Source organism: Acinetobacter sp. BEC1-S18-ESBL-01, from assembly GCF_014169935.1.
GTDB lineage: Bacteria > Pseudomonadota > Gammaproteobacteria > Pseudomonadales > Moraxellaceae > Acinetobacter > Acinetobacter pittii.
On record NZ_AP022302.1, the window covers coordinates 230,687 to 287,180 of the forward strand.

60 protein-coding genes and 4 tRNA genes (1 of these 64 only partly in view) are annotated in these 56,494 nt (G+C 39.2%); 34 read left to right on the forward strand and 30 right to left on the reverse strand.

All coding sequences use genetic code 11. From position 1 onward, the window contains the following. Positions 1-791 carry the 3' portion of an MFS transporter gene (locus tag H7R46_RS01040; protein ID WP_005066887.1) on the forward strand. 574 nt of this gene lie to the left of the window's left edge, so the window shows 791 of its 1,365 coding nt (coding positions 575-1,365); its start codon lies beyond the left edge, outside the window; the stop codon is at positions 789-791. A gap of 51 nt (positions 792-842) precedes the next feature. Beyond that, a complete protein-coding gene (gene ssb / locus H7R46_RS01045) occupies positions 843-1,430 on the forward strand; it encodes a single-stranded DNA-binding protein (protein WP_005066890.1) in 588 nt (195 codons plus the stop codon). 40 nt (positions 1,431-1,470) lie between these two features. On the opposite strand, the gene H7R46_RS01050 is transcribed toward ssb, so the two are convergent. After that, entirely contained in the window at positions 1,471-1,794 is a 324-nt protein-coding gene (locus H7R46_RS01050) for an AzlD domain-containing protein (RefSeq protein WP_002117414.1), read from the reverse strand. After that, positions 1,791-2,486, reverse strand: coding sequence for an AzlC family ABC transporter permease (locus tag H7R46_RS01055; protein WP_005066893.1), 696 nt, complete (start codon positions 2,484-2,486; stop codon positions 1,791-1,793). Before H7R46_RS01055 ends, H7R46_RS01050 begins: the two co-directional genes overlap by 4 nt. A 68-nt stretch (positions 2,487-2,554) precedes the next feature. On the opposite strand from H7R46_RS01055, the gene H7R46_RS01060 reads away from it, so the two are divergent. Together H7R46_RS01060 and H7R46_RS01065 are read left to right on the forward strand one after the other, a co-directional pair. Continuing rightward, on the forward strand, positions 2,555-3,103 hold the full coding sequence (locus tag H7R46_RS01060) for a helix-turn-helix domain-containing protein (protein ID WP_002117406.1): 549 nt from the start codon (positions 2,555-2,557) through the stop codon (positions 3,101-3,103). A 305-nt stretch (positions 3,104-3,408) separates the two neighbouring features. Continuing rightward, positions 3,409-4,851 carry an amino acid permease gene (locus H7R46_RS01065; RefSeq protein WP_002117418.1) on the forward strand — a complete coding sequence of 481 codons (1,443 nt, stop codon included), beginning with the start codon at positions 3,409-3,411 and terminating at the stop codon, positions 4,849-4,851. Between the two features lie 66 nt (positions 4,852-4,917). On the opposite strand, the gene H7R46_RS01070 is transcribed toward H7R46_RS01065, so the two are convergent. Then, a complete protein-coding gene (locus tag H7R46_RS01070) occupies positions 4,918-6,417 on the reverse strand; it encodes a PLP-dependent aminotransferase family protein (RefSeq protein ID WP_025469774.1) in 1,500 nt (499 codons plus the stop codon). Positions 6,418-6,573: 156 nt separating this feature from the next. Here H7R46_RS01070 and gabT point away from each other — a divergent pair, with 156 nt between their 5' ends. Further along, positions 6,574-7,866 (forward strand): 4-aminobutyrate--2-oxoglutarate transaminase, encoded by a 1,293-nt coding sequence (gene gabT, locus H7R46_RS01075; RefSeq protein ID WP_005066897.1) that lies wholly within the window; start codon positions 6,574-6,576, stop codon positions 7,864-7,866. Next, on the forward strand, positions 7,863-9,311 hold the full coding sequence (locus tag H7R46_RS01080; RefSeq protein ID WP_005066900.1) for an NAD-dependent succinate-semialdehyde dehydrogenase: 1,449 nt from the start codon (positions 7,863-7,865) through the stop codon (positions 9,309-9,311). The genes gabT and H7R46_RS01080 overlap by 4 nt, the downstream gene beginning before the upstream one ends. A 104-nt stretch (positions 9,312-9,415) precedes the next feature. Here H7R46_RS01080 and H7R46_RS01085 read toward each other — a convergent pair whose 3' ends face one another. Together H7R46_RS01085 and ycaC are read right to left on the reverse strand one after the other, a co-directional pair. Further along, positions 9,416-10,390, reverse strand: a complete 975-nt coding sequence (locus H7R46_RS01085) for a LysR substrate-binding domain-containing protein (protein ID WP_005066903.1) — start codon at positions 10,388-10,390, stop codon at positions 9,416-9,418. 20 nt (positions 10,391-10,410) lie between these two features. Further along, positions 10,411-11,037: an isochorismate family cysteine hydrolase YcaC gene (gene ycaC, locus H7R46_RS01090; RefSeq protein ID WP_005066904.1), complete on the reverse strand. Its 627-nt coding sequence runs from the start codon at positions 11,035-11,037 to the stop codon at positions 10,411-10,413. Between the two features lie 277 nt (positions 11,038-11,314). Between ycaC and H7R46_RS01095 the strand changes: the two genes are divergently transcribed. The 4 genes from H7R46_RS01095 to H7R46_RS01110 all read left to right on the forward strand — a co-directional run bounded on the left by H7R46_RS01095 (position 11,315) and on the right by H7R46_RS01110 (position 15,188). Then, on the forward strand, positions 11,315-12,187 hold the full coding sequence (locus H7R46_RS01095; protein ID WP_005066907.1) for a pirin family protein: 873 nt from the start codon (positions 11,315-11,317) through the stop codon (positions 12,185-12,187). A 439-nt stretch (positions 12,188-12,626) separates the two neighbouring features. Continuing rightward, on the forward strand, positions 12,627-13,925 hold the full coding sequence (locus H7R46_RS01100; protein WP_005066911.1) for an FAD-dependent oxidoreductase: 1,299 nt from the start codon (positions 12,627-12,629) through the stop codon (positions 13,923-13,925). Between the two features lie 4 nt (positions 13,926-13,929). Then, the gene (locus H7R46_RS01105; protein ID WP_025469775.1) at positions 13,930-14,757 is read left to right on the forward strand and encodes an SAM-dependent methyltransferase; all 828 of its coding nucleotides are present in this window, start codon (positions 13,930-13,932) and stop codon (positions 14,755-14,757) included. Positions 14,758-14,765: 8 nt separating this feature from the next. Then, positions 14,766-15,188 carry a GFA family protein gene (locus H7R46_RS01110; protein WP_005066916.1) on the forward strand — a complete coding sequence of 141 codons (423 nt, stop codon included), beginning with the start codon at positions 14,766-14,768 and terminating at the stop codon, positions 15,186-15,188. 640 nt (positions 15,189-15,828) lie between these two features. Here the strand turns inward: H7R46_RS01110 and H7R46_RS01115 are convergent. Continuing rightward, positions 15,829-15,904: transfer RNA gene (locus tag H7R46_RS01115), tRNA-Thr, on the reverse strand. A 124-nt stretch (positions 15,905-16,028) separates the two neighbouring features. Further along, positions 16,029-17,273: a multidrug efflux MFS transporter SxtP gene (sxtP, locus tag H7R46_RS01120; protein ID WP_005066949.1), complete on the reverse strand. Its 1,245-nt coding sequence runs from the start codon at positions 17,271-17,273 to the stop codon at positions 16,029-16,031. A 140-nt stretch (positions 17,274-17,413) separates the two neighbouring features. On the opposite strand from sxtP, the gene sxtR reads away from it, so the two are divergent. Continuing rightward, positions 17,414-18,334: a multidrug efflux pump transcriptional activator SxtR gene (gene sxtR / locus H7R46_RS01125; RefSeq protein WP_005066951.1), complete on the forward strand. Its 921-nt coding sequence runs from the start codon at positions 17,414-17,416 to the stop codon at positions 18,332-18,334. Here the strand turns inward: sxtR and H7R46_RS01130 are convergent. Then, positions 18,331-19,218, reverse strand: coding sequence for a DMT family transporter (locus tag H7R46_RS01130; protein WP_005066953.1), 888 nt, complete (start codon positions 19,216-19,218; stop codon positions 18,331-18,333). The genes sxtR and H7R46_RS01130 overlap by 4 nt on opposite strands. A gap of 229 nt (positions 19,219-19,447) precedes the next feature. Between H7R46_RS01130 and H7R46_RS01135 the strand changes: the two genes are divergently transcribed. Together H7R46_RS01135 and H7R46_RS01140 are read left to right on the forward strand one after the other, a co-directional pair. Then, positions 19,448-20,191 (forward strand): hypothetical protein, encoded by a 744-nt coding sequence (locus H7R46_RS01135; protein ID WP_005066955.1) that lies wholly within the window; start codon positions 19,448-19,450, stop codon positions 20,189-20,191. 24 nt (positions 20,192-20,215) lie between these two features. Continuing rightward, positions 20,216-20,611 (forward strand): hypothetical protein, encoded by a 396-nt coding sequence (locus tag H7R46_RS01140; protein ID WP_005066958.1) that lies wholly within the window; start codon positions 20,216-20,218, stop codon positions 20,609-20,611. A 46-nt stretch (positions 20,612-20,657) separates the two neighbouring features. Here the strand turns inward: H7R46_RS01140 and H7R46_RS01145 are convergent, their stop codons facing one another. Then, positions 20,658-21,659, reverse strand: a complete 1,002-nt coding sequence (locus tag H7R46_RS01145; RefSeq protein ID WP_005066960.1) for an aldo/keto reductase — start codon at positions 21,657-21,659, stop codon at positions 20,658-20,660. Between the two features lie 111 nt (positions 21,660-21,770). After that, on the reverse strand, positions 21,771-22,673 hold the full coding sequence (locus H7R46_RS01150) for a helix-turn-helix domain-containing protein (protein ID WP_005066962.1): 903 nt from the start codon (positions 22,671-22,673) through the stop codon (positions 21,771-21,773). A 1,040-nt stretch (positions 22,674-23,713) separates the two neighbouring features. On the opposite strand from H7R46_RS01150, the gene H7R46_RS01155 reads away from it, so the two are divergent. The 3 genes from H7R46_RS01155 to fosLL all read left to right on the forward strand — a co-directional run bounded on the left by H7R46_RS01155 (position 23,714) and on the right by fosLL (position 25,468). Continuing rightward, a complete protein-coding gene (locus H7R46_RS01155) occupies positions 23,714-24,262 on the forward strand; it encodes a TetR/AcrR family transcriptional regulator (protein WP_005066964.1) in 549 nt (182 codons plus the stop codon). Positions 24,263-24,448: 186 nt separating this feature from the next. Then, on the forward strand, positions 24,449-25,012 hold the full coding sequence (locus H7R46_RS01160; RefSeq protein WP_005066965.1) for a tetratricopeptide repeat protein: 564 nt from the start codon (positions 24,449-24,451) through the stop codon (positions 25,010-25,012). 48 nt (positions 25,013-25,060) lie between these two features. Continuing rightward, the gene (gene fosLL / locus H7R46_RS01165; RefSeq protein WP_005066968.1) at positions 25,061-25,468 is read left to right on the forward strand and encodes a fosfomycin resistance glutathione transferase FosLL; all 408 of its coding nucleotides are present in this window, start codon (positions 25,061-25,063) and stop codon (positions 25,466-25,468) included. A gap of 28 nt (positions 25,469-25,496) precedes the next feature. Here the strand turns inward: fosLL and H7R46_RS01170 are convergent, their stop codons facing one another. The 3 genes from H7R46_RS01170 to H7R46_RS01180 form a co-directional block, all read right to left on the reverse strand. After that, positions 25,497-25,850, reverse strand: a complete 354-nt coding sequence (locus H7R46_RS01170; RefSeq protein ID WP_005066971.1) for a hypothetical protein — start codon at positions 25,848-25,850, stop codon at positions 25,497-25,499. 77 nt (positions 25,851-25,927) lie between these two features. Beyond that, on the reverse strand, positions 25,928-26,146 hold the full coding sequence (locus H7R46_RS01175; RefSeq protein ID WP_005066974.1) for a DUF6500 family protein: 219 nt from the start codon (positions 26,144-26,146) through the stop codon (positions 25,928-25,930). Between the two features lie 27 nt (positions 26,147-26,173). Then, positions 26,174-26,509 (reverse strand): winged helix-turn-helix transcriptional regulator, encoded by a 336-nt coding sequence (locus H7R46_RS01180; RefSeq protein WP_005066976.1) that lies wholly within the window; start codon positions 26,507-26,509, stop codon positions 26,174-26,176. Positions 26,510-26,625: 116 nt separating this feature from the next. Between H7R46_RS01180 and H7R46_RS01185 the strand changes: the two genes are divergently transcribed. The 4 genes from H7R46_RS01185 (at position 26,626) to H7R46_RS01200 (ending at position 31,737) form a co-directional block, all read left to right on the forward strand. Beyond that, positions 26,626-27,183 (forward strand): NAD(P)H-dependent oxidoreductase, encoded by a 558-nt coding sequence (locus tag H7R46_RS01185; RefSeq protein ID WP_005066978.1) that lies wholly within the window; start codon positions 26,626-26,628, stop codon positions 27,181-27,183. Between the two features lie 147 nt (positions 27,184-27,330). Further along, positions 27,331-28,206 carry a TIR domain-containing protein gene (locus H7R46_RS01190; protein ID WP_005066980.1) on the forward strand — a complete coding sequence of 292 codons (876 nt, stop codon included), beginning with the start codon at positions 27,331-27,333 and terminating at the stop codon, positions 28,204-28,206. Between the two features lie 273 nt (positions 28,207-28,479). Continuing rightward, the gene (locus tag H7R46_RS01195) at positions 28,480-30,960 is read left to right on the forward strand and encodes a DEAD/DEAH box helicase family protein (protein WP_005066982.1); all 2,481 of its coding nucleotides are present in this window, start codon (positions 28,480-28,482) and stop codon (positions 30,958-30,960) included. Between the two features lie 318 nt (positions 30,961-31,278). Continuing rightward, on the forward strand, positions 31,279-31,737 hold the full coding sequence (locus tag H7R46_RS01200; protein ID WP_005066983.1) for a hypothetical protein: 459 nt from the start codon (positions 31,279-31,281) through the stop codon (positions 31,735-31,737). 68 nt (positions 31,738-31,805) lie between these two features. Here H7R46_RS01200 and H7R46_RS01205 read toward each other — a convergent pair. Further along, positions 31,806-31,895: transfer RNA gene (locus tag H7R46_RS01205), tRNA-Ser, on the reverse strand. Between the two features lie 118 nt (positions 31,896-32,013). Between H7R46_RS01205 and H7R46_RS01210 the strand changes: the two genes are divergently transcribed. Beyond that, positions 32,014-33,891, forward strand: coding sequence for a potassium transporter Kup (locus H7R46_RS01210; protein WP_002117080.1), 1,878 nt, complete (start codon positions 32,014-32,016; stop codon positions 33,889-33,891). Between the two features lie 54 nt (positions 33,892-33,945). On the opposite strand, the gene H7R46_RS01215 is transcribed toward H7R46_RS01210, so the two are convergent. Then, entirely contained in the window at positions 33,946-34,389 is a 444-nt protein-coding gene (locus H7R46_RS01215; RefSeq protein WP_005066985.1) for a hypothetical protein, read from the reverse strand. 255 nt (positions 34,390-34,644) lie between these two features. On the opposite strand from H7R46_RS01215, the gene H7R46_RS01220 reads away from it, so the two are divergent. From H7R46_RS01220 to H7R46_RS01230, 3 genes are all read left to right on the forward strand, one after another. Then, the gene (locus tag H7R46_RS01220) at positions 34,645-35,724 is read left to right on the forward strand and encodes a DNA/RNA non-specific endonuclease (RefSeq protein WP_025469778.1); all 1,080 of its coding nucleotides are present in this window, start codon (positions 34,645-34,647) and stop codon (positions 35,722-35,724) included. Between the two features lie 98 nt (positions 35,725-35,822). Next, a complete protein-coding gene (locus tag H7R46_RS01225) occupies positions 35,823-36,422 on the forward strand; it encodes a LysE family translocator (protein WP_005066989.1) in 600 nt (199 codons plus the stop codon). A gap of 45 nt (positions 36,423-36,467) precedes the next feature. Further along, the gene (locus tag H7R46_RS01230) at positions 36,468-36,710 is read left to right on the forward strand and encodes a hypothetical protein (protein ID WP_000476055.1); all 243 of its coding nucleotides are present in this window, start codon (positions 36,468-36,470) and stop codon (positions 36,708-36,710) included. Between the two features lie 10 nt (positions 36,711-36,720). Here the strand turns inward: H7R46_RS01230 and H7R46_RS01235 are convergent, their stop codons facing one another. The 3 genes from H7R46_RS01235 to H7R46_RS01245 all read right to left on the reverse strand — a co-directional run bounded on the left by H7R46_RS01235 (position 36,721) and on the right by H7R46_RS01245 (position 38,753). After that, positions 36,721-36,885, reverse strand: coding sequence for a hypothetical protein (locus tag H7R46_RS01235; RefSeq protein ID WP_080631027.1), 165 nt, complete (start codon positions 36,883-36,885; stop codon positions 36,721-36,723). A gap of 41 nt (positions 36,886-36,926) precedes the next feature. After that, on the reverse strand, positions 36,927-37,616 hold the full coding sequence (gene aqpZ, locus H7R46_RS01240; protein WP_001045987.1) for an aquaporin Z: 690 nt from the start codon (positions 37,614-37,616) through the stop codon (positions 36,927-36,929). 132 nt (positions 37,617-37,748) lie between these two features. Then, positions 37,749-38,753, reverse strand: coding sequence for an AraC family transcriptional regulator (locus tag H7R46_RS01245; protein ID WP_005066991.1), 1,005 nt, complete (start codon positions 38,751-38,753; stop codon positions 37,749-37,751). A gap of 109 nt (positions 38,754-38,862) precedes the next feature. Here H7R46_RS01245 and H7R46_RS01250 point away from each other — a divergent pair, with 109 nt between their 5' ends. After that, positions 38,863-39,501, forward strand: a complete 639-nt coding sequence (locus tag H7R46_RS01250; RefSeq protein ID WP_005066992.1) for a hypothetical protein — start codon at positions 38,863-38,865, stop codon at positions 39,499-39,501. A 41-nt stretch (positions 39,502-39,542) separates the two neighbouring features. Here the strand turns inward: H7R46_RS01250 and hisF are convergent, their stop codons facing one another. Then, positions 39,543-40,301 carry an imidazole glycerol phosphate synthase subunit HisF gene (gene hisF, locus H7R46_RS01255; protein WP_000880078.1) on the reverse strand — a complete coding sequence of 253 codons (759 nt, stop codon included), beginning with the start codon at positions 40,299-40,301 and terminating at the stop codon, positions 39,543-39,545. A 112-nt stretch (positions 40,302-40,413) separates the two neighbouring features. On the opposite strand from hisF, the gene H7R46_RS01260 reads away from it, so the two are divergent. Genes H7R46_RS01260 through H7R46_RS01275 form a run of 4 tightly spaced genes read left to right on the forward strand, consistent with a single transcriptional unit; the run spans position 40,414 to position 42,741 of the window. Next, positions 40,414-41,364: a homoserine kinase gene (locus H7R46_RS01260; protein WP_005066994.1), complete on the forward strand. Its 951-nt coding sequence runs from the start codon at positions 40,414-40,416 to the stop codon at positions 41,362-41,364. Between the two features lie 12 nt (positions 41,365-41,376). Continuing rightward, entirely contained in the window at positions 41,377-42,003 is a 627-nt protein-coding gene (locus tag H7R46_RS01265; RefSeq protein WP_005066996.1) for a DUF1294 domain-containing protein, read from the forward strand. Between the two features lie 36 nt (positions 42,004-42,039). Continuing rightward, entirely contained in the window at positions 42,040-42,432 is a 393-nt protein-coding gene (locus H7R46_RS01270) for a DUF4870 family protein (protein ID WP_005066997.1), read from the forward strand. Positions 42,433-42,435: 3 nt separating this feature from the next. After that, positions 42,436-42,741: an antibiotic biosynthesis monooxygenase family protein gene (locus H7R46_RS01275; RefSeq protein ID WP_005066999.1), complete on the forward strand. Its 306-nt coding sequence runs from the start codon at positions 42,436-42,438 to the stop codon at positions 42,739-42,741. A 36-nt stretch (positions 42,742-42,777) separates the two neighbouring features. Here the strand turns inward: H7R46_RS01275 and H7R46_RS01280 are convergent, their stop codons facing one another. Beyond that, a complete protein-coding gene (locus H7R46_RS01280) occupies positions 42,778-43,680 on the reverse strand; it encodes a DMT family transporter (protein WP_005067001.1) in 903 nt (300 codons plus the stop codon). Positions 43,681-43,777: 97 nt separating this feature from the next. Between H7R46_RS01280 and H7R46_RS01285 the strand changes: the two genes are divergently transcribed. Further along, the gene (locus tag H7R46_RS01285; protein ID WP_025469779.1) at positions 43,778-44,329 is read left to right on the forward strand and encodes a helix-turn-helix domain-containing protein; all 552 of its coding nucleotides are present in this window, start codon (positions 43,778-43,780) and stop codon (positions 44,327-44,329) included. Positions 44,330-44,395: 66 nt separating this feature from the next. Here the strand turns inward: H7R46_RS01285 and hisA are convergent, their stop codons facing one another. The 5 genes from hisA to hisB all read right to left on the reverse strand — a co-directional run bounded on the left by hisA (position 44,396) and on the right by hisB (position 47,859). After that, the gene (gene hisA, locus H7R46_RS01290) at positions 44,396-45,127 is read right to left on the reverse strand and encodes a 1-(5-phosphoribosyl)-5-[(5-phosphoribosylamino)methylideneamino]imidazole-4-carboxamide isomerase (RefSeq protein ID WP_005067006.1); all 732 of its coding nucleotides are present in this window, start codon (positions 45,125-45,127) and stop codon (positions 44,396-44,398) included. A 94-nt stretch (positions 45,128-45,221) separates the two neighbouring features. Then, positions 45,222-45,863, reverse strand: coding sequence for a 3'-5' exonuclease (locus tag H7R46_RS01295; protein WP_005067008.1), 642 nt, complete (start codon positions 45,861-45,863; stop codon positions 45,222-45,224). Positions 45,864-45,949: 86 nt separating this feature from the next. After that, the gene (locus H7R46_RS01300; protein WP_005067011.1) at positions 45,950-46,498 is read right to left on the reverse strand and encodes a DUF805 domain-containing protein; all 549 of its coding nucleotides are present in this window, start codon (positions 46,496-46,498) and stop codon (positions 45,950-45,952) included. A 150-nt stretch (positions 46,499-46,648) separates the two neighbouring features. Further along, positions 46,649-47,266, reverse strand: coding sequence for an imidazole glycerol phosphate synthase subunit HisH (gene hisH, locus H7R46_RS01305; RefSeq protein WP_002116911.1), 618 nt, complete (start codon positions 47,264-47,266; stop codon positions 46,649-46,651). After that, positions 47,266-47,859 carry an imidazoleglycerol-phosphate dehydratase HisB gene (gene hisB, locus H7R46_RS01310; RefSeq protein ID WP_002116767.1) on the reverse strand — a complete coding sequence of 198 codons (594 nt, stop codon included), beginning with the start codon at positions 47,857-47,859 and terminating at the stop codon, positions 47,266-47,268. Before hisB ends, hisH begins: the two co-directional genes overlap by 1 nt. 102 nt (positions 47,860-47,961) lie before the next feature. Between hisB and H7R46_RS01315 the strand changes: the two genes are divergently transcribed. From H7R46_RS01315 to H7R46_RS01325, 3 genes are all read left to right on the forward strand, one after another. Beyond that, positions 47,962-48,345, forward strand: a complete 384-nt coding sequence (locus H7R46_RS01315) for a GNAT family N-acetyltransferase (RefSeq protein ID WP_002116928.1) — start codon at positions 47,962-47,964, stop codon at positions 48,343-48,345. Positions 48,346-48,451: 106 nt separating this feature from the next. Continuing rightward, positions 48,452-48,527, forward strand: a tRNA-Phe gene (locus H7R46_RS01320). A gap of 126 nt (positions 48,528-48,653) precedes the next feature. Then, positions 48,654-48,729: transfer RNA gene (locus H7R46_RS01325), tRNA-Phe, on the forward strand. A 169-nt stretch (positions 48,730-48,898) separates the two neighbouring features. Here the strand turns inward: H7R46_RS01325 and H7R46_RS01330 are convergent. From H7R46_RS01330 to ompR, 5 genes are all read right to left on the reverse strand, one after another. Continuing rightward, a complete protein-coding gene (locus tag H7R46_RS01330) occupies positions 48,899-49,330 on the reverse strand; it encodes a GNAT family acetyltransferase (protein ID WP_005067016.1) in 432 nt (143 codons plus the stop codon). Positions 49,331-49,460: 130 nt separating this feature from the next. Further along, positions 49,461-50,975 carry an acetyl-CoA hydrolase/transferase family protein gene (locus tag H7R46_RS01335; RefSeq protein WP_002116671.1) on the reverse strand — a complete coding sequence of 505 codons (1,515 nt, stop codon included), beginning with the start codon at positions 50,973-50,975 and terminating at the stop codon, positions 49,461-49,463. Between the two features lie 35 nt (positions 50,976-51,010). Beyond that, positions 51,011-51,133: a hypothetical protein gene (locus H7R46_RS01340; RefSeq protein ID WP_080631028.1), complete on the reverse strand. Its 123-nt coding sequence runs from the start codon at positions 51,131-51,133 to the stop codon at positions 51,011-51,013. Positions 51,134-51,166: 33 nt separating this feature from the next. Further along, the gene (locus H7R46_RS01345) at positions 51,167-52,624 is read right to left on the reverse strand and encodes an ATP-binding protein (RefSeq protein WP_002117035.1); all 1,458 of its coding nucleotides are present in this window, start codon (positions 52,622-52,624) and stop codon (positions 51,167-51,169) included. Between the two features lie 17 nt (positions 52,625-52,641). Further along, complete coding sequence (gene ompR, locus H7R46_RS01350; RefSeq protein ID WP_000060753.1) at positions 52,642-53,406, reverse strand: two-component system response regulator OmpR; 765 nt, start codon at positions 53,404-53,406, stop codon at positions 52,642-52,644. 657 nt (positions 53,407-54,063) lie between these two features. Between ompR and H7R46_RS01355 the strand changes: the two genes are divergently transcribed. Further along, the gene (locus tag H7R46_RS01355) at positions 54,064-56,412 is read left to right on the forward strand and encodes a Tex family protein (protein WP_005067019.1); all 2,349 of its coding nucleotides are present in this window, start codon (positions 54,064-54,066) and stop codon (positions 56,410-56,412) included. Positions 56,413-56,494 lie beyond the last annotated feature (82 nt).

Genomic DNA, 56,494 nt, shown 5'->3' on the forward strand with positions numbered 1-56,494 from the left:
AGCAAGGCTACATGGCACAGCTTAAGCAAGTCATTCAAATGGGTGATTTAAACCGTTTGCATGTTTCGGTTTTTGCACTGCATTTATTACTGACCGCCATGTTTATTTATGTGCCTTCACAGCTCATCGAGTTTGCACATATTCCTTTAGCAAGTCATGGTTTGGTGTATTTACCGCTATTAGTCATTAGCCTGTTTTTTGCATTTCCAAGTATTATCATTGCTGAAAAATATCGCAAAATGCGCGGGATTTTCTTAACAGCAATTACAGGCATTATTGTCGGTTTGCTGCTGCTCATATTTGGTTATCAATCCAAATATGTATTACTTGCAGGTCTAGGTATTTTCTTTATTGCATTTAATGTGATGGAGGCTTTATTGCCTTCTTGGTTGTCGAAGTCTGCTCCAATTCAGTCAAAAGCAACTGCTATGGGCGTAAATGCCAGTAGTCAGTTTTTAGGCGCTTTTTTTGGTGGCACACTAGGTGGTCAATTATTGATGTTACATAATACTGCGATTGGATGGAGTGTCTTAGCAGGGATTGCTATAATATGGTTGCTAATTAGTTTTGGTTTAGCTCAGCCGCGGTATTTGTCATCGATTGTGTTGCCATTGCCGCAAGTGCAACAGGTGAATGAGTGGACCACACAGCTATTGGCAATTCGTGGTATCGAAGAAGTTGTGGTGATGCCTGACCAGCAAGTTGCTTATATTAAAGTCGATAAACAGTCTCTAGATGATGCTGCGCGACGTGATTTAACGCAGTTGTTCGGTAAAGAGGTAGCCATTTAAGCATAACTCTTATAAAGTAAAACATAGAAATGTATAGGATGAAGACAGCTAATGCGTGGTGTAAATAAGGTTATTTTGGTTGGTACTTTGGGTCGTGATCCTGAAACAAAAACTTTTCCAAATGGGGGTTCGTTGACCCAATTTTCAATCGCGACAAGTGAAGCTTGGACTGATAAAAATACCGGTGAACGTAAAGAACAAACAGAATGGCACCGTATTGTTTTGCATAACCGTTTAGGGGAAATTGCTCAGCAGTTCTTGCGTAAAGGTTCTAAGGTTTATATTGAAGGTTCATTACGTACACGTCAGTGGACAGACCAAAATGGCCAAGAGCGTTACACTACAGAAATCCGTGGCGACCAGATGCAAATGTTAGATGCTCGTCAACAAGGTGAACAAGGTTTCGCTGGCGGTAATGATTTTAACCAACCACGTTTTAACGCACCTCAACAAGGTGGTAATGGTTATCAAAATAATAACAACCAAGGTGGCGGCTATGGCCAAAACAGCGGTGGTTATGGTAACCAAGGTGGTTTCGGTAATGGTGGAAGCAACCCTCAAGCTGGTGGTTTTGCGCCTAAAGCACCACAACAACCAGCTTCTGCACCAGCTGATTTAGACGACGATTTACCGTTCTAATCAAAGTTTCAAAAAAGGCGAGTTTATCTCGCCTTTTTTATTACTCAATTCCAAGCAAACGTATAAGTGCCGTGCCGGCAGCTGCCAAGCAAATCACTAATAACAGCGGTACTTTTTTCCAAACCAAGAACAGTGCTAAGCCAACACCAAATATTCGTGCAAAACCTGCGAAATGTTGACCTTCAAAAAATGTAGTGGTCACTGCAATCGCACAGAGCAAAACAGTCGCACCGTTTGAGAGTAAAACTTGGTACTTTTCAGAAAAAGAGAACTTGGCACCCAAGTGAAACCCAGCGAAACGAATCCCATACGTTCCAAGTGCTAGTAAGCCTATACCTAAAATAATTAGTAATTGTTGACTCATTTCTTTCTACCAAATATCAAGCCAAAAAGTGAAATCAGAATTGGAAGTCCTGAGGCCAAAAAAGGTGTGGTGATCAGCGCTAAAGTTGATCCGGCAAATGCAGCTTTTCGAGTGGTTTTATTCTTTAAAGCATTAAAAGTAAGTGCAATTAAAATCGCGGGGAAAATGGCATCTAAGCCAAATGTTTTAGGGTCTGGAATAGCACTTCCAATAAAATAACCCGCCGTTACACCCAGTGGCCAACTGAGCATAATGCATATACCACATAACCAGTAAGCAGCCTTTTTTGTCTCAAAATCGGGCTGTGCCATACCAAACAAAACGCTTTCATCGTTCATGATATGAGCCCCGAAATATCGAGAATATTTGCCACGGATTAGTTCATTGACCGCAATACCAAAAGGTAGATGTCTTAAATTGACGAGTAGTCCTGCAATCGCAGCTGCAATTGGGCTACCACCTACAGCCAAGAAACCAATAAAAATAAATTCAGCAGTTCCTGCGAGCACAAACACGGATAGACAAAGCGGGATCCAGAGCGCTAAGCCATAACTTGCAGCGAGTGAACCTAAAGACATACCAACGACACTCGTCGCTAGACATACAAAGAAAATCGAGCGGGTAGTGTCTTTACTAAGTTTTTTAATTAGAGAGTATGTGGACATAGCATGATATAACGAACGATTTTCCATTATAATGAATAAGTCTGATCGTTTTGTCAAAACGAACGATCGTTTTTTTTATAGAACGGATGTGGTGAATGTCTCAGCCAATCGAAATTATTGCCAAAGGTTTAACGCGTGAACGTCAAAGAGCAGGGCTTTCATTGGCAGAGGTTGCTCGTCGTGCAGGTGTTGCCAAATCGACTCTTTCACAATTAGAAGCGGGCCAAGGTAACCCTAGCATTGAAACCTTATGGGCACTTTGTGTTGCGCTCAATATTCCATTTGCACGGTTGATGGAAGAGCCGAGTAATCAGGTGCAAGTGATTCGCTGTGGCGATGGGCCAACAGTGAGTTCTGAGATTGCCAACTACAAAGCAATTTTGTTAGCGACTTGTCCACCCCATGCCCGTCGAGATGTGTATTTACTGATTGTTGAACCAGGCGAAGACCGTCTTTCAGAGCCGCATCCAGTTGGTTCTGTAGAGCATATTATTGTGGTTGAAGGTAAAGCTTTGGTGGGCTTAATTGATGAAGCTGTTGAGCTTGGTGTTGGAGACTATATTTGTTATCCAGCTGACCAGAAACATATATTTAGAGCGTTGGAAACAGGCACAAAGGCATTGTTAATTTCTGAACAAAACTAAAGAATTTCAATCTGATTAAAATAAAAACTAAAAGCCATTTACCAGCATCCCCTACAAAAAGGGCCAATTTTGCGTATAAATTTTGCAATTGGCTCTCTCTTTTATTACAAAAATGGCTCTCGTTTCTTGAGTGCCGAAACGACAAATTAAAGCTATTGGAAGTATGCATACGGAAGCGCCGGATAAGCTCAGTGAATTTTCTGTTTTAGGAATTGGGCAGAACGGCTAAATTTTTAGGGGATATTTTTTGGCTTCGGAGGATTTCCGAGACTAGCCGATATCCTCCATATATTAAGGAAAATGATATGGCAGCTCATCAAAATGGTTCTGAAGCCAATCACTCCCAAAGTTTAAAACATGGACTCAAATCACGCCACCTGACCATGATCTCTATTGCAGGGGTTATTGGTGGTTCTCTATTCGTCGGCTCAGGCAGTATTATTTACAATACCGGACCTGTAGTTTTCTTAACTTACGCTTTAGGTGGTCTACTCGTTTGGTTCATCATGCGTATGCTAGGCGAGATGGCCGTTTTAAACCCTGATAGTGGCTCTTTTTCAACTTATGCTGACCGTGCGATTGGCCGTTGGGCAGGTTTCTCAATTGGCTGGTTGTACTGGTGTACTCTGGCCATGCTCATGGGGTGGGAAGCTTATGTGGCAGGAAAAATTCTAAACAATTGGTTCCCGTTTATACCAATCTGGGTCTATATGGTCGTGGTGATTGGCGCACTGGTTGTCGTTAATTTACAAAACGTGAAAAACTATGGTGAATTTGAGTTTTGGTTCGCCCTCATCAAAGTCATCGCGATTGTTATTTTCCTTGTGATTGGTAGTTTAGCCATTATGCATTTGTGGCCTTGGGGTAATCCGGCTGCTTCTGGTATTAGTAATTTAACTTCTCAAGGCTTTATGCCAAATGGCGGCTCATCCGTTATCACAGCTTTGCTTGGAGTCATGTTTGCCTACATTGGTGCTGAAATTGTTACGGTAGCGGCAGCAGAGTCGGCAAATCCATCGAAAGAAATTCGTAAAGCATCAAACTCGGTGGTTTGGCGAATTATTTTATTCTACGTTGGTTCAATGTTCGTTGCGGTATGTTTGATTCCCCACAACAATGAACTTTTGAAAGATTCAACTTGGGGAACCTATAGCGTAACGTTGTCTGCACTAGGCATTCCTGGCGCGCGCCATATCGTAAACTTCGTGGTTCTAACCTCAGTATGTAGTTGCTTTAACTCAGCTCTTTATACGTGTTCACGTATGTTGTTCTCTTTAGCTAAACGTGGTGATGCACCGAAAAGTTTTGGCTCTGTAAACAGTAAAAGTAGTCCTTGGGTAGGCGTGATTGTGTCATGCTTCTTCTCTGTGATTGCCGTAGTTTTAACTGCAACCGAGAGTATGAATGTTTATGATTTTTTCATGTTAACAACAGGTGCAGCAACACTGTATGTTTACCTGACTATTGCTTATTCTCAGCTTCGTATGCGTAAAAAGTTAGAGGCTGAAGGCGTGAAAATTGACTTTAAAATGTGGATGTTCCCTTATCTAACTTATGTGGTGATCTTTGCAATTATTGGTGCAATTCTTACCATGTTGATTGAAGGCACCTATTTTAAAGAAGTGATTTACACCACAGCGCTGTTCGGCATTATTGTGTTCTTCGGTTTGTTGTCTGAAAAGCTAGGTTGGGGTAAAGATCGTAGAGCGACCCATTTAACTCATAGTCATGAAGAAAAGTTAGTTTAAATTTTTAAATAAAAAAGAGCCTCACTATGAGGCTCTTTTTTTATTTGTTTTAATAACAGATGAAAGTTAATTCAGCGTAGGTACGCCTGCTTCACGTAAGCACTGAAGCAAGACACCAAAAGCCATCACCATATCTTTTTCATTTACACAGGCAAAGCCCATCAGCAGCCCGCGTTCTGCATGTGCATGCGACTGCATGTAGTATTGAGAAAGTGGGCGAACTTTGACGCCACGTTCAAGTGCAGTTGCTGCAATCGCGACATCATCGCAAGAGTTCGGTAGTTTTAAAACCAGATGTAACCCTGCCGCTTCATCATATTCATGAATAAATTCGGGACCAAGATAACGTTGAATTAAGCTCACCAAGTAGTCGCGGCGCTTGCCATAGAGTAGGCGCATACGGCGAATATGCGCTTCATAATGGCCTTCACGAATAAATTCAGCTAGGGCTTTTTGCTCAAGCAAGTGTCCACCACGATAAAGCTCGGCTGCTACAATGCGTAATGGTGAAAATAACGGCTTAGGCACCACTAGATATCCAATTCTTAAGGATGGATAAATAGTTTTACTAAACGTGCCCATGTACAGCACAGGCGCATCATTTTCTAAACCTTGTAAAGAGGGATAAGGCTGACCCGAGAAACGGAACTCACTGTCATAGTCATCCTCGACAATCCAGCTATTGTGCTGACGGGCAATCTCAATCAGTTTACGTCGGCGGTTTAGACTTAAATGAGAGCCAAGAGGATATTGGTGTGAAGGTGTGACAAAAATGAGTTTAGGCGGCTTGGCCGGATTTTCCTCGGGAATAATGCCTTCAGCATCGACAGGCATTGGCTGAATATCAAGGCCATTAATTCGTAACGTATTACGCATTCCCCAATAAGCGGGATCTTCAATCCAGATTTTATCCCCCATATCACTGAGCGCACGCGAGACTAAGTCGATTGCTTGGTGAATGCCTTCGGTAATAATAATCTGGTCCGCATCGCACTGGACTGAACGCGCAACACGCAAGTAATCTGCCAACGCACTTCGAAGCTCTATACATCCACCTGCATTGCTATAAATCAGGCGGTTAATGTCGGGTTCACGGCTTAAGCGTGCTTGAATACGACTAAAAATATGATGTGGGAACTCAGTCACATCCGGTGCTCCCGGCACAAAAGCGCCCCATTGGTGTGGCGATGCTGCTGCATAGCCTAATAAGTTGGAACCACGCTGTGATAGCGCATAAGAATTTTGAACTTTCGGGCTTGAAACTACTTTTTTCTTGTTTTGTGTATTTAAAAAACTCTCTGGTAATTTTTCGGCAACCCATGTGCCATGTCCCGTACGGGCTTCTAAGTAGCCTTCAGCTTGTAGTTGTTCATAGGCACTAAGCACCGTATTTCTTGAAACATGAATTTCACTGGCTAAGTCGCGTGACGCAGGTAGACGAGTCTTGGGCTGGATGACTCCATCAATAATGGCACCACGCAGGCAACGGAAAAGGCGTTGATGTAGTTTCCCTTCAGTGTCCTGTTGGAGTCGTTGCAGCAAATGATCTCCAAGTAAACTACGCAATTGGCTCTCTCCTACAGTTAAAAAGTGGCTCTCGTCAGTTGGCATCAGACGAGCGAAATTACATGCATAGGCAGTCGTTGTAAAGCACCCTGAAAATTAAGCACAGGATGCAAGAAACCAAAGCTGCAACTGATGATGAAAATATGAGGGAATCAAATGGATAATCAACATTCTGCACTTAACGCACGTAAACAGCAAGCAACTCCACGTGGTGTAGGCGTGATGTGTCAGTGGTATGCGGAAAAAGCTGAAAATGCCACGCTTTGGGACAAGGAAGGCAACCAATTTATCGACTTTGCTGGTGGTATCGCGGTTTTAAATACAGGCCATCGCCACCCTAAAGTGATTGCAGCGGTGACTGAGCAACTCACTAAATTTACGCATACTGCCTATCAAGTAACACCATATGAAAGCTATGTCGCTTTAGCTGAGCGTATTAATGAACGCGCGCCAATTGCTGGTCCTGCGAAGTCAGCTTTTTTCACTACAGGTGCAGAAGCAGTTGAAAATGCGGTGAAGATTGCTCGTTCTTATACAGGTCGTCACGGCATTATCACTTTTGGTAATGGTTTCCACGGTCGTTCATTTATGACGATGGCAATGACAGGTAAAACAGCGCCTTACAAACGTGATTTCGGTGTGATGCCAGCGGGTGTGTTCCATGCGCGTTACCCAGTGCCTGCTAAAGGTATTTCAGTAGACGCGGCAATTGAAAGCGTTGAAGATATTTTCAGTGAAGATATTGCACCACATGATGTTGCTGCAATTGTACTTGAGCCAGTACAAGGTGAAGGCGGTTTCAATGTTGTGCCAGCTGAGTTCTTAAAACGCTTACGCTCAATTTGCGACAAGCACGGCATTTTATTGGTTGCTGACGAAGTGCAATCAGGTTTTGCCCGTACTGGTAAATTGTTTGCAATGAACTATTACGAGACTAAAGCAGACTTAATTACGATGGCGAAAAGCTTGGGCGGCGGTTTCCCTATTTCAGGTGTTGTGGGCCGTGCAGAAGTGATGGATGCACCAAACCCTGGTGGTTTAGGCGGTACTTACGCAGGTAGCCCAATTGCGGTTGCTGCTGCGCATGCTGTGATTGATGCGATTGAAGAAGAAAACTTATGCGACCGTGCAAATCAATTAGGTGCAGAGTTGGTTGTTGCACTTAAAGATATTCAGCAAGCAACAGGCGACGTCGTAACTGATATTCGTGCATTGGGTTCAATGGTTGCAGTAGAACTTGAAACAGCTGAACAAGCAAAAGTTGTACAAAACTATGCAATGGAAAACGGGTTGTTACTTCTTACTTGTGGTAAATACGGTAATGTAATTCGTTTCTTATATCCATTAACCATTCCTGCTGAACAATTCCGTCAAGGCCTTGATATCTTGAAACAAGGTTTTGCAACACTCAAAGCAGGTAGTGCAAAAGCAATGGAGCAATCTGCATGATTCAAAATAATTTGCAGTATTTATTAAAACATCCTGATATTTCATTAGAAGCACCTGCATCAAATGACTATATCGAAGTTAATGATGCTGCTACAGGTGAAACTTTGGCATGGGTAAAAACCTATGACCGTGCAGGAGTTGAAGCCGCAATTAACCGTTCAGCAAAAGCGCAAACTGCTTGGAAAAAGCAAACTGCCTTGGCGCGTGCTGATGTGCTATTGGCATGGTACAACCTCATGCTTGAGCACAAAGAAAATCTGGCTCAAATCTTAACGGCTGAGCAAGGTAAACCATTGGCAGAAGCACGTGGTGAAATTGGTTATGCAGCATCATTCATCCGTTGGTTTGCCGAGCAAGCTCGCCGTATTGATGGTGAAGTCTTAACACCTACATTGCCAAATCAACGTCTGCTCGTGATTAAACAAGCGATTGGTGTTACAGCTGCAATTACGCCGTGGAATTTCCCGGCTGCCATGATTACGCGTAAAGCAGGTCCAGCGATTGCTGCGGGTTGTTCAATGTTGGTTAAACCAGCAGAACAAACGCCGTTAACCGCTTATGCACTTGAAGTATTGGCTTTACAGGCAGGTTTACCAACTGATGTTTTAATTAACATTAGTGGTGATGCGGTTGAAGTTGGTAAAACACTATGTGAAAGCGATATTGTTCGTAAGTTAAGCTTCACAGGTTCAACTCAAGTTGGCCGTATCTTGATGCAACAATGTGCGCCAACCATTAAAAAGCTTTCACTTGAACTTGGTGGTAATGCACCAGTTGTGGTATTTGACGATGCTAACCTTGAGCAAGCAGTTCAGGGCATCATGGCAAGTAAATATCGTAACAGCGGTCAAACTTGTGTATGTGCTAACCGTATTTATGTTCAAGACGGTATTTACGATGCATTGGCAGAGCGTTTGGTTGAAGCTGTGTCTAAGCTTAAAGTTGGCGATGGCCGTCAAGAAGGTTCAACTCAAGGGCCTTTAATTGATGAAGATGCGATTGCAAAAGTTCAGTCTCATATTGCAGATGCAACTGAGAAAGGCGCGACAATTCGTATTGGTGGTCAACGCTCGGCACTTGGTGGCACATTCTTTGAACCGACTGTGTTAACTGGCGTAACGCAAGACATGAAAGTGTCTAAAGAAGAAACTTTTGGTCCGCTTGCACCACTATTCCGCTTTAAAACTGAAGATGAAGCAGTGGCGATGGCGAACGATACCGAGTTTGGTTTAGCTGCTTATTTATTTACTCAAAGCACAGCTCGTCAATGGCGAGTGGGTGAAGCACTTGAGTACGGTATGGTCGGCATTAACACGGGCGCGATTTCAAATGAAGTTGCTCCGTTTGGTGGCGTAAAACAGTCAGGTCTAGGTCGTGAAGGTTCAAAATTCGGCATCGAAGAATATGTCGAGATGAAATACCTCTGCGTAGACTTATCTGAGTAAGGAATAAAGCGAGTTCGTTTTGTTCTGAACGAAAACATACAGTTATGCTGTATGTGATGTTTCACAAAAAACCGGTCATGCCCATTCATGACCGGTTTTTTATTTTAAGTCGATAGATAGCCATCACGACTTTCAGGCAAACGCCTGAGTTCATCAATCAGCGTTTCAATGAGTTTTTCAACCACAAGACGCTGGCCTTTTCTCGAAACATAAACCAATTGCAGCGTACCAATATTCGACTTCCAGTCAGGAAGAATATGGATAAGCGTACCCTTACGAATTTCAGATTCGACGGTTAAAAAAGGAAGGTCGGCAATGCCTAAACCATCCATCACGGCATAGTAAACGCCTGCCAAATCATTACTTTTGATTCGTGGTTGATAAGGCACATCAACCGATTCGCCGTTACGAATATTGCATAAATGCCAAATAGGATTTTGCTTTTGCGTACCTAAGCTAATACTTGGGAAATCTTGTAATTCAGAATAATGTTCAATGATGCGACCTTGCAGTAATTCAGGCGAAGCCACTAGGCAGTGATCGGTTTTAATTACATCCCGAACAATTAAATTTGAGTCCTCATTGGGTTCGAAATTGGTCCGAATCGCAAGGTCGATGTCATCATGCAAGATATCGACTCGACGGCTGGTTAGCTCGAGTGCTATTTCAACTTTGGGGTAGGTTTTTAAAAACTGATTTAAAATTTTTCTAATTTGAAAATGCATCATCAGAGGTGGGCAACTTACTTTTACCAGACCTTGAGGCTCACTTTTTTGCTTTAATAACACGTTTTCTGCACATTCAACTTGAGTAATAACCTTACAGCATTCCTCATAAAACTCTTGGCCTAAATCGGTCACTTTAAAATGACGTGTTGTTCTTTGAATCAGGCTGACATTAAATTTATTTTCAAGGTCAATAATGCGTCGGCTGAGCTTAGATTTACTAATATTTTCAGCATCACTGGCTGCACTAAAGCCGCCGTGTTTTACGACCAGATAAAAATAATAAAAATCATCAAAAGAGCTTATCAATGTCCGATCAATCCATTTAAATTTAAGATTAGAGCGCTTAAGCACTCTAATCTTGGCAATAGAACTTATTTTTGGCTAGTGTTGTGATTGTAGCTTGAAATCAGGTTACGGTAGTCAGGAATGTGATTTGAGAACAATGTACCTAAACCTTCCACATCATTACGCCAGTCGCGGTGTAACTCACATGCCATACCAAACCAAGTCATCAGCTGAGCACCTGCTTTTGACATACGGTCCCAAGCAGCATCACGTGTTAACTCGTTGAAAGTACCCGAAGCATCAGTAATCACAAACACTTCAAAACCTTCTGCGAGTGCAGATAAAGCTGGGAATGCCACACAAACCTCAGTTACTACACCTGCAATAATTAATTGTTTTTTACCTGTCGCTTTAACTGCTTTTACAAAGTCTTCATTGTCCCAAGCATTGATTTGACCAGGACGAGGAATAAATGGCGCATCTGGGAAAAGTTCTTTTAATTCTGGAACTAAAGGACCGTTTGGACCGTTTTCAAAACTAGTCGTAAGAATAGTGGGTAAATTAAAATATTTAGCAGCATCTGCAAGCGCTAATACGTTGTTTTTAAATTTATCTGGGTCGATATCTCGAACTAAAGAAAGTAAACCTGCTTGATGGTCAACTAAAAGAACCGCAGCATTATCCTTGTCTAAACGCACGTAATCTTGAGCCATTTTTTATGTCCTCGTGTTATCAAAATAAATAATCAAAAATTATTGAGTAGGTCGTTATTGCCTAAAATTATGCTAGTTGAGTTTTATGTCGTGATTAAGTCTAAAAAATAGGATTAAGAATTTTAAAAATAGGACGATCTTAAAAAGAGCACATTAAATTCTATGATTGTCTCATAGATGAAATAATGTGTTGCTAATCCTGATCTATAAACTGCAATTATTGAGGCGTAAAATCAATACCAGTTCAAGAAAATCCTACATATATAGGAGAGATCAGATGAAGAAATTTCTTGGTGCATATCAAAATAACCACATGCATTGGGTGGGTGATGGTTTCCCTGTATATAACCTATTCTCTTATGACCGTTTAGGCCAAACCCTAAGCCCATTTTTGCTACTCGATTATGCAGCGCCTTATACATTCTCGCCAACAACTGAACAGCAAGGTGTAGGTTCACATCCTCACCGTGGCTTTGAAACAGTGACCATCGCCTACCAAGGTGAAGTAACTCATAAAGATTCAAGTGGCGGCGGCGGAACCATTAAAACCGGTGATGTGCAATGGATGACTGCGGGTGCAGGCGTGTTGCATGAAGAGTTCCATTCTCCTGAATTTGCAGAGCATGGTGGTCTGTTTGAAATGGTGCAATTGTGGGTAAATTTACCTGCTCATTCAAAAATGACGCCTGGAAAATACCAAGCGATTGAAGCGAAAGATATTCCAGACATTGCACTAGACGAGCACGGTAGTCATTTACGTGTGATTGCTGGTGAATATGCAGATGCAAAAGGTGCTGCAACTACATTTAGCCCATTAAATGTATGGGATGGTAAATTGGCTAAAGGCCAAAAACATACTCTCTATGTACCTGAAGGTCACACCACGCTTGTTGTGATATTAGATGGTGCGGTTGTGGTCAATGATGCAAATCGTCTGGAAGGTAAAACCGTTGCGATTTTATCTCGTGAGGGTGTTGAGTTTAGTTTAAATGCAGAAGAAGACACTAAATTTTTAGTGTTGACTGGTCAACCACTCAATGAACCAATCGAAGGTTATGGTCCATTCGTCATGAATACCAAAGCTGAGATTATGGAAGCGATTAATGATTTTAATCGTGGAAAATTCGGTTCAATCATGCAAGAAGCATAAATTACCGAATTGCATTTGAATAACCTCTAAAAACAAAGTAATAAAAAGCCCGCTATCAAGTGTGAATAGCGGGCTTTTTCGCTGTAAAGATTCTGTTTTTATGATGGTTTTCATTGTTGTTGCGGCATTGTTTTATGTGATTTGCTTCTCATTATTATGACTTAATAATATATTAAAAAAAGATTCTTGTAAAACAAATGATATAAAAATAGTTAAATTATCTTATTTTATTTAAAAGATTTTTTTTAAATTTTCAAAAATATAAGGTTTTATCGGCTTCTCTGATTTTGTAAAAAAATATAAAAACTTGATCTGATTAGTAGCTAAATATTTTCTATATAAATTGATGCAAAAAATAAAAATCTGGTAGTTTTTAATACGGTGTTTTTTTGGGGTATGAGTGATAATCAAAAAAATTCTCGAAAAATGGGACATCATTTTGAATATCGCAATTATTGGCAGTGGAATGGCAGGTCTTGCGGCAGCAAGAATTCTGAAAGATGCAGGGCATACGATCACGATATTTGAAGCACTTCCTGGCCGGGGAATGGATAGCCATAGCATTGAGTTCGATGGTGGAATTATTGATGCACCGCTACGTGTGATGAATCCTCACTTATGGAAAAATACACTCAGCCTTGCTGCTCATTTAGGTATTAAAACCTTTCCAGTTCGTACTTATATGTCATGTAGCTGGTTATTCGAAGATCGTACGGAAACATGGTTAACGACTTCTCGTAGCCGTATTGGTAATTTCCCGATTATTAATAACCGTAAAGGCATTCAGCAATATGGCTGGCGTCTTGTGAAAGGGATGTTGCAATTAAAAACTGCGATTCACCAGTTTTTTAAATCTAAAAATCAAGATATTACCCTCGCTGAATTTATTAATCAGAACGATATTGAAGAAGTATTCTGGCACGGTGTGGTCATGCCAGTGCTCTATACAATCTGTACGTGTAATCCAAAAACAATTGGTGATTGGCCTGCAAAAAACTTACTTGAGTTTTTACGTCACTTAACTGATGGCGACATGTTATTGCGCATGAAGGGTGGTACACCTGCATTTGTAGATAGCTTGATTAAAGGCATCGATATCCATAGCGGATCGGCAATTAAGAAAGTTGAGCAACAAGGCGAAAAAGTACTGGTTGAAAACAGCCAAGGTGAACAAAACTTATTTGATCGAGTGATTGTTGCAACGCCAACTTCTAAAATCGATGAGTTTTTAAATCCTGAACAGTTTGCAGAAGATATGAACTTGCTTAAGCAATTCCGCTTTGAACAAGGCGATCTTGTGATTCATACCGATGCGACAGTCATGCCGCCACGCCGTAAAGACTGGTCAGTGTTGAGCTACATGATGGACCGTAAGTTTACGCGTCAGCAATTTACAGTTTGGATGAATGCGGTTGAGCCAACACTCGTGGGTAAAAATCCTGTATTCCAAACTTGGCGTCCAGTGGTTGATATTGACCCTAAAAAAGTTATTTCAAAAGTGACTTTAACGCGTGCAGTTGTAGACTCACAAACGGTTGCTTTAAACAAAGAATTGCAACAACGTCATTTAGACCCAAGCCGTAAAGTATTCTACTGTGGTTCATGGTCGTGTGATGGCTTGCCAATTTTAGAGTCAGCAGTTACTTCTGCCATGCATATTGCTGAAATTTTAGGTGCACCTTTACCATTTGTAGGTTTAAAACCTAAGGTGGAAGTTGCCCCAGAACTCGGCTACTAAAATTGTGAAAACAAAAGTTCGAGCAGCTCTCTCTCGACTCATTCCCCATAAATATGCAATTGATGCATCAAGCTTAGGGGATGATGGGGAGCTTGCTTGGACAAATTTGGGTTTTTGGAAAAATACTCAAAACTACCGTGAAGCTTGTTGCCAATTGGCTGACCATTTGGCACAAGCTGTCAATTTAAATTCAAAAGATCATCTCTTGGATTTAGGTTGCGGACAGGGTGCAAGTTTGTTGCACTGGTTACAGCATTATCAGCCTAAAAGCCTCAGTGCAGTTGACTTACAAGCCCAATGTGTCCATAAAATTCAAAAGCTTATTCCCGAAATAAGCCAGATTTTCTGTGGTTCATTTTTAAATTTAAAACAATTTGAATTTAAACATTGCTTCGATGTGGTGTTGTGTATCGATGCCGCTTATCACAGCAATTTAAATTCATTTCTAGATTCCATCGCTCCAGTTTTAAATTCAAAAGGACGATTAGGTTTTCACTACCTAATGCGTGCCGATTCATGTCAAAACATGACCGCTCTACAAGAACAAAAGCATTGTTATTTACTCAAAGCAGCAAATGTCGCTTGGGATACTGTGCCAAATGAAAAAATGCTCAGAGCTACCTTGGAACAACAAGGTTTTGTCGATATTCAAATTGAAGATTTATCTAAGCAAGTGTTACTCGGTTTTTCGCAATATATTCAAAATCAACAAGGACAAAAGCAAAGCCGAGGATTGGCAAATTTTAAAATTCAAATGACTGCAAAGTTATGCCAACAACTCTACCAAAATGGATATGTACGTTATATTCAAATCACAGCAATAAAAAAATAGGATGAGCTATGTCAGCCAAATATCAAGGATCGTGTTTATGTGGAGCTGTGAGCTACCAAAGTGAAGCAGAGCCACGTTATAGCTTTAATTGCCATTGCCGAGATTGCCAAAAGGCAACAGGTTCAGCATATGCACCAATCGCTTTTTTTCACCAGTCTGAATTGAAAGTAAGTGGTGAGCTGAAATATTTTGAGACTTTGGGATCTTCTGGTCGAGCTATTAAAAGAGCATTCTGCCCGACGTGTGGTTCTCAGCTTTTTGGCTTACCTGAAATTGCACCTGAAATGATTTCAATACGTGCAGGTACTTTGGATGACCCGAGTCTCTATCAGCCTAGAGCAGAGGTGTTTGTGAGCCAAGCCTATGCATGGGATACGTTGAACCCAAACCTTAAACATTTTGAAAAAATGATAGAGAAGAGCAAGAAATAAGGCTTAATTAAAGAAGCCAAATATTGCCAAAGTACAGATTAAAGTAAAGCTGACAATGGCGAAAAATAATATGGTTTTTCTAAATTTTAGCTGAGGCATTTTACTTACAATAATAATAAGGCATGCAAGTATGGTCACTAAAGGTTGAAAAAGATTTGATGGCAAAGTAAACATCTCGTTCCTTGTTGTTTTTAAATTTATTTTAGAAATAAAGTAATAAACTCATTATATCGTCTTCTTATTTAATTGACGAACAGAACTTGTTTATAAATTCATATTTTTATTTCAATGATAGTAAATCAAGTTTTAAATTTAAAAGAACCATGTACGCTTTTTCGTACATATATTCGGGAAATTGACCTCTTTTTATGACGTGATAAATTGCCTATGATGAACTCATCAGGAACAGGAAGTTCCGAAACGTAAAACAACAATAATAAGTTTAAGCATCAGGACGTGAGGTATTACAGGAAGTGTACCTAGTAACGAAATACGAAAAAAGCCCAACAGGATGTTGGGCTTTTTTCATTTCTTATTAACGAATTTCTTTGCCACCTAAGACAATAGAGTCACAAGGTAGATTGTAAAATCTACAGACAACAAAAAACCCCATAAATCAAATATTCATGAGGTTTAATGATGGTGCCGGCACACGGATTCGAACTGTGGACCTACTGATTACAAGTCAGTTGCTCTACCAACTGAGCTATGCCGGCAACGTGGAGTGAATTTTACAGTTTCTTAAAAAAATTACAAGCCAAAAAATGAGCATTTAAATTTTTTCATATCATTTTTAAATTCTCATTGGGTTTAGCCTGAAAAAGTTAGGGCTTCAACACATTAATGCGCTTTCGCGTGTTTTGTATAAATTACTAAAAATATCCCAAGTAATGACAGTACAACGGTTAAGCCTACAATGGCACTCCAACCACCGTGTAGCCAGAACCAACCACCTGCCGAGCCGACAATACTTGAACCCATATAGTAAAACAGTAAATAGAGCGAACTAGCATGGGCTTTAGCTTGTTTGCTTTCAGCACCAACAGAACTACTGGTAAGTGAGTGGGTAATAAAGAAACCTGTAGTAATAAATGCAATACCAATAATAATGCCAAAAAGCGAGCTGAGTAGGGTCATGAGACTTCCCACAATCATTAAAGCAAAGCCACTCATCATCATGGTTTTTTTACCGAAACGCTCGGCTAGCGTTCCTGCCAACGATGAAGACACCATGCCAAAGCTATACGACAAGAAAATAAGGCTAATTTGCGTCTGACTAAGTGAATAAGGCGCTCCACTTAAACGGAAAGTGGCATAGTTAAACAAGGTCACAAAAACACTAGTCAGCAAGAACCCAATGGCAAACAGACGGAATAGTTTTGTATTGGTTAAATGAGCACGCCACATTTGCATGTGAAAATCTAAATTTAGCCCTTTTTTCTGCACAAAATTACGCGAAGCAGGCAGTAGTTTTAAAAAGGCAATTGAGCAAATAAAACAGATTGCTCCAAGTAAGCCTAGGGCTGTGCGCCACGAAAAATATTCAACCAAAATACCCATACCGACACGGCCCATCATGCCACCAAAAGCCGTACCTGCAATATATAAACCCATAGTTTTACCGAGGTGCTCAGGCGCAATTTCTTCGGCAATCCAAGCCATTGTCACTGCGGGTACACCACCAAGCAATAAACCTTCTAACGCACGTGCCATCAGCAAACTGTGCCAGTTAGGGGTAAACATCGAGACAATATTTAAAATTGCTGCACACAGCATTGATGTAAAAATTACACCGCGGCGGCCAAGGGCTTGTGAAAAGGCGCTTGATAGTACAATCGAAATCGCTAAAAAGGCAGTCGTTAATGACAGTGCTAAAGAGCTACTCGCAGGGCTAATCTGGAAGCTTTGGCTAAATGCGGGCAGGAGTGGCTGCACACAATAAATCAGTGAGAAACTGGCAAAACCTACCAGGAATAAAGCAAATCCTGCGTGTTTATAGGCTTTAGTCCCTTTGTGAATCCACTCACGGGAAAGAACAGAAGTTGCCTCAGTGCTTAAGGTACTGGGTGTAGATGAAGAACTCATATCATGACCATGACAGAAAGAAAGTGCAGTGCTTTGGAGGCGTGCTGCATCGAGAAAATTCGATAAATTAAAATTAGCAATTTGAGTGGTATTTTTCTAATATATTTAACAATGGGTCATGATATGTTTTGTATATAGCGATGGAACTCAGACATATACGCTACTTTTTAGCGGTAGCAGAAGAAAAAAACTTTACCAAAGCTGCGCAACGCTTAAATATGAGCCAGCCGCCTTTAAGCATGCAAATACGAGACTTAGAAGAAGAGCTGGGTGCAGATTTATTTATTCGTTCGCCTCATGGGGTGGAGCTGACCGAAGCGGGGCTTGCCTTTTTAAATGCCATTCAGCCCGTACAGCAGCGTGTAGAAGATGCAGCGAACCTTGTTAAGCAAGTGGCAAATGGCGAAGTGGGCCAATTGCGATTAGGCTTTACAGGTACTTCAATGTTGAACCCTTTAATTCCTAAATGTGTTCGCTATTTCCAGCAGCAATATCCGAAAGTGAATTTAAAACTTGAAGAAGCCAACACCTTACTTCTCATCGATTTATTGCTCGAAGACCGCTTAGATGTCGCGATTATTCGCCCACCTCGCAACATTCCAGATAGTTTAATTATTCAAGAATTATTAGCAGAGCCCCTCATCGCTGCTTTACCTTCCGAGACTTTTCAACTCGACGATGCATCATCAGAAATTGATTTAACGGCGCTACGAGAGCTTGATTTTATTGTCTCGCCACCATCCATTAGTGCAGGGCTTTTTGATGCGATTAAACAAGCCTGTCATGAGCGTGGCTTTGAACCGAAAATTGGACAAAATGCCCCGCAAATTGTGTCGATTTTATCGTTAGTGTCTGCAAATTTAGGAGTGTCTTTGGTTCCCGAGTCGACCAAACAATTGCAAATACAGGGTGTGGCTTATCGCTCTTTGAAAGCGCCTGTACCTACGGTAGGCTTAGGGCTTGCCTATAAAAAACATGCCCCTTCACAAATGGCAATTAATTTTGCCAGTGTGGTGCAAGTGGCTTGTCACCACGCCAACGAAATATATGAAATTGGCTAGTTTGATTTCGGCGCTTTATTCATTAAAAAGATGCCGAAAATAATAAAAATCGCGCCATATAAAAACGATAAAGTCGGCTGTTCATGAATAAAAACCCAAGCCATAAGCGCTGCAAAAATAGGTTCTGAAAGCTCGGTCACTTGTACCTTTGCGGCGCTCATATAAGACAACGCTTTAGTGGTACAGAAAAAGCCGAGAATGGTCGGCAGCACAGCTAAACCAATCAAACCTAAAATGATGTCACTATTAAAGTTTATGGTGTGCAAATTTACTAAAAACGGAACTGCAAGATAAACACTACCAAACAGCAGTAAGTATTTAGTCAGAAACAGGCCGCCGTTTAATTTGAACTTTTTCACTAAAACCGAAAATAGGCCATAACCTGTGCCGGCAACAGAAGCATTGATCAGCATTAAAAGACTATTTTCACCTTTCCACGAAATGATACTAATCCCCGCGACAGCCAATAATGTTCCAATAAGCGAATGAATGTAGATGCTTTCTTTTAAAATGAATCGACCAAAAAATAGGGCAGAGATGGCAGCCGAAGCCATGAGTACCACTACCACATTAGCCGCAGCACCGTGGTTATAGGCAATGGTTTCGAAAAAGAATAAAGAGAAAATCCCTAAAAAAGCACATATGGCAATTTGAGCAAAAACGCTGATTTTACTTGGCGTGCTGCTAATAAAAGCAATCTTTTGGCTAACAGGCACTTTAAATAAAAATACACTTAAAAAGAAAAAGGCGATAATGGTTTTTAAAAAGGCAATGTCTTGTGGGTTTAAACCACTATGCATGAGTAATTTACTAATTACACCAATAGAGGCATTGAGTGCAGCTGCACAAAGCGCAAATAGGCTTCCAATAATTAGATTATTCACTCTTATAATTCTTCCTAAGTTTTACGCATGCAGTCTACAATATTTTTTGGATGAATATTCAACAAAAATAACCAATTAACGCTTAATATTTTCAATGATTTATTTTGAATTGATTTAATAAATTTTTATTTAAGAGTAAAGGCATTCTATAGACTTTTGTTTCAAATAATTGTGATTTAGAGTGCCAGCTCATATTATATAATTAGTTAATTATTAAAGAATTTTAAAAATGATTAAATCAATTATTACAGGCTGCGCGGTTCTTACACTTTCGGCTTTAACGGTAACTCATGCAGAGTTTTCTTTTGAACAAGAACTACAACAAAGCTGTAATAAAGTGAAGCAATACGCGAGCTTAGGTAAGAAATTCTACGACCAAAAACAATATAAAAAAGCGCTCGAAAATTTCCAGAATCAAGCCTCTTGGACTGCTTTTTGTAAGGCCAATGAAGATGAAACCACAGTTAAATTTACCGACCGTGATATTGAAGTTGCCAACAATAATGTGGGCTTAGCCTATGCCAAATTGGGTCAGCCACTTTGGGCAAGATCGTGGTTTATGCTTGATGAAAAATCAAAGTCGAGTCAGTTTAATCTTAAGCAATTACCTACACCTAAAGCATCAAATGACCTATCAGGTGAATATGTCCGTTACTCCGGTTTTGGGGAGTGGGATCACATCACGGTAAGCCGTGAGAAGGGCCAATATGCAATTAGCTATGCTGGTTTATATATGGGACTTAGAAGCTTAATTTATGGCCCAAACATGGGTGAGTTTGACACCAAAATGCCGAGCAATAAAAAGCAAATTGTCTATAAAGATCAGGACTGCCGTATTCAGCTCGATTTTAAATCTAATGCAAAATTAGGAAATTATATTCAGGTTAAACAAAGCGAAGGTGAGTCGGGTTGTGGCTTTGGACATAACGTTTATGCAGATGGAACGTATTTAAAAGTTGAGTCTGGAAAATAAGACTAAACATATAGGAACTAAATAATGAAAAATATATTTGCACCTTTACTACTTCTTTCTACGGTTATTTTGTCTGCTCAGGTCTATGCGGATGTGGAAAATACAACATGTAAAGAAGTGAAATTCCAAAAGGCCGATCAGGCATGGAGTGGGCACTATTATTTAAATGGCGTGATGGAAGTCGGTTCAGAGCTTTTACTTCAACCAAACGGCAAGTTTCAATGGATGCTCGCTGTTGGTGCTTTAGATCAATATGCTGAAGGCACATGGTGGAAAAATGGAGACTGTATTGGTTTAAAACCAGACTCTAAATTTAAAAAGGATTTAAGCATTTTCCCTGAAAGTCTAAAGATTTCTGACAAGTCCTTAGACGCGATTTGGGAAGGTGGACGCCAACAAGGCACATATAGCAAAGACTAAATAAAAAAAGTCCGACACTAAGTCGGACTTTTTTATAGCTTAGATTTTAGTGATTCACCGCTGCAAGTTGCTGAGCGTTATAGCGTGCGCCCATGTTTGGATATCTCGCAATAATCGCATCGATTTCTGCTAAATCTGCCGCTGTTAAATGAAGGTCTACAGCGCCCGCATTTTCCACAAGTCGCTCGATTTTACGCGTACCCGGAATTGGAATAATGTCGTCACCTTGCGCCAAAATCCAAGCCAAAGCTAGTTGAGCCGCTGTCGCGTTTTTGCTTTGGGCAAAGTCACTAAATGCTTGTGCCAAGCTTTGGTTATTTTTCCAGTTATCGCCTTGATAGCGTGGTAATTGGCGACGGAAATCGTTTTCTTCTAGGTTGCCCACATCAAGCGTATTGGTGATTAAACCACGTGATAGTGGTGAATACGGTACAAGGCTAATGCCTAACTCGCGAATGGTTTGCAAATGGGTTTGCTCAAACTCACGGGTGAGTAGCGAGTATTCATGTTGAACTGCTGCAATCGGATGAATCGCATGTGCTTTACGAATGGTTTCAGCCGACGCTTCACTGAGTCCTAAATAACGCACTTTACCTTGTTTGACCAAGTCCGCCATTGCACCAATGGTGTCTTCAACTGGAATATTCGGGTCAATGCGATGTGCATAATACAAATCAATCACGTCTGTATTTAAACGTCTTAAACTGTTTTCGACCGCAACTTTAATCCATTCAGGTGAGCCGTCGATATAAGACTCTAAAGAGTTTTGTGGGTTGAGGTTGTCTTCTTTATAACGAAAGCCAAATTTGGTCGCTAGGAACACTTTGTCGCGATGTTTTTCTAAAACTTTTGAGAGCAAAACTTCGTTTGCGCCGTTGCCGTACATGTCGGCGGTGTCCCAAAAGTTAATTCCTAGGTCTAATGCCTTTTCTAGAGTGGCAATGCTTTGTGTGTCGTCTGAGGCACCATAGGCAAAGCTCATTCCCATGCAACCTAAGCCAAGTGCTGATACTTTTTCGCCTGTTTGTCCTAAAGTTCTATATTTCATTTTTCACACTCTTTTTGCAAAATCACTTGAGTAGAAAAACTATAAAATGTTTTGGCTCAAACTGACGTATAACATTCAAACCAATAATTATAAAATTCAAACAATCTGTTTTTAGGCCACATAGTCTTCTCGGAATTTTTTAGGTGAAAAGCCGGTATTTTTCTTAAAGAAGTTGGTGAAATACGCTGAATATTCAAAGCCTAAGCTATAGGCAATTTCGGAAATATTCCAACTGGTGTGTTGTAGCAGCGCTTTAGCTTCTTGCGTAATGCGCGAGCTAATATGCTCAGACGTGGTTTTACCTGTAGCTTCTTTTACAGCTCGATTTAAATGGTTCACATGCACAGACAGGCCATAGGCATAGTCATTTGCAGTTTTGAGTTTAAGCTGAAAATGGGGCGAGTCGATCGGGAACTGGCGCTCTAATAATTCAAAGAATAAATGGCAAATCCGAACCGCAGCATTGCTATGTTTTTCAAACTGTTGGGTTGGTTGCATTTTCATGGCTTCATGCACAATCAGGTGCAAATAGTTTCTTAAAACGTTGTATTTATGAATATAGTCTGAATTTATTTCATTCATCATCTTTTTGAAAATAAATGAAATTTCTTCAACCTGTTGGTCATTTAAAAAATATAGCGGGTCGCCGTCGACTTTAAATAGCGGTGAGTCTTTTAAAAAGCTTTGTCGCGATTCTTGGTTTACAAACTCTTCGGTAAATAGACAAAACCAGCCTGCTTGTTCGGGCGAATTAATTTCCCATGCATAGGGCACCATTGGGTTTGAAAACAGTAAAGCAGGGCGGTCGACTCGTATCCAGCGGTTGGCGTAGTGAAGTTCGCCTGTGCCTAAAACCAGTGAAATTTTATAATAATCGCGGCGGCTATAAGGTGTGAGAAACGAGCAAGCATCGCGTTGGAACACGTTAAAATGTCCAAACGAGGTTGATGGAACCGAGTAATCGCTATCTCTGGTTAAAGAAAAGCGGCGATAAAAATCATGTATGGTTTCCATGTCTTTGCCTGCATGCGTTATCAATTTATTTAAAGTTATAAAATTCAAACTTTATTTACTGTAACTTTTATTTATAGCGCGATCAATCGGTTCATTTAAGGGGTTTGAAAATGAATGATAAATTAACAATGAAAAAAAAAGCTAATAGAAATAAAAAATATTTTATAAATTAATAATATATGTACATTGACACTTAAAAACTTGAGAATTATTCTTTGTCTGCAAACTACTCTAGGGTAGAACGATAAGGGGACACCTTCGAGTGTGCTGGTGCTGTGCCCAGTCTGCTAACCCCTTTTCGTTTTGCCACCATTCTATGGTAGAGCGAGAAGGGGACACTTTCGAGTGTGCTGGTTCTGTGTGTCCAGTCTGCTAACCTCTTTTCGTCCTGCCACCAATTTTACTATTATGATGATATCGTTAAATTTAAGTTGAAGGTCTTTTTAGCTTAAATATCTAATTGAATAAACAACAATAATTATTTAACCAATTTCTATTCAACCTTACATTGACACTCCAAAACACGCGGATTATCCTTTGCCTGCTGGCCTACATTGCCAGCCGATTTTGACAGATCGATATAACACACAAGACATCAAAAAGTTCTCTTTTTGGTGGCGAACTCGTTCGTCCCCCTTCGTAGCGGTAGGGCGAGGGAGGGACGCCTTGTGCGTGCTGATTCTTGTGTGTCAGTCTGTCAACCTTCTCTCGTTCTACCACCATCATTTGACAGTGATCGGGTAGAACTCCTTTACACACAAGGAGTCCGCACATGCGTACTATTTCATCTCTCTCTTTGGCAACCTTTGCCACAATCTTTGACTCTATACCCAACTGGTCTTTAAAACGGTTTAACCGACTCTAGGTTTTAAGCCATAGGTCATTACGACTAAAAAATCATAGCAACAATAAAACCTGAGATAGGCGAGCACACCATTTTTGTGCGGCTTTTGCATGCCTGTTTTTAGCGCTCAATTTAAGAGCGACGGCATTTCTATCTCTTTTACATACAACAAAAAATTATTTTAAACGGTATAAAAATGCCAAATTTAGAAGCATCATTTAGAGCATTACGCGTGCTCCACGCGGCAAAAGATTTATTTACTCAACATGGGTTTTACATTGGGATAGATCGAATTATTGAGGAAGCCAAAATCCCCAAAGCCACCTTTTACAACTACTTCCACTCAAAAGAAAGACTGATTGAAATGTGTTTAATGGTTCAAAAAGAGCAGTTAAAAGAAAAAGTGAGGGCGATAAGCGAATCTCACCAATATCCAGATTTGGTTCATCAGCTCAGGCAAATTTATCTGTTACATGCCGACTTAAAAGGTGCGTACTACCTTTTGTTTAAAGCGATTTTTGAAATTAAAAAGCTTTATCCAAATGCCTATCGGACTGCACTCAGATATAGGCGCTGGCTTAAAAATGAAATTTTTTGGGTACTGAGGGAATCTAAAAAAAGAGCAACATATGAAGAGTCTGATATTTTTGTATTTATGATTGATGGCGCGATTTTTGGACTTTTAGGTTCAGATCAGGCAAAGGACAGAGACGCATTACTTGAGTATTTTTTAAAGCGGGTTTGATGGGGAAGGCCCGACGGGAGTTGGGCTTTAGTGTAATTAAAAAGAAATTTTAAATAGCAAACAGATTAAAGATAAATATTTTCGCTATACGAGAGGTTATTATTTAATTCATTAAATTTAAATAGCTCTCATATATTATTGATTAATTATAAAGGTTAGAAAAAACTATTTTATTTAAGGTTAGACATGAATAACTTCAAAATTCTTTTCATTACTATAGGACTAATGTTTTCAATGAATTTATTTGCTAATCCAATGTTCTCAGATGACCTATTAAAGAGAGCTACAAATGGTGATACATCAGCTCAACTAGAGTTAGCAGATGTTTATATATATGGATGGGGTATCGAAGAGAATGAAACTCAAGCGGAATACTGGGCAACTAAATCAGCCGAAAGCGGTAATGTAAAAGCAATGCAATGGCTTGGTGAGGGATATGCGACTTACGCTGGTCTTGTTGGAGATATGGATCCAACAGATGCTGATGAACATTATAAAAAAGCTTTTAAGTGGTTTTCCAAAGGAACTCAACTAAATGATGCAGATTGTATGGTTGGTTTAGCTAACTTATATAGTAACGGTGACGGAGTTGAGAAGGATACTAAAAAAGCCTTAGAGCTACGTAAAAAAGCTGCTGCTCTTGGTAATAAAGAGGCTATGAGAGATATTGCCTTTATGTATGAATATGGATTGGGCGTAGAGAAAAATTTAGAGACTGCAAAATTTTGGAGTGAGAAAGGAAAGATTTAATAGTTTTATATTTTATATCGAGTTCCATTTAAAAAGAGAAAAGCATCTATGAAATTAAGTGGATTGAATCATCTAACTATTTCAGTAGCAAATGTTGATCGTAGTTTTAGTTTTTATAAGGATGTTCTAGGTTTTACTCCCAGAGCCAAGTGGAATAAAGGAGCTTATTTGAGCCTTGGAGAGTTATGGCTTTGTCTATCACTTGATGAGGTGAGTATAACTTCAGACTATACACATTACTGTTTTAGTATTAGTGAAGATCATATAGATGCATTTCGCCAGAAAATTAAATTGCTGAACATACGTGAGTGGAAAAATAATCAAAGCGAAGGTGAATCTATATACTTTTTAGATCCCGATGGGCATAAGTTGGAGGTTCATCTAGGTAATCTATCTAGTCGTTTGGAGAGCTGCAAAAAAAATCCTTATGAAGGAATGGTTTTTTTTGATGAATAGTTATTAAAGTACTTTGAGTCACTAAAATTTATAATTTTATTCGATAGTTTTGAGCTAACTCATAAGCTAAATTTAGAATATATTTTTCAGGTTTTTTTTTAATAAATTCATCAAAAAAATTAGGGCTATTTTTTAAAATTTCGGGTGCTTGTGTTGTGTCAGACTGACGTTGTAGAGCTAATAAAATGGTGAGTAATTCATAGGTATAGTCTGGTTGAGCATCATTTTTAAGAAGCTTTATAACATGTGAAGAAAACTTAAAAGCTTCAGGTGGTAATAGCGAACAAACATTTTCATCAATGAAAGTAGATAAATACCATTCATCTAAATTTTCTTTTGAGGCTAATTTTTCAAGCAAACTAGATAAAGTATTTATAAACATTTTTATCCTTTCTCACTTTATTTCTAGTATAGGAATTAAAGACTATCTTCTTTCTGAATAGTCTTTTCTTCTAACTTTTATTGTTCACTCAAAACCAATTGTTTAATCTTAACGGCCTTCTCGAAGTGATCTAACTTATGCTCCATAATCCACCAATGTGCTGCTTCCATCAGTAACTCAGGGTTATCATTCTTATTTTTAAAAAAAGCATAAAAAGACAGACCAACATTGTCTCCCTTCTTTTCAATTTTATCGTCGCATCCCTTAATAAAAATTTCTCTTAATTCATTTCTCATATTTAGTATCACTTCAAGTCTATAAAACTAAGACGACTTATTACGTTCGCCCCAATCGCACATCATATCTAATAAAGGAATCAAAGACTGTCCTCTTTCTGAAAGGCGATATTCAACTTTAGGCGGAATTTGAGGATATTCCTTACGAATAATAAGCTCGTCTCTTTCTAACTCTTTAAGTGTATTGCTGAGTGTTCTAAATGAAATATTGCCAATGCAGCGTTGCATCTCATTAAAACGCATGACATTTTTTTCATACAGCCAATACATAATAATCATTTTATATTTACCATTAATCAAAGAAAGGGTGTAACCAAAACCTGTCTCTTCTAATGGTGTATGTGATGGAACGCATTCAGTCATTTTTAAAATCTACACTATCTTTTAGTATAGTATATAACACAAATTACCGTACTTATATTTAGGGAAGCACACTTCTATAATCGATTTATCAACTTTTCGATAAGAGTGTTTTCATAATGAAAAAGACATTAGTCATCGTTACTCACCCTCACATAGACCAATCTGTTGTAAATAAAAGATGGGTAGAGGAACTAGAAAAACACTCAGACCAATTTACGGTTCACCAAATTTATCAAGCTTACCCAGATGGGGTGATTGATGTTGCCAAAGAACAAGCACTAGTCGAAGAGCACGAAAATTTGGTATTTCAATTTCCAGTGTATTGGTTTAACTGTCCACCGCTTTTGAAACAATGGATTGATGAAGTTGTGACTTATGGTTGGGCTTACGGCTCAACAGGTGACAAACTTAAAAATAAAAAATTTATGTTGGCTGTGTCTGCTGGTGTGAAAGAAAAGGTCTATTCAGAATATGGTGAATATAAGCTTTCTTTAGAGCAGATTTTTACTCCATTTAAGCTAACAGCTTTATATATTGGGGCGGACTATCAACCGCTTCATGCATTTTATGGTTTAGATACAAACCCTTCACCAGATGATGCTATTCCGACTCAACAAGACATAGAAAATAATGCGATTGAATATGTTCAGAGGTTGTTAGCGTTGTCTAAGTAAGTTTAAAGATAGAAAGGCCTGAACGTGAGAGTTTGGGTCTTTAGTTAATTTAATCTGAAATAATTTGATAAGTAAAAACTATTTATATTTTTTAAACGTTAGTGTTATATAGTTATATGAAATTTAAAAAGAAATGGCATAAGAACTATGTATTATCATGTAATTCTAGATTTAGATGAAAAGTTTTATAAAAGAATACCAGAACAGGTTGAGATTAAGTCTAATCTAAATGATTTAGATGAGATTAGAACTAAATATATAGAACCATATGAAGTAGGTAAACCTATATTGATTAATGGTCGAACAATTCCTATAGATCACATTAAACGATTACGTATTTTTCAAAGTCAAATATCTGCAGAAATACTAGAACAACAGGAGGAGGCACGTAGAGAGGCTGCTGAGAGAGGTTCTAATATTCTTGTGGTGGGCGTTTATTTTAATGACTTAAAGGCAGCAATTTTAAAACAAACAGAATTAACTGATGACTTAATTAAATATGCTAAAAGTACGAAAAAAACGGATATAAAGCTAACTACAAAAACTAAAGCTGTTGCACCTTCAAAAGTATTTATAGTTCATGGACGTGACAATGCTTTAATACATGAGGTACAAAATTTTCTATATAAATTATCTTTGGAAGGAATAGTTCTTAATCAGCATCTTAATCAAGGTAGAACTATTATTCAAAAGTTATTAGATTTAGCTTCAGATCCACAAGTTGGTTTTGGAATAGTTTTATATACTCCCGATGATCTGGGTCAAATTAGCAAAGAATTAGAGCAAACTTCTGAAATGGCCGCAAGAGCGCGTCAGAATGTAATTTTTGAACATGGCTTGCTTATAGGCACTCTTGGAATGAGTAAAGTAGTAGCTATCAAAAAGTCTGATCAACTCTTAGAAATGCCCAATGATTTATCAGGTGTCATCTATGAACAATATGATGCCTCTGGTAGTTGGCAATATAGAATTGCTAAAGAAATGAAAGCCCAGGGGTATGACATTGATTTGAACAAGCTTTGATAAAATATTATAGTTTTAATTATATCTAAAATTAATATATTAAAGTCTAATCGGATAAAAAAGGCTTAATTCAAAAGTTCTAAGTTCTTTTTAATTTCTGTGAAGAAAGAATTAATCAGATTAATAACCAAAGATAATAATCTTAGAATAAAAATACAATCCATGCCTATCGACAAAAGTTAAATATCTTAAGTTTAAAAAATATTAAATAATAGTGACCTAAAGTTTTTTTTGTGTAATTATTAAACAAAATACAAATAAATAGGGGGAAGAATGTCCTTTTTTAATAGTTTTTATGATGACGCTGAATCAATCCAAATTAATAATATTATGGATACATATGAGTCTTTAGATGCCAAAAGTTCACATGCTGCATTAAGACCAGTACAGCTAGAATGTATTAATTTACTAGACCAGAAAATAAGTCAAAAGGATATTATTCTTAAACTAAGTACAGGGTCAGGTAAGACTACAATTGGATTACTTTATTTGAAGTATTTTGGTCAAAAATATGAGGAACCTATCGTATTTTTAGTTCCTAATTTACAACTAGCTGAACAAGTTGCCCGTGAAGCGAGTTGTTTAGGGTTGCCATTTACCTTTTATGGACAAGGCGATCGTTATGTTGAGCACGATGCTATGAAAGGGGAAATGATAATAATTTCAACTTATGATAAATTCTTTAACGGATTAAATACTTTTCAAAAATATAATATTTACCCATGTGCGATTGTATTCGATGATGCTCATAGCGGCGTAGATATAATAAAGAAACAATATACTCTCTCTGGCGAAGGAGATTGTTATACTGAGCTATATAAGCTTTTCAATGATGCTTGTAAAAGCTATGATTCTATCGAATGGACGAATTTACAAAATAGTAATTCTAGTTTCGAAATCCCTTATTGGATTTGGAGCGATAAAATAGAGGATGTTATAAGTATATTAGAAAAGTATAAAGAAAATTATAAATTCTCTTACCCTTTAGTTATAAATGATTTGGCTCTATGTCGTTGTGTTCTAAGCGAAAATAAATTCGAGATTGCCTCGGATATTGTAAATATAAAGAAAAGTGAACCTTATGCAAAAGCAAAACATAGATTATTTATGTCCGCTACTTTAAGCGATTATGATAATTTTATCCGTACATTAGATATAAATCCTGAATGTTTGAACTCATTAGTTTGTCCTGAATCGGATAAAGGTATTGGCGAACGAATGATTCTAGTGCCTTCTTTGGTTTCTACAGAATTTAACAAAGAAAAAATTATAAGTATTTGTAAAGACTTTAGTGACTCATATACTGTTTTTGTTTTAACTTCTTCTACTCCTCAAGCAGAGATATGGACGAAAGAAGGGGCAACTCTTTTAACAAGTGAAAATATTAGTGAGGAACTGACTAACCTCAAAAACTCCAATCTTAAAAACGGGCTTTATGTAATGGCTCAAAGATTTGAAGGATTAGATCTTGCTGATGATTTATGCCGTATTCTGGTGATAGATGAAATACCTTTTGGAGAAAGATTAATAGATAAATATGATTCCGAGTGTTTAGGTCATATTGGGGGGCAGGGTAAGAAAAATATTTTTCGTATAGAGCAAGGTATGGGACGAGCTGTGCGCTCCCATGTTGATTATGCAGTAGTATTATTAGCTGGAAATGATTTAAGTTCATTTATTGCACACAAACAATGTCGGGAAGCTTTAAGTGAAGAAACTATTTGTCAGCTTGATCTGGGTATAAAAATTACTAGGAAAGTACAATCTTCAAGTGGTGATAAAGTTTTAATTTTGAAAGATGTTATTAGTAGTTGTTTAACTAGAGATGTGGGTTGGAAACAAACTTACGCAGGGACAATGAAAAAAATTATTAAAACGGATTTTAATCCTAATCAAACTTTAATTGAAGTTGCAAAGCAAGAAAGACGTTATTATGAGTCTTCTTTTAACCAGCAATATTTAGAAAATAAAGAAAGTTTTAATAGTGCCATAAACAAATTAGAAGATTCAGAGTTTAAAGCGAAACTACTAGAAAATTTAGCTAGAGTAGTGAAACTATATGACTTTAATGAGAGCCAAAAAATTCAAGTTAAAGCTCGTCATATGAATTCGAAATTATTAAAGCCAAATACATTACTTCCAAAAAAAGTCTTAAAGGAGTCAACTCCAGCTGGTATTAATATTGCGAACTTAATTAATGAATTTAATGAGTTGAATGCAATTATTTTGCAGATTAAAACTTTAAAAGACAACTTTGGTTTTAACGATACAAATAGTAAAATAATTGAAAAAAGTTTTAAATCATTAGGAAAGTATCTAGGTGCGGATTCATCTAATCCAGAAATGGAAGAGTCACATGGCCCAGATGTTTGTTGGTATCTTGATAATAAAGTTTTTGTTATAGAGGTTAAGCATAACAAGATAGGGGCCTTATCTAAACATGATGCTGGTCAATTAGCGGTCAGTACACAATGGGCAAAAGAGCACTATCTTCCTTTAACCACGATTATCCCAGTAACAGTGACGGATATACTTAAAACTAATCATGATGCTCTTTATACTGATGATACTTTGATCATGAATCAACAAAATGTTGAGAGTTTATTAAATGATTTATTAACTTTCTACACTAGTATTTTAGAAGGGTCTAAAACCCAGTCTCAACAGATTAGTACAGAGTTACAAGCTAGAGGTTTAGACTCGAATTCCATCTTAAAAAAATACTTTAAGAATCTGAAGAAAGTTATTAATTAATTGACTGTGTAAGCCGTTCTAGTACGGCTTACATTATTAAAAATAAAATATAATTCTTAAAAATTAGAAATCTATAAATTCTTTAAATTTAGTTATAGATTCTCAGTTATTTAAAAAATATAAACTCACAATGTATTTATGAATAGGTTACATCGATAAACAATATTTAATAAATTAATTTCTTTTAAGAACTAATTTGTATTGCAAAGTGTAGAATTTTAAAAAGCCCTTGATCAAAGCGATTTGAGTCTTTCTGTAAATTAATTTTGTTCAGACTATTTCTTAATACGGCATTTTAAAAATTAGAAAGGAAGCCAAATGCTAAAGTCTAGAATCTTTATAACTATTGGACTGCTTCTTGCTGGACTATGTTTATTTTTAGCCTGTAAGGCATACGAGAAAAAGGTTAACGTTGAAAAAGAACAAGCGAGTCGAGTTGCTATTTCCTTTTTAAATTCACTTTCTAGTGGAGATTTAGCCACAGCATATAAATATGTTTGGTCAGGTGAGGAATTAAACATTCGAAGTGCTGAAATACCCCAAATTTATAAAGACTCAAAAGTTCTAGAAGTGCTAAAAGCTCGTTACGACTCAGCAAAAAATAGACCTGATTACTACCAACAATTTTATAAAATGATTTCACTTACCATAAAGATAAAAACAGTACATGCCGATCTTGCTGGTAACCCTGCGGGAACCTATATTGTATTTGTAACTGTTGTAAAAAAGAATCCAAAATCTAATTGGCTAGTTACTGAGTTAGGTAGTGGAGCTTAATTGGGATAATAAAATATTTAACCAATAAAAAAGACCTAAATCAAAACGATTAGGTCTTTTTTGAATTCTGGCGGTGAGAGAGGGATTCGAACCCTCGATACGCGCAAACGTATACACACTTTCCAGGCGTGCTCCTTAAGCCACTCGGACACCTCACCAAGGCGTGCGATAGTAACTAAAAAAACGAGTCCTGCCAAGATTTAAGACGAGCATTACAGAAAAAAAATAATAGAGGTGATAAGATTGCGCTAAAAATCATATTGGTTTAATTACACAATGCAAAATACGGCCAAAAAAGCGACCTTGCCTGCCACGGCTTTGGCAGCTCTTGGAGTGGTCTTTGGAGACATCGGAACAAGTCCGCTCTATGCCTTGAAAGAGTCCTTCCATGCAGCGCATGGGTTGGGAATTCAGCCTGAAAACGTATTAGGAATTTTATCTATTATTTTTTGGTGCTTAATGCTGATCATCAGCATCAAGTATGTCGCCATTGTCATGCGTGCAGACAACAACGGCGAAGGCGGGATCATGGCCTTACTCGCATTGAACTTACGTAAAGCCAAGATTGCCGACAACAAAAAAATCTACATGATTGCAATTGGTTTTATCGGTGCATCGCTGTTTTTTGGTGACGGTATTATTACCCCAGCTATTTCGGTATTGTCAGCCGTTGAAGGCTTGTCTATTGCCACCGATGTATTTGACCCATTCATCATGCCAATTGCGATTACCATTATCATCTCTTTGTTTTTGGTGCAAAAACACGGTACGGCCTTTGTCGGTAAGTTTTTTGGCCCGATCACGATGGTATGGTTCTTATCTTTAGGATTATTAGGTCTTCACAGCGTCATTCAGACTCCTGTGGTGTTAGGCATGTTCAGTCCACATTGGGCCATTCAGTTTATCTATCACCATCCAATCATGACATTCTTTGTGATGGGCGCTGTAGTGTTAACAGTGACTGGTGGTGAAGCACTTTATGCTGATATGGGGCATTTTGGACCAGTGCCAATTCGTATGGCATGGTTCTTTGTGGTTTTGCCGTGCCTAGTTTTAAACTACGCAGGACAGGGTGCATTATTGCTCAGAGACCCAGCGGCAATTGAAAATCCGTTCTATTTATTGGTTCCGCAATGGGCACTTTACCCAATGATTATTATGGCGACCATGGCAACGGTAATTGCCTCTCAAGCTGTAATTTCTGGGGTGTTTTCTCTTGCACGCCAAGCGATTCAATTGGGTTATTTACCACGTTTAAGTATTAAACATACTTCTGAGTCTGAAGAAGGCCAGATTTATATTCCTTTCTTAAACTGGTTACTTTTAATCGCAATTATTATCCTAATCTTGATCTTCAAAAGCAGTTCAAACTTGGCAAGTGCGTATGGCTTAGCTGTGACCTTGACCATGCTCTGTGACACGATTTTGGTTGCCGTATTTATTTACTCGGCTTGGAAGTGGAGCCTGCCAAAAGTGTTGCTCCTGATTATTCCATTCTTTGTTTTAGAGTCGGTATTGGTCGGTGCCACTTCACTTAAAATCTTGTCGGGTGGTTGGGTGCCATTACTCATTGGTGCGATTGCCGTGACCATTTTAATGACATGGAAACGTGGTCGTGAGCTTACTTTTGCTAAGCTTGAACATGACACTTTGGCTCTAGATTTGTTTGTGAAAAGTATTGGTAATAGCGTGCACTGGGTGCCGGGTGATGCAGTCTTTATGACAGGTACACCGAACGTTGTGCCACATGCCATGCTGCATAACATCAAGCACAACAAGGTACTGCATCAGCGTAATATCTTGGTCACTGTAGTGATTGAAGATGTACCGTTTGTTGCGCCAGAAGAGCGTATTACGACTGAAACTTTAGCTGAACATTTCTTCCGTATTAAAATCTTCTACGGTTTTAAAGATGAAATGAATGTACCAAAAGCATTGATGCAAGCCTATGAACAGCTTGGTCTTGAATATGACTTAATGCACATCAGCTTCTTTATTTCGCGCGACCGTATTGTTCATTCGGTGGGTGATGGTATGTCTCCATGGAGAGAAAAACTGTTTATCTCTATGCAGCGTAATACCAGTCCGGTGAGTGACTTCTACCAGATTCCAACCAACCGTGTGGTTGAGTTAGGTAGTCAAATCGAAATATAAAAATTGATGTAATAAAAAACCAAGACATAAGTCTTGGTTTTTTTATGGCTCTAATTATTGAGCTTGTTGCATAGGTGCATCTGCTGGTAAAGCACCATCTTTTGCCATCGGGTCTGCCGACTGACTTGGATCTGCCGGAGGCGGTGGAGTGTTCGGATCTTGTGGCGCTGGAGGCGCTTGGTTCGGTGCAGGTGGTACTGCATCAGTTGGTGCTGCTGGTGGCGCCATTTCACCACCTGCTGGAGGCGCTGGTGGAACGTCCGCAGGAATAGGAGCACCTGTAGGCGCTGCATTTGTTGGTGCAGCAGAAACTTGCTGTACTTGTCCGCTATTGACTAAATCGCTAATAGAGCCTGGTTGGCCATTTACGGTTGTGGTTACTTTTACTTTAGACAAACTTTCTAAAGTATCTCCTGGCTGGACTGCTGGCTCAGCCAAAGCGGCCATACTACATAATCCCGTGATTACGCCAATACCAATAATCTTTGAATGGATCATTAAGTGGACTCCGATTATATTTTTATCCAAATTTGTGGAGCTAACCATGTCATAAGCAATCAGTGTTTTTCAACGAAAGATACGCAATTGGCGCAATTCAATAGCCAAAGGCTCTCATAATTCCAACAGATTGTTACGTAATGGGTAATGGAGTTACAAAAAAGATGACCATGTTTTAACCATTTGAAAGATAAGAGATATACTTAAAAAAGCAGGATTGTTAAGCTGCGTGTGGACAGTGGTATTGATAGAAACATGGCAAGTAAAAAACGTAGTAAAGGTACAAACTCTTTCTCTCTAAGTGAGCATTTTGGCAAGATTATTCTTGCTTGTATTGCTGCGGGAAGTTTTGCGATTGCTTTTGGTAGTGAAAAGATTTCGCAGTGGTTTTCACCTTTAACGACTAACTCGACTTGTCTTAATCAGTTCTATCGTGAAGTTCCACCTGCTTTAAATAAAGACAGTCTAAAAAAAGACAGTTATCCGCTGTGCTTTAATGGCTTTAACGTTTTGTATTCAGGTATTTCTAAAACGCCATTATGGTCGGCAGAGCATTTAAATGCAGAACGTTTAAGTGTAAAAATTAAGCGTGAGGATAACTTCCATGAAGAAACCCGTGTTGATCAGAAACATCGGGCACTGTTAAGTGACTATCGCGGTTCAGGTTATGACCGTGGGCATATGGCGCCAAATGGTGATATGCCAAATAAAGAATCCCAATCTGATAGTTTCTCGCTCAGCAACATGGTGCCTCAAGCCCCTAAAAATAACCAAGAAGTATGGCGTAAGCTCGAAGAAGCGACCCGTGCTATTGCCACTAAACAAAAACAAGATGTTTATGTGGTGACAGGTCCTGTTTTTGAAGGCAAACGTCTTAAGACGATTGGGCAGGGTGTAATTGTTCCTACCGCAGTTTATAAAGCGGTGTATATGCCAAAAACTGGCGCGATCGGCGCTTATTACGCACCTAACAATAATTCTCTACAAGTGAAGGTTGTGAGCGTTTGCTACCTTGAGGAGCGCTTAGGCGTTAACCTGTTCCCGCAGTTAACCGAGCAACAAAAGCGTAATGTCTATCGTCTACCTTTAACAGCGAGCCAAGTTAAGCCAAATCAAAAGCTAGACTATTTACATTGGGATGGCGAAAGTCAGTGTGAGCAAGACTTAAACGCTGACCAAATTCAAGCGCTACAAGACCAATTTAAAAAGCAAAAAACTGGTTCTTCGGAGCCAATGGAAGCAAAAGTTCCAACGATTGATGAAGAAACGAGAAAGGCAATTGTGAAACAACTGGTAGAAGCCTTGGTGAACTATTTCTTGCAAATAATGAAATAAGCAGCTTTTTTTGATTGTTATTGCAACACCGTAATTGATTAAAATAGAATCCATAGACAGATCTGTCTATGGATCTTATTTTAATAAGGACAATAACAATGTTTGCCTCGATGTTTCTTTTTTCATTTGCAATGTCTATAACCCCAGGGCCAGTAAACACTGTCATTTTATCAACCAGTTTAAATCACGGTTTAAAAAGATCGCTTCCCTATATTTCAGGCGCCACAATTGGTTTTACCTTGCTTTTAATTTTTATGGCATTTGGTCTTCAGAGTTTATTAACTCAGTTTCCTGTTGTATTAAAAATTCTCGCAGTTTGTGGAACGCTATTTGTTTGTTATATCGGGATTAAAATTATTCTTTCTGCTGCAAATATTTCTATTTCCAGTGTTCCTGTAGAGCAAATGATTATTCCTAATTTTAAAGATGGGTTCTTATTACAATGGCTGAATCCCAAAGCGTGGTTGGCTTGTGTGTCAGGCATTACCATGTTTACTAGCATTGAAAACCCACAGTCGTTGCCGATCTTTATCGTTATTTATTTTTTCACTTGCTACGCGTGTTTGTTCTTTTGGGGACTATGTGGTGATAAATTTTCAGTGGTGCTCAATCAGGGCAACCGTTTGAAATATTTTAATATCTTGATGGGCGCTTTTTTAATTTTATCGGCTCTTTTAATTTTGATCGATTTTTTTTAAATTGATCGTATTACACTGTGAAGATATAACAACGAGATAAGACCTATGTTTAAGCCATTTGAAAAGGGTACAGAGTCTTCATCAATTGAAGATTTAACATTAGAAAATGATGTCGATTGCGTCAGCATTTACGGCAACTTGCAAATTACCAAAGACAAAGTCGGGTTAGAACAGGCAAAGGCATTACAGAGCTTTTTAAACGATGTGGTTGCAGCTTTGGAAAAAGAAGAGTTGCCTGAGAAAATTGAACGACCAGCTGAACAAGAAATTAATAATCCGTTTTTATAATTTATGCATGCTATACGTGATATTTAGTATGGTCATGCTGCCATACAGTCTTTAATACCACGTTAGATTTTATTGAGTGAGTATAGACATTTTTTACTTTTGAAAGCCCAAAAGTAAACAAAAGGCTTTGTTGATCAGAGGGTACATCCATGTACCCCTGCTCAACAGGTGACATCCATGTCACCTTCCGCGATAGTAGATTGAGTCTAGGTAAAGTTAATCTTTATCGCCAGCTACCACCTTATAAATAATTGCCCCAATCACAGCTCCTAGAATCGGTGCCACCCAGAACAACCACAATTGACTTAACGCAGCAGTTTCAGCAAAGAACGCAACGCCTGTACTACGTGCAGGGTTTACCGAAGTGTTTGTCACCGGAATACTGATTAAGTGAATGAGTGTTAAGCCCAAACCAATTGCAATAGGAGCGAAGCCAGCAGGTGCACGGCGATCAGTTGCACCTAAAATAATGATTAAGAAGAAAGCTGTAAGTACCACTTCAATAATAAAAGCAGAACCTAAGCCAAACTTGTTTGGTGATAAGTCACCAAAACCATTGGTAGCAAAACCACCAACACCGCTAAAGCCCGCTTGGCCTTGAGCAATAATATAGAGAACAAATGCAGCAGCAGTCGCACCGACCACTTGAGCAACGATATAGGGAATTAAATCTTTAACATCGAAGCGGCCACCGACCCAAAGGCCAACACTTACCGCGGGATTAAAATGTCCACCTGAGATATGCCCTAGAGCATAAGCACCTGTGAGTACGGTTAAACCAAAGGCAAGGGCTACACCTGCAAAGCCAATACCAAGTTCAGGGAAAGCTGCGGCTAAAACTGCGCTACCACAACCACCAAAGACTAGCCAAAACGTACCTAGGAATTCAGCAAAATATTTATTCATTGTGATTACTCATCTATTGATGTATTTTTTAATTAGTGTGAAATTTGTCACAAAAAATTAAGCATGTGACTATATGAAATTTTTGTTTTCAGTGTTGTTTTAATCAAGAAAAGATTTGTAAGTTTTGGTTGGTTATTCTTTGTCTAAAAATTGATTCCTCCATTGCTGGGGTGTTTGATTGGTCCAATGTTTAAATGCTCTTTGAAAAGCACTTTGTTCTGAATAACAAAGTAAAAGTGCGATCTCTTGTAAGCTTAAATGCGGATCTTTTAAATACTCGGTTGCGAGCATAAATCGCACTTGCTGTACGCGTTCCTGAAAGGTGGTGTCTTGTTGTTGTAAGTGTCGTTGGAGTTGTCGAACTGATAGGCCTAATTGAGCAGCAATATATTCAATTTGATATTGATTCTTTTGTAGCCCAGTCAAAATTGAATGCTGTAAACGCTGATCAAGTTGGGTCGAATTTGGTAATTGTTCTAAAAGTGCTTGTGCTTGCTGAACCAATAGTTGCTGCAACGTGTGGTCAGCGCTGCTAAGTGGCTTATTAATTTCTGTAATTGGAATGAGTAACTCTGTACGTGGCTGGCTAAAACGAACGGGACATTGAAAGTATTGTTCATAGACCCTGATATTTTTAGGGGTAGTATTTAAGAAACGTACTTCATGTAAATACACGTCTTCATGAGACATAAAAAGTCGTAAGAACTGAATCACCAACGCAATCGCGATTTCATCGGTAAGCTGGGTAGGGTGTAGCTCAGTCGCTTCCCAGCGAATAGAACCATATCTCCCTTGTAGCTCAACCACTAATGGGCTCCCGTCATAAATCAGACGGTGAAAATCATGATAGCGAATTAAGGCTTCACCTAAGTTGTCGCAAGAGAGAGCAAGGTAGGCAATAATCCCTAAGTGTTTGGGTTGCACATATTTGGCAATTTCCAGACCTAATCCCTGCTTCGGGTCCAGTTTATAAATCACTTCTAATAGATCACGCCAAACGACGTAGTCAAAGCGTTCCAGATTTTGAATTTGCTCTAATTGTTCAGGAATAGCTAAATGATTGGCTTCGCAATAAGCTTTTAATAGATGTCCCAGTCCTCCATATACTGAGCCAGTATAATTCTTTAGTTGTGGCATCCCTAACCACCTCTTTCTTGTCGTGATTTGTCAATGAAACCATAAATTCTGGTCAATACCTAGCATAACGAATTTTATATGCTCAATAAAAAGAAAAAGGAGTTAGGTGATGTTAAAAGGGTTTATTGCCGGAATTGCAGTTGCCAATGCATTTGAATGGGTAGCACACAAATATATTTTGCATGGTGTACACCGTGCTGGAAAACCACGTTATAGCCCAGTACCAAAAAGCATGGAATCTCATTGGGCACACCATCGTGAAGTCCGTAAACAACAATTTCATGATGATTGCTATGTGGAAGGCGTTGGAAACTGGCGAACTAAAAATGAGTTAATTTCACTTGCTGTGGTGGCAACCGTTTCAAGTGCAATTTTCTATCCGTTTTCAAAAGGTATGGCACTCGCAGCTTGGTACAGTGCAGGAAATTATTATTATATTCATCGCCGTGCACATTTAGAGCCTGACTGGGCAAAGCATAAAATTCCATGGCATTACGACCACCACATGAACTCTAATCAAGACGCTAATTGGTGTGTGACCAAACCTTGGTTTGATTATGTAATGGGAACACGAGTGGTATCTTCGGCAGATTTAAAAGAGCAAAACCCTTTGGGTATACGGTTACCTACTGCACTTGCTAGACCATTGTCTCAAGCTGTAGAAAAAATCTTTCCAGCAAAATGGGTCGAGAAAAAAGAAAAGCCTCAACTCGTTAGCGACATAAATTCGGTCGATGGTGCTGCATAAAAAATTAAAGGGGCATATTGCCCCTTTAATTATGATTAAGCTTACAAGCGCATTTCGATGCCTTGTTCAGCTAAATATTGTTTAGCTTCTGGAATTGTATATTGGCCAAAGTGGAAAATACTTGCTGCCAATACTGCATCGGCACCACCTTGTAGAATACCGTCTGCAAGATGTTGTAAGTTGCCCACACCACCTGAAGCGATCGTTGGAATGGTAACGCGGTCATTAATGGCACGCATTAAAGCAATATCGTAACCTGCTTTAGTACCGTCAGCGTCCATACTGGTAATCAGCAACTCACCGGCACCGTAGTCAGCCATTTTTACAGCCCATTCAATGGCATCAATACCCGTTGGTTTACGGCCACCGTGAGTAAAGATTTCCCATTTGTTGTCGCCAGTTTTTTTGGCATCAATCGCAACCACAATACATTGTGCGCCAAAGTGCTGAGAAGCTTCTTGAACAAATTCTGGATTAAATACGGCAGCTGAGTTAATACTCACTTTATCTGCACCTGCATTTAATAACGCACGAATATCTTCAACCTTACGTACACCACCACCGACAGTTAATGGCACAAATACAGTCTCGGCCATACGTTCAACAGTACGGTAAGTGGTATCGCGTCCATGATGTGTAGCGGTAATGTCTAAGAAAGTAATTTCGTCTGCACCTTGTTCGTTATAGCGACGTGCCACTTCAACAGGGTCGCCAGCATCACGAATATCGAGGAATTGAACGCCTTTAACTACGCGTCCGTTATCAACGTCTAGGCAAGGAATAATACGTTTAGCAAGCATAGCTTTTTCCAAAAATAATCGCCGTTGGTGAAAGTTCCTACACAGGCGCTACACCTTCATGGAGGGAAGAGGTATTCTATCAAACTTCACAGATGTTTTTTGCAGGTTTTCCATGTCGGTTTATACCCCGTTGAGTTTAGATGAAGTTCGCGCCTTTGCTGCACCTTATGGATTAGAGGTGTTGGAGCTGAACCCAATTCAGGGAGGTATTCAAAACACCAATTATTTTTTGGTTGATGTAAACCGCAAACAGTATGTACTTACCGTGTTTGAAGAGTTAGATGCACAAGGGGCGGGCGAACTCATTCCTGTTCTTGAACAATTGGGAACTCATGATGTACCCGTTGCCGTGCCGTTAAAACACAGCGGACAAGCGGTTCATGTGATTGCAGACAAGCCTGCACAAATTGCACCACGTTTAATGGGGCACCATCCCATGCAAACGACAGTAGCGCAAGTTGCAGCAATTGCAGATGCACAGGCGAAACTGCATGTGGCTTTACAAGATTTTCCACTTGAGCGTGAATATCGACGTGATCATCAATACTGGACAGGTGTTGCAGAGCAGCTGAAACCAAGCATGACTCAAGATGACCAAACTTTACTTGAGCAGGTCTATCAAGCTTTTAATGCGAAAACAGCGCAGTATTCAAATCGACCAACAGGTTTTATTCACTCTGATTTGTTCCGCGACAATACTTTGTTTGAAGGTGAGCAATTACAAGGTATTCTAGATTTTTATGAGTTAAATCAAGATGAATTGCTATTTGATATTGCGATTACCATCAATGATTTTTGTACCGAATATCCAGCAGCGCATTTAAACTCAGACAAAGTCGCAGCTTACTTAGCGGCATACCAAAAAGTTCGTACGCTTACATCAGATGAGCTTGCATGTTTAGATGTATTCTTGGCAATGGCAGCGTGCCGTTTTTGGTCAATGCGTTTGCAAGTTGCTCAAAAAAATAAAGAAGAAGGACGTACCGGCGATGACATTTTGCAAAAAGACCCGCAAGAAATGCGAGCAATGATGCAAGACCGTTTAAGTCATGTAAAAGCATAAAAGGGAATAAAGATGCGAGATCAGGGGCGTTTAGTCGAATGGTTCGACGAAAAAGGTTATGGCTTTATTCAGCCGGATGATGCTGAAAAAGAGCGAGTCTTTTTGCATATCAAAGATTTTGCACGCCCCGGACCTCGGCCAATTATTGGCTGTGCACTGGAATATCGGGTGATCCTCGATGAACGAGGCCGTTTTCGTGCTCAGCAGGTCACCTATTTAAAAGCATCTCAAACCCGAAAAGCGTCAAAGCCCGTAGCAGAATCTTCTTTTCAAGCTAACCCTTGGTCTGCAATGCAAATGGGGATCGTATTTTATTTCGTTTTAATGGGAATTATGAGCTTTATTCATATCTTACCCGCCTACACTTTGTTATTTGTTTTAATGATGAATGCCTTAAGTTATTGGCTTTATTCTCAAGATAAAGAAGCCGCACAATTGGGTAATCGCCGTGTACCTGAACAAACATTGCACATTGTTAGCTTTTTAGGAGGTTGGCCAGCTGCATGGTGGGCACAACAAAAACTGAGACATAAAACACAAAAACAACCCTTTCGTAAGATTTATTTTTGTACCATATTCTTTCATTTACTTTTGATTTTGTGGCTAATTTCTCCCTTAAACGTATTGCGGGGCTCATAAAAGTAAATCGTTTTAATAAACTTGAGAGGTATAAAAATGAATAGTTCTATCGACCAAGATACAAATCGTACTTTAACACTTATTTTATATGTACTTTATATCGTTGCCATTTTTACAGGCGGCTTACTTGCGGTTATTGCTTTAATTATTAATTACGTAAAACGTTCTGATGTACAAGGCTCGATTTTTGCGAGCCACTTTACATGGCAAATCAGAACATTCTGGTGGTATCTGGCTTGGAATATTATTGCCTTTCTGCCGTTTATTTTCCTGTTCTTTACAGGCGAAAACACTAATCTATTTGCAGGCGTTGCCGTTTCATCGACCGTATTCTGTGTGGGCGTAATTGGTGCTGCGTGGATCTGGATTGTATATCGTGCAATTCGTGGATTGATTGCGTTAAATGATAACCGCCCGATGTATCAATAAATTATGATTATTGAACATGTACATTTGAGTATAAAGTCTGGGCAAAGTGAAGCATTTCTTGAGGCATTCGAGCAGGCTAAACATATTGTTTATCCAATGAAAGGCTTTAATGCTGTTCAACTGATTAAGCATGCAACCGATCCCCATCATTATATTTTAATGATTTTCTGGGATGAAATTGAAAACCATACAGAAGGGTTTAGGAAGTCTGAGGCTTATCAAGAATGGAAAACTTTGCTCCATCCATTTTATGACCCAATGCCGACGGTTGAGTACTACCAACCGTGTACGTTATTGAAGAAAAAATAATAGATAGTAAAAAAGAGAGCTTAACGCTCTCTTTTTTTATTCTCGAATTCTTTTAGTTTTTTTAATAGGTAACTTAATTTTTAACTCACTGACTAAAACGCCTAAGACCACTAAAGCACCTCCCAAAAGGGCAATCAATGGCAAACGCTCACCTGCAATTCGACCAATAATTCCTGCCCAAACAGGTTCGCCTGCATAGATAATTGCAGCACGTGAAGGATCAACCACACGTTGAGCCCAGTTCATAACAAATTGAATGAGCGCACTCGCTAAACCTAATGCAACAGCAATCAGTACTAGGGGCCATGAAAATGCTGGAATCGTATGTTCACCTACCATAGGCATGGTGGCGAAAGAAAGTAGAGAAGCGACACCAAGTTGAATGATTGTGACGCGGCGTAAATTTACCTTTCCAGCAAAGTAGCTAATAAAAATAATTTCTAAAGCAATCGCAAAGGCACCTAGGACTGTTAAAAGTTGCCCAAAACTTAAGGAAATTTGTTCAAAACCATTGCCCGTTAATAAAACAAGGCCAGCAAAAGCAAGAGCGGCTCCCACCCAAGTCATAATGTGTGGAATTTTTCTAAAGATGAGCCACATTAAAATAGGAACAAGCGGAACATATAGCGCTGTTAAAAATGCTGATTCACTACTGGGAATGGTTTGCAGGCCAATGGTCTGGGTACCATAGCCTGCCGCAATCACAAGACCAATCGCACAACCAGCACCTAAATCTTTTAACGTGACGCCTTTTATGCTTTTTAATGAGATAAGAAGCAAAGTAAGAGCTGCTACAGCAAAACGACAGCCTACAAAAAACATAGGCGATGAAAAATGCAGTGCATACTGCACAGTAAGAAATGTTCCACCCCAAATGATCGTAATCAAAATGAGGGCTAACTGTGGGGCTTTGCTTGAACTCAGAGAAATTGGTGACATACTCAAGTTAAATTAAATTGTGCAATATACTGCACATATTGCGCTATTCTTGTATTTTGTGCAATATATTGCTCAAATTTTCTTACTAATCCATTCTATGAGCCAGTCGAGTACCGTTTTACAGCACGTAGGCACAAATATTCGTTTATTAAGAGATGAACGAGATTTGAGTCAACAAGATTTGGCAGATCAGGCAGGTGTGAGTAGACGAACCATTGCTGCTTTGGAAACTGGACAGGTCAATATTAGTTTGGCCAAACTCGATGCGATTGCAGCAGTGTTGGGTGTGGATTTTAAAACGATTGTGAGTGCACCTGAGCATAAAGAACATGCTGTAGTAAATGCACTCGCTTGGCAGGGTAAAGATGAAGAAAGTAAAGCAACCTTGCTCGCTTCAGTTCCATCTCGTTCCCAAGTTGAGCTTTGGATATGGTCGTTGGCAGTGGGAGAGTCTTACGTGGCGGAAGCAGATGCAGACGGATGGCAGGAAATTATTTACGTATTAGAAGGTGAGTTGACCATACAATTTACTGACAGCAAAAGAATAATACCAGCTGGTTCATCTTTTATTTTTAAAAGTTCTGTTACTTATACCTATATCAATAGTGGTAACCAAGTGCTTAAATTTACTCGTAATGTGGTGTATTGATTTGGAATATATTTTCATGACAGCAATAAAAAAGAGCCTAAAGCGGCTCTTTTTACATCTTAAAAATTAAAGACGGTTTTCATCTAACAAAAGCTGAGCTTCACGAAGGTTTAAAGTACCTTCATAAATTGCGCGGCCTGTAATCACACCTAAAATACCCGGTTGACCTTTTAAGTTACGAACGTCATCAAGGTTGGTTACACCACCAGAAGCAATTACTGGTAAGCCTGAGTATTGAGCCAAGTTTACAGTTTGCTCAACGTTTACACCTTGCATCATGCCGTCACGAGCAATGTCTGTATAAACAATGCTAGACACGCCTGCATCAGCAAAGCGTTTCGCTAAATCAGTTGCTTTCACATCAGTAACGTTTGCCCAACCGTCAGTTGCAACCATACCATTCATGGCATCAATACCAACAATGATGTGGCCTGCAAAACGTTTACAAGCTTCTTCTACAAATTCAGGTTCTTGAACAGCTTTAGTGCCGATAATGACAAACGTCACGCCAGCTTCTAAATAGTGTTCAATCGTTTCTAATGAGCGAATACCACCACCAATTTGAATTGGTAATTCTGGCTGAGCTTTAGCAATCGCTTCAACAACAGGTTTATGAATTGGAGTACCTGCGAAAGCGCCATTCAAATCAACCAAATGCAAACGGCGCGCACCTTCATTTACCCAATGCTGGGCAGTTGCAACTGGATCGTCAGAGAAAACGGTATCGTCTTCCATACGCCCTTGTTTTAAACGCACACATTTACCATCTTTCAGGTCAATTGCTGGAATGATTAGCATGCTTCCGCTCCTTGCTTCATCATGATTATGAAATTGTGCACATCTTAGCAAAGTATTGATCAATCGCTAAGCCTTAGAAAAGACTTTTATTACTTTACGCTTGAAGTGCGGTTTGAATAGTTTGTGAAATGTGAGCGGGTAATAGTTTTTGGTTTCTGAGCTCTTCAAATACGAGTAATGCAGCATAAGCATCAGCGGCGGCATAATTTATTTGCTGAGATGTAAGTGGCTTTCGTGCCCAGTTTGAAGTTCCGACTTTTTTCGACTTTGCGAGATATTGTCCAAATAACAGTGCTACCGCTTTTTGTAAGCCCATTTGCTGTTTAAAACCAAAGTGACTAAACCCTTTGGCAAGGTCCACACAACTTTCTAGCTCTATACCTTTTTTATGAAAAATGTGCTTATCATTTTTAAGGCCAAAACCGACTTTAATTTGCTTCTGGTTAGATAAAATGGGCTGCAAGAATTTTAAAGTCGATGAATTGACATGAAATAAATAGGCTTTTTGTGCTGTAGCAAGTTGAATCAAGTGTGGACCAGTTGAGATTTCACCCACTTTAAATGTAGGTTTAGATTCAGAATCAAATCCCAAAATTGCAGCGTTTTTTAATTCTTCTTCAATACTTTTGCATTGCTCAATATTTTCAATCACCACAATATTATGGTGGTTAAGATTTTCAAAAGGAGGAAGCTGCTGAATAGAGGTTTTATCAAGGAGGGCAAAGGCTTCGGACATATTTAACAGCGTACAAATGAATTGGGCTATTCACTTTATATATGAATAAAGCCTAGAGGACTAGGCTTTATGAATGTCTTTAAAAATTACTGAGACTGAGAAGGTGTACCAATGACCACACTTTCACTTTTCTCGACATAGCCTTCATAGGTCGGAGACATGATTGTGGCAACGACAGCAAAAACCAAAGCAAGTGGAATTAGGATAATATAAATCCAGCCTAAAACGCGTTCCCAGCCAGGGGTAGGGCGCTGTGGGCCGTAATCATTATTGCCTTCTGTACCTTTTGCCGCAAAGAGATAGATCATAAAAATGAGGTTTACGGCGGGGATCAGCATCAGTAATGATAGCCATCCTGTATTATTGCGGTCGTGCAAGCGGCGGATGGTAAATACAAAGCTTACATAGAGGCAAACAATATAGAGAATGGCGATAACAATCATGCCTGCCGTAGAAAGACCAGTTAGTTCCTGACTAGATGTAAACCCAAAAGTAAAAGCGATGATGACAACGGCGATACCGATGACGAGTGAAAATAAGAATGTCCAAGCAGCATAAGAGAGTCGCCCAAAACGACCACTAGCTTTAAAGGGTGAATCTTGTTGAAGTGGCTGATTTTCAAAAGGTGAATTCATTTTGTTTTCCTGATCATTTGGTTTTATTTAAAAGTATAAATATTCAATATTTTGTTGAATAAAACATCATTCTATAAATGATTAGTTGTTATTGTAAATAAAAAAAAGATCAGGCCATCTCAACCTGATCTTTTTCAGTTTTAAATCAGATTAAATATTCCATTCCACAAAGTTTTTAAGTAACTGCAAACCAGCAGTATGACTTTTCTCTGGGTGGAATTGGGTCGCGAATAAATTATCTTTATGAATGGCTGTGCAGAAGTTCACACCATACTCACAAGTCGCAGCCACAACGCTTTCATCTTTTGGTTCGACATAGTAGCTATGTACAAAGTAGAAGCGAGCATCTTGTTCGATGTTATTCCACATTGGATGGCTTGGGTCCATTTGGTGAACTTGGTTCCAGCCCATGTGTGGTACTTTTAAACCTTCCATTTGAGGGAAATGTTTTACTACGCCGTCAAAAATACCTAATGCGTCTACACCGCCATTTTCTTCAGAACTTTGTAGCAATGCTTGCATACCTACGCAAATCGCAAGAACAGGTTTATTAAAAGCAGCTTTACGTACAACTTCATCAATACCTGCTTCACGCATACCTTGCATGCAGTCACGCATTGCACCAACGCCCGGAAAAACAATTTTGTCGGCTTGTGCAATTAACTTTGGATCATTGGTCACATCGACTGTAGCGCCCACATGCTCAAGTGCTTTAGCCGCTGAGTGTAGATTGCCCATGCCATAATCAAGTAACGCGATACGTGTCATTAGAGGCTACCTTTTGTCGATGCAATCGTGTTTTCTGCACGTGGATCAACTTCACATGCCATACGTAAAGCACGAGCAAGTGCTTTAAAAACACTTTCGATTTGATGGTGGCTATTTTTACCTTTCAAATTATCGATGTGTAAGGTCATAAGCGCATGATTTACGAAACCTTGGAAAAACTCAGAAAATAAATCGACATCAAATGTACCGATGCGCGCACGAGTAAATGGAATATCCATGAATAAACCCGGACGACCAGATAAATCTACAACAACGCGAGATAAAGCTTCGTCTAATGGTGCATAAAAATGACCATAGCGTTTTAAACCTTTTTTATCGCCTAAAGCTTGTGCAAAAGCTTGTCCAAGCGTGATACCACAGTCTTCTACGGTGTGGTGATCATCAATCTCGAGGTCTCCATCACAATGAATATCGATATCAAATAAGCCATGTCGCTTGATTTGATCAATCATATGGTCTAAAAATGGAACTCCAGTGTTTAGTGTGCCTTGACCAGTACCGTCGAGATTTAAACGAACTCGAATTTTGGTTTCATTGGTATTTCTAACCACTTCACTGATACGTTGCGTCATGGACACGTTCCTCAAAAAACGTCAAAAATGATTGGATGTTAACGACAATTTCGCTGTGACGAATTCGTGACAGCATCATAGTTTGCTCAGGAGGGTTAATCAATGCCTATTACCGTACATGCTTATAGTTCTCTAGATAATTCAGAGATCCGCGATCAGCTTGAGCGACTGTATGATACAAGTCCGGAGTTTGGTGACGGGCACGATGCGATTGAACAACTTGAACAAGATTTACAACAGTATACCACGCTATACACTGCCGAATTTAACACCAAAATTATAGGTGCAATTTGGTCTTCAGGACAAGGCGAAAGCAAGGTTCTTGAATATATTGTTGTGCACCCTGCGAACCGTGGTCGTGGGGTAGCTGAGCGCTTAGTCGAAGAAGCTTGCCGCATAGAAGAGTCAAAAGGTGTTAAAACTTTTGAACCAGGCTGTGGCGCGATTCATCGCTGTTTGGCTCACATTGGTAAACTACATCACTAAAAGCTTCTATTATTTTGTGGTTGTGATTTAAAAATAATCACTTGTTACAAAAAACACGGAAGTTGCTTGACGTCTTCTTATAAACATTGTTTAATACGCCCACTTCGGCGTGATAGCTCAGTAGGTAGAGCAACGGATTGAAAATCCGTGTGTCCCCAGTTCGATCCTGGGTCTCGCCACCATTATTTGTGTTTTCAATCCCTGATCCCATCAGGGATTTTTTTTAAGTATAAAAAATACTCATTTAAATCAGAAACTCAGGATAATTGTTGACTATTGTTCTGAGATACGGCTTAATACAGGCCATCGGCGTGATAGCTCAGTAGGTAGAGCAACGGATTGAAAATCCGTGTGTCCCCAGTTCGATCCTGGGTCTCGCCACCATATTAGAAAAAGCCCCATACATTATGTATGGGGCTTTTTTCATGCCTGTTTATTTAATAAAAATATTAAGACCTTACCTGTGTATAAATCTCATTTTATCCACAAGCAAACAGGTTTATCCCCAATATTGCTTTAACTTTCTAAAAATGGCTCAACTGAAAACTTGTCTCTAATCGTGAGAACTATCACGAATAAGTCGTTTTCCTAAGCACACTGCTTCTACCTCGTCATAGCCAAGCTGTTCGTAAAAATTCAATACATTCAAATTGTCTTTACGAATTAATAATTGCAGTTTTGGGCAGCCACGAGCGATGAGGCGCTTCTCAAGCTGCTGAACAAGCGCTGTAGCGATTCCTAAGCGTTGTTGGTGGGGGTGAACAGCCAAATAGTTAATCCAGCCTCTATGGCCGTCGTAGCCGCCCATAAGCGTACCAATCAGTTGCTCATCTTTAATAGCAACCAAAAACAAATCATCCTGTTGCGAGACTTTTCTGAAAATATCGGTTTCAGGATTATTCCAAGGACGAGTCAGACCACAGCTTTCCCATAAAATAACGACATCATCCAGATCTGCATTTGTAAATTGACGAATAATAAACATATGGATTTCTACTTTTTGTTTTGATGTGCTGAAAAGATAAAATAAAAATTCGGGCTTGAGCAGTTTTTTATTAATAATTTAAACAAATAAAAAAGCACTCCCGAAGGAGTGCTTGAATTAATCCAGTGATTTAAGCTGATTTTGCAACTGGTGCTGCTTGAAGCATTTGACCTGTTTCTTCGAAGTTTGCATGCCAAGATAATGCTTCGCGAAGTAAGTGAGGAGTATGTCCACCTTTAGCACATGCACGGTCAAAGTAGTCATTTAATGCATCACGATAAAGTGGGTGTACACAATTATCAATAATAGCGCGAGCGCGTTCACGAGGCGCTAAACCGCGTAAGTCAGCTAAACCTTGCTCTGTCACTAAAATATCAACGTCGTGTTCACTGTGATCAACGTGGCTCACCATTGGCACGATAGAAGAGATATCGCCGCCTTTAGCAATTGATTTGGTTACAAAGATCGCCAAGTGAGCGTTACGAGCGAAGTCACCTGAACCACCAATACCGTTCATCATTTTAGTACCGCACACGTGAGTTGAGTTCACGTTACCGTAAATATCAAACTCAAGCGCAGTGTTAATGCCGATAATCCCTAAACGACGAACTAATTCAGGATGGTTAGAAATTTCTTGTGGACGAAGCACTAATTTGTCTTTGTAAGCTTCGATATTACCAAAAACTTTTTCGCCACATTTTGCAGAAAGGGTAATTGAGCTACCAGAAGCAAATTTCATTTTGCCTGCATCAATGAGTTCAAAAGTACAGTCTTGTAGTACTTCTGAGTACATGATGAGGTCTTCAAAATCAGAATCTTTTAAACCTGTTAGTACTGCGTTGGCAATAGAGCCAATCCCTGCTTGTAATGGACCAAGGTTTTTCGGTAAACGACCTTCTGCAACTTCTTTATTAAAGAAAGCAATTAAGTGGTTTGCGATGCCTTGAGTCTCATCATCTGGAGGAGTTACTGTTGATGGTGAGTCATGTGTATCGTTAAATACAATACCTACAATTTTTGCAGGATCGATTTGGATTGCCGTTGTACCAATACGCTCATCCACTTTTGTCAATGGAATTGGAGTACGTGTTGGGCGATAAGTCGGAATATAGATGTCATGCAAACCTTCAAAGCTTTCGCTTAAAGATGTGTTGATTTCAACAATAACTTTTTCGGCAAAAATAGCAAAGCTTGCAGAGTTACCTACAGAAGTTGTTGGAATAATACCGCCATCTTCAGTAATCGCAATTGCTTCAATCACCGCAACGTCTGGACGTTTAAGTTGCTGGTTACGCATTTGCTCAACAGTTTCTGATAAATGTTGATCAATAAACATAACTTCGCCGTTGTTAATCGCACGACGTAAAGTGTTGTCTACCTGAAATGGCATACGACGAGATAAAACACCTGCTTCCGTGAGTTGTTTGTCTAAGTCATTACCTAAGCTAGCACCCGTAATTAACGTGATTTTTAACGGATTTTTCTTTGCATGCTCTACAAGTGCTTGTGGAACAGCTTTAGCTTCACCGGCACGAGTAAAACCACTCATACCAACGGTCATTCCATTTTCGATGAATTGCGCAGCTTGTTCAGCACTGATGACCTTGTCATGAAGAGAAGCTAGGCGAATACGACTTAAAGACATTGGACATCCTCAATATTGTCAAAACATACGGGATTTTAGCTATGAAAAATTGAAAAGTGCATAGGTGTTAGGCTAAGGTCTAATTTTGTAAATAAATGGTGGTATAAATTATATTTATGGTCTTTATTTAATTGATTTTTATTGTTTTTATTTGTCATTAAAACAAGGCTTTTAATTGCTGATTGTTCAAATTAAAAGCGCTCACTTAATGTTTGTTTTATTTTTTCCAAAGGATTCGTCGTGGTATTTTCTTCGGTACTCGGTTTTGGGATTGGTAAAGAAATAATAACTTCTAAACCGCCTTGTTCACGATTATGAATTTGAATCTCACCATGATGAATATCGACAATACGTTTAACAATAGCCAGCCCAAGACCACTACCTTGAATGGTTCTTGCTGAGTCTCCGCGAACAAAAGGTTGCATTAACTCTTCAATTTGATCTGCCGGAATGCCTTCACCATGATCAGCAACGGTAATTAAAATAGATTCATTTTCAACTTTTGCACTGAGTTCGATCGGTTCAGCACCATAGCGTTTTGCATTATTAATCAAGTTGGCAATAAGTCTTTTTAAAGAAAGACTACGTGCCGGAATAATAGGTACATCCTGCATCTCGAATTGAATATCGAGAGGTTTAAATTGCACAACAAGTTCTTGCAAAAGCATGTTGATATTGGTGTCTTTCAACTCCTCATCTGAACCATCGCGCATGTATGAAATGAACTGATTAAGAATTGCATCCATATCATCTACGTCATAAACCAAACCTTCACGCAAAAACTCATCAGGCAGCATCTCTGCTGTTAAACGTATGCGTGTAAGAGGGGTGCGTAAATCATGTGAAATACCTGCCAACATAATACGTCGTTCACGCTCAGTCTGATCGAGTGTATAGACCATACGATTAAAGGCTTGGTTTACTTGACGAATTTCTAATGGACCGTGATTGGTATCAAGGTACGGCGCTGTTCCAGATTTACTGTATTCATTGGCAGCATTTTGCAAACGACGCAGAGGGCGGTTCATCTGTCGAACCAAAATTAAAATAATGATAGCCGACAGTAATGGAACACCCACGACCCAACCCACTAAAAGTTCAGGACTGTAGTTGGCATAGGTTTTTAAAGGCTCACGAACCCAGTTCCCATGCATTTCAGGTGTTTGAATCCAAATGCGTGGGCTCGGTTTAAACTGAAAGTAAACGGTAACGTCTTTAGTCCCAATCTCATTTGCCAGCTTTTTTTCGACATGATTGGTAAAAAACTCGGCAATGACCTTTTCTCGGACACTTGGATATTCTTTGGGGTTGGTAACGTATTCAATACCGACTCGATTACGCAACCACGCATCAATATCTACTTCATTTTCACGATGAAAAATTCGTATATCAGGATTATTGACGAGCTCAAGCTCGACCGCAAGATAGCGGGCATGCTGTTGAATTTCCGGTAAATAAAGAGTGCGCCAAAAGAACCATAAAGACATAAATAAGCTAAAGAACACTACCAGCAGTACCAAAATAGTGGTACGCATGGCAGCAGAACGTGGCTTTATTTTGTCGAGAAAACGTTCCCATCGAGTCCGTTTACGCTCTGAATAGGTCACGTAATCGGTAAAGTTCTGTGGGGCGATTGGTTCTAAACTCACTCTATCTTATCTCAAGCTTATTCAGCACCATCTGGAACGAACACATAGCCCACACCCCATACCGTTTGGATGTAACGTGCACGCGCTGGGTTATCTTCAATTAAACGACGTAAACGAGAAACTTGAACGTCAATTGAACGTTCCATTGCACCCCATTCACGGCCACGCGCTAAGTTCATCAATTTATCGCGTGTTAATGGTTCACGTGGGTGTTGTACCAATGCTTTTAATACAGCAAATTCGCCAGTTGTTAAGGTAACGATTTGTCCTTCGCGTGTCAGTGTGCGGGTAGACAAGTCTAAAGACCATGGGCCAAAGCTAACCACTTCAACTTGTTGGCTTGGCGCGCCTGGAACTTCACGAACTTGGCGACGTAATACTGCACGAATACGGGCTAAAAGTTCATTTGGGTTAAATGGTTTTGGCAAGTAGTCATCTGCACCAGCTTCAAGACCGGCAATACGGTCTGAATCGCTACCACGTGCTGTTAACATGATGATTGGTGTATCAATATTTGATTGGCGTAAACGACGGCAAATACTTAAACCATCTTCAACCGGTAACATAAAGTCGAGTACGATAAGTGAAAATAACTCACGTTGTAATAAACGGTCCATTTGCGAAGCATCGTGGGCAGTTTTTACAACAAAGCCTTTATCTTCCAAAAAACGTTGCAAGAGGGTACGTAAACGCACATCGTCATCGACCACTAAAATACGTTCGACACGATCCGTTTCGTTGTGTACGGTTTCAGGATGTTCAGCAGGTACAACTAAACTCATGATGTACTCCCTTTTAAAGTCATAATTTATATATTATTGGGTCGGATAGGCTTATTGCCAACAAGCCCTCAGTATAATGCCGATGTTCTTGTTTAGACTATGTATCAATTTGCTCAAAATTACAATTTTCAAGGTGGTTTGAAACCAAAAAACAACATCTTAAGCCCATAATTTAGCAAAGACCGCCCTAAAACAACAAATAGTTAAATTTTCAATAATTTTCGAATAACTCAATGGTAATAACTAATTGTTTCAAATCAGTTATTTGAAATAAATATAATAGACTTTTGATTGCTGAATAAGATAAAAAAACTGAGTAGATAAGAAATTAGAAGAATAAAGTAGTGCTCAACCTCAATGTTTTTATCTTTTGGGGTATGTATCAATATGATCATTTTCTCATAAATTATATTAATTTTTTGTCATGTTCATGACATAAGTCATACGTTTATATTTTTTAAAGATTAAAAGGTAGGGTTCAGTCTTAACTTTTTCATACTTAAATCACTGTTTTTGCGTGCTCTAGTAGTCGTAAAAAGTATAAATATTCAGAGTCAATACAAAAAAACGTTTTGAATACGCAAACAAGTGTGGATTTTATGGGCTTGGTCTTTATAATCAGTGCTTTTAAACTTTATCCTTGTGGGATCAAACACGATGACTGACTTAGTTCAGCAGTTGGCAAGTGAGCTTGCCGTACGTCCAAACCAAGTAGAAGCTGCCATCCGCTTAATTGACGAAGGTGCCAGTGTTCCATTCATTGCCCGTTACCGTAAAGAAGTAACACAAGGTTTAGATGATACGCAGTTACGCCAATTAGATACTCGTTTAGCGTATTTACGTGATTTATATGAGCGCCGTGAAAAGGTCATTCAGTCATTGCAAGAACAGAATAAATTGAATGATGACTTGTTGGCGCGGGTGAATGCAGCCGAAACAAAAAATGCTTTAGAAGAAATTTATGCACCGTATCGTCCTAAGCGTACAAGTAAGTCTTTTAAAGCAAAAGAAGCAGGTTTAGGACCGATTGCTGAAAAAATTATTGCAGAACAAGTTGACCCGACAGAAGCATTGGCTGGTTTTAGTCATGAAGACTATCCAGATGTTGAAAGTCAGTTAGATGCGATCCAGCATATTCTGATTGATGATTGGGCACAAAATATTGCGCTTACTACAGAATTAAAAGCAACTTTTGCAAAAACTGCGGTTTTAAAAAGTACAGTTGCTTCTGAAGAAAAGAAAGAAGTCGGTAAAAAATTCCGCGATTACTTTGAATTTTCTGAAGGTTTAAACAAATTACCTTCACACCGTTTATTAGCGATGTTACGTGGTCGTCAAGAAAATGTATTAGGTTTAAAAGTAGATGGTGAAGATGATGCACCATTAGCGCGTATTGAAACTGAATACAACCTTGAGCAAATTCAACCTCAAGCACGTCAAGATTTCTTAAAACAAACTGCAAAATTATTCTGGTTGGGTAAAGTTCGTCCTCAAATCGAGCATTCATTGCTAACAGAGAAACGACTTACTGCCGAAGCAGAAGCAATGCAGGTATTTGCTGAAAATCTTCGTCATTTATTATTATCAGCGCCAGCAGGTGGTCGTACTACTTTAGGTGTTGACCCTGGTATTCGTACTGGTGTGAAACTTGCGGTAGTAAGCGATGCAGGTGATGTACTTGCTCATAGCACGATCTATCCATTTGCGCCTAAAGAAGATAAAGAAGGTTCTATTGCTGAACTTGCACGTCTATGCCGTGAATATAATGTAGAGCTTATTGCTATTGGTAATGGTACTGCTAGCCGTGAAACAGAAGCTGTAGTGGCTGAAATGATGGCTGCAAACACCGACCTCAAATTAACACGTGTGACTGTAAGTGAAGCGGGCGCATCTGTTTACTCTGCAAGTGAGCTTGCTGCGGCAGAACTTCCAGAGCTTGATGTTTCAATTCGTGGAGCAGTGTCGATTGCTCGCCGTTTACAAGATCCACTTGCTGAACTCGTTAAGATTGATCCGAAATCAATTGGTGTAGGTCAATATCAACACGATGTAAACCAAACTGGTTTAGCAAAAACTCTTGACGCTGTAGTAGAAGACTGTGTGAATGCTGTTGGTGTTGATGTAAATACTGCTTCTCCAGCAATCTTGGCTTACATTGCGGGTTTAAACAAAGCGATTGCTCAGCAAATTGTTGAATACCGCAAAGAGCATGGTCGTTTTGATAACCGTCAAGCTTTGAAAAGCGTACCACGTTTAGGCGAACGTACTTTTGAACAAGCGGCTGGTTTCTTACGTATCCAAAATGGTTCTGAACCTTTAGATGCTTCTGCTGTTCACCCTGAGAGTTATGGTCTTGTTGAGAAAATTGTTGCAGCAAAAGCGACAACTGTTAAAGACATCATTGGTAATACCGAAATCATTCGCCAAGTAAAAGCTGATGAATTTGTTGATGACAAATTTGGTTTGCCAACAGTACAAGACGTATTAGCTGAACTTGAAAAACCAGGTCGTGACCCGCGCCCAGAGTTCCGTACTGCTAAATTCCGCGAAGATATTACTGAAGTGGGTCAATTGACAGAAGGTATGCAACTTGAGGGTGTGATTACTAATGTCACAAACTTTGGTGCCTTTGTTGATATTGGTGTACATCAGGATGGTTTAGTTCATATTTCTGAATTAGCGAATGAGTTCGTTTCTGACCCGCATAAGGTTGTAAAACCAGGCCAAATCGTACAAGTGCGTGTTATGCAGGTTGATGTTGAACGTAACCGCGTGAACTTAAGTATGCGTGCTGAAGGTTCTGCACCTGTAAAAGCCCAGCGCCCACCACGCCGTGAACAAAATACAGAACAGCGTTTTGAGCGTAAGCCTCAAGGTAAACGTCCTCAACCACGTAAAAATCAAGCTGAACGCCCTCAGCGTAGCAAGCAGGAAAAACCACAAGAACAAAAGATTGGTGGTTTAGGTGCATTGTTATTACAAGCGGGAATTAAAGGTTCTAAATAAGAGTCTTTAATTGATAAAAAGGCCTCCAATTGGAGGCTTTTTTTATGGGTTAAAATATTACTTTTTTAATAATTATATAAAA

Bases quoted from the DNA above. Each gene is read 5' to 3' on its own strand.
- sxtP (WP_005066949.1), bottom strand. From the start codon at position 17,273: ATGAGTTCTTCATCTACACCCAGTACCTTAAGCACTGAGGCAACTTCT.
- ssb (WP_005066890.1), top strand. From the start codon at position 843: ATGCGTGGTGTAAATAAGGTTATTTTGGTTGGTACTTTGGGTCGTGAT.
- H7R46_RS01055 (WP_005066893.1), bottom strand. From the start codon at position 2,486: ATGGAAAATCGTTCGTTATATCATGCTATGTCCACATACTCTCTAATT.
- H7R46_RS01355 (WP_005067019.1), top strand. From the start codon at position 54,064: ATGACTGACTTAGTTCAGCAGTTGGCAAGTGAGCTTGCCGTACGTCCA.
- H7R46_RS01315 (WP_002116928.1), top strand. From the start codon at position 47,962: ATGCCTATTACCGTACATGCTTATAGTTCTCTAGATAATTCAGAGATC.
- H7R46_RS01210 (WP_002117080.1), top strand. From the start codon at position 32,014: ATGCAAAATACGGCCAAAAAAGCGACCTTGCCTGCCACGGCTTTGGCA.
- H7R46_RS01180 (WP_005066976.1), bottom strand. From the start codon at position 26,509: ATGACTGAATGCGTTCCATCACATACACCATTAGAAGAGACAGGTTTT.
- H7R46_RS01280 (WP_005067001.1), bottom strand. From the start codon at position 43,680: ATGTCACCAATTTCTCTGAGTTCAAGCAAAGCCCCACAGTTAGCCCTC.
- H7R46_RS01285 (WP_025469779.1), top strand. From the start codon at position 43,778: ATGAGCCAGTCGAGTACCGTTTTACAGCACGTAGGCACAAATATTCGT.
- H7R46_RS01295 (WP_005067008.1), bottom strand. From the start codon at position 45,863: ATGTCCGAAGCCTTTGCCCTCCTTGATAAAACCTCTATTCAGCAGCTT.
- hisB (WP_002116767.1), bottom strand. From the start codon at position 47,859: ATGACGCAACGTATCAGTGAAGTGGTTAGAAATACCAATGAAACCAAA.
- H7R46_RS01060 (WP_002117406.1), top strand. From the start codon at position 2,555: ATGTCTCAGCCAATCGAAATTATTGCCAAAGGTTTAACGCGTGAACGT.
- H7R46_RS01110 (WP_005066916.1), top strand. From the start codon at position 14,766: ATGTCAGCCAAATATCAAGGATCGTGTTTATGTGGAGCTGTGAGCTAC.
- H7R46_RS01300 (WP_005067011.1), bottom strand. From the start codon at position 46,498: ATGAATTCACCTTTTGAAAATCAGCCACTTCAACAAGATTCACCCTTT.
- H7R46_RS01275 (WP_005066999.1), top strand. From the start codon at position 42,436: ATGATTATTGAACATGTACATTTGAGTATAAAGTCTGGGCAAAGTGAA.
- H7R46_RS01190 (WP_005066980.1), top strand. From the start codon at position 27,331: ATGTATTATCATGTAATTCTAGATTTAGATGAAAAGTTTTATAAAAGA.
- hisF (WP_000880078.1), bottom strand. From the start codon at position 40,301: ATGCTTGCTAAACGTATTATTCCTTGCCTAGACGTTGATAACGGACGC.
- H7R46_RS01235 (WP_080631027.1), bottom strand. From the start codon at position 36,885: ATGTCACCTGTTGAGCAGGGGTACATGGATGTACCCTCTGATCAACAA.
- H7R46_RS01095 (WP_005066907.1), top strand. From the start codon at position 11,315: ATGAAGAAATTTCTTGGTGCATATCAAAATAACCACATGCATTGGGTG.
- sxtR (WP_005066951.1), top strand. From the start codon at position 17,414: ATGGAACTCAGACATATACGCTACTTTTTAGCGGTAGCAGAAGAAAAA.
- ycaC (WP_005066904.1), bottom strand. From the start codon at position 11,037: ATGGCTCAAGATTACGTGCGTTTAGACAAGGATAATGCTGCGGTTCTT.
- H7R46_RS01050 (WP_002117414.1), bottom strand. From the start codon at position 1,794: ATGAGTCAACAATTACTAATTATTTTAGGTATAGGCTTACTAGCACTT.
- H7R46_RS01135 (WP_005066955.1), top strand. From the start codon at position 19,448: ATGATTAAATCAATTATTACAGGCTGCGCGGTTCTTACACTTTCGGCT.
- H7R46_RS01155 (WP_005066964.1), top strand. From the start codon at position 23,714: ATGCCAAATTTAGAAGCATCATTTAGAGCATTACGCGTGCTCCACGCG.
- H7R46_RS01335 (WP_002116671.1), bottom strand. From the start codon at position 50,975: ATGTCTTTAAGTCGTATTCGCCTAGCTTCTCTTCATGACAAGGTCATC.
- H7R46_RS01160 (WP_005066965.1), top strand. From the start codon at position 24,449: ATGAATAACTTCAAAATTCTTTTCATTACTATAGGACTAATGTTTTCA.
- H7R46_RS01140 (WP_005066958.1), top strand. From the start codon at position 20,216: ATGAAAAATATATTTGCACCTTTACTACTTCTTTCTACGGTTATTTTG.
- aqpZ (WP_001045987.1), bottom strand. From the start codon at position 37,616: ATGAATAAATATTTTGCTGAATTCCTAGGTACGTTTTGGCTAGTCTTT.
- H7R46_RS01260 (WP_005066994.1), top strand. From the start codon at position 40,414: ATGTCGGTTTATACCCCGTTGAGTTTAGATGAAGTTCGCGCCTTTGCT.
- H7R46_RS01080 (WP_005066900.1), top strand. From the start codon at position 7,863: ATGATTCAAAATAATTTGCAGTATTTATTAAAACATCCTGATATTTCA.
- gabT (WP_005066897.1), top strand. From the start codon at position 6,574: ATGGATAATCAACATTCTGCACTTAACGCACGTAAACAGCAAGCAACT.
- H7R46_RS01200 (WP_005066983.1), top strand. From the start codon at position 31,279: ATGCTAAAGTCTAGAATCTTTATAACTATTGGACTGCTTCTTGCTGGA.
- H7R46_RS01340 (WP_080631028.1), bottom strand. From the start codon at position 51,133: ATGACAAATAAAAACAATAAAAATCAATTAAATAAAGACCATAAATAT.
- H7R46_RS01230 (WP_000476055.1), top strand. From the start codon at position 36,468: ATGTTTAAGCCATTTGAAAAGGGTACAGAGTCTTCATCAATTGAAGAT.
- H7R46_RS01265 (WP_005066996.1), top strand. From the start codon at position 41,377: ATGCGAGATCAGGGGCGTTTAGTCGAATGGTTCGACGAAAAAGGTTAT.
- H7R46_RS01330 (WP_005067016.1), bottom strand. From the start codon at position 49,330: ATGTTTATTATTCGTCAATTTACAAATGCAGATCTGGATGATGTCGTT.
- H7R46_RS01225 (WP_005066989.1), top strand. From the start codon at position 35,823: ATGTTTGCCTCGATGTTTCTTTTTTCATTTGCAATGTCTATAACCCCA.
- H7R46_RS01195 (WP_005066982.1), top strand. From the start codon at position 28,480: ATGTCCTTTTTTAATAGTTTTTATGATGACGCTGAATCAATCCAAATT.
- H7R46_RS01150 (WP_005066962.1), bottom strand. From the start codon at position 22,673: ATGGAAACCATACATGATTTTTATCGCCGCTTTTCTTTAACCAGAGAT.
- H7R46_RS01145 (WP_005066960.1), bottom strand. From the start codon at position 21,659: ATGAAATATAGAACTTTAGGACAAACAGGCGAAAAAGTATCAGCACTT.
- H7R46_RS01215 (WP_005066985.1), bottom strand. From the start codon at position 34,389: ATGATCCATTCAAAGATTATTGGTATTGGCGTAATCACGGGATTATGT.
- hisH (WP_002116911.1), bottom strand. From the start codon at position 47,266: ATGACACGTATCGCGTTACTTGATTATGGCATGGGCAATCTACACTCA.
- H7R46_RS01185 (WP_005066978.1), top strand. From the start codon at position 26,626: ATGAAAAAGACATTAGTCATCGTTACTCACCCTCACATAGACCAATCT.
- H7R46_RS01170 (WP_005066971.1), bottom strand. From the start codon at position 25,850: ATGTTTATAAATACTTTATCTAGTTTGCTTGAAAAATTAGCCTCAAAA.
- fosLL (WP_005066968.1), top strand. From the start codon at position 25,061: ATGAAATTAAGTGGATTGAATCATCTAACTATTTCAGTAGCAAATGTT.
- H7R46_RS01270 (WP_005066997.1), top strand. From the start codon at position 42,040: ATGAATAGTTCTATCGACCAAGATACAAATCGTACTTTAACACTTATT.
- ompR (WP_000060753.1), bottom strand. From the start codon at position 53,406: ATGAGTTTAGTTGTACCTGCTGAACATCCTGAAACCGTACACAACGAA.
- H7R46_RS01245 (WP_005066991.1), bottom strand. From the start codon at position 38,753: ATGCCACAACTAAAGAATTATACTGGCTCAGTATATGGAGGACTGGGA.
- H7R46_RS01220 (WP_025469778.1), top strand. From the start codon at position 34,645: ATGGCAAGTAAAAAACGTAGTAAAGGTACAAACTCTTTCTCTCTAAGT.
- H7R46_RS01175 (WP_005066974.1), bottom strand. From the start codon at position 26,146: ATGAGAAATGAATTAAGAGAAATTTTTATTAAGGGATGCGACGATAAA.
- H7R46_RS01250 (WP_005066992.1), top strand. From the start codon at position 38,863: ATGTTAAAAGGGTTTATTGCCGGAATTGCAGTTGCCAATGCATTTGAA.
- hisA (WP_005067006.1), bottom strand. From the start codon at position 45,127: ATGCTAATCATTCCAGCAATTGACCTGAAAGATGGTAAATGTGTGCGT.
- H7R46_RS01065 (WP_002117418.1), top strand. From the start codon at position 3,409: ATGGCAGCTCATCAAAATGGTTCTGAAGCCAATCACTCCCAAAGTTTA.